At 62.0% G+C, this 55,999-nt stretch carries 55 protein-coding genes and 1 other RNA gene (2 of these 56 running past the window's edge); 37 read left to right on the plus strand and 19 right to left on the minus strand.

From position 1 onward, the window contains the following. The 3 genes from alg8 to yaaA form a co-directional block, all read right to left on the minus strand. Positions 1–1,464, minus strand: partial view of a mannuronan synthase gene (alg8, locus tag AC5QPF_RS05415; RefSeq protein WP_494962338.1) — the 5' portion only. Its footprint begins 18 nt before the window's first position; only the first 1,464 of its 1,482 coding nucleotides appear in the window; the start codon lies at positions 1,462–1,464; its stop codon lies off the left edge, out of view. A 70-nt stretch (positions 1,465–1,534) separates the two neighbouring features. Then, complete coding sequence (locus tag AC5QPF_RS05420; RefSeq protein WP_494962339.1) at positions 1,535–2,851, minus strand: nucleotide sugar dehydrogenase; 1,317 nt, start codon at positions 2,849–2,851, stop codon at positions 1,535–1,537. A gap of 828 nt (positions 2,852–3,679) precedes the next feature. Further along, positions 3,680–4,459: a peroxide stress protein YaaA gene (gene yaaA / locus AC5QPF_RS05425; protein WP_494962340.1), complete on the minus strand. Its 780-nt coding sequence runs from the start codon at positions 4,457–4,459 to the stop codon at positions 3,680–3,682. A gap of 122 nt (positions 4,460–4,581) precedes the next feature. Between yaaA and AC5QPF_RS05430 the strand changes: the two genes are divergently transcribed. The 6 genes from AC5QPF_RS05430 to AC5QPF_RS05455 all read left to right on the plus strand — a co-directional run bounded on the left by AC5QPF_RS05430 (position 4,582) and on the right by AC5QPF_RS05455 (position 9,594). Further along, entirely contained in the window at positions 4,582–5,709 is a 1,128-nt protein-coding gene (locus tag AC5QPF_RS05430) for a polysaccharide deacetylase family protein (protein WP_494962341.1), read from the plus strand. Between the two features lie 306 nt (positions 5,710–6,015). Further along, positions 6,016–7,410, plus strand: a complete 1,395-nt coding sequence (locus tag AC5QPF_RS05435; RefSeq protein ID WP_494962342.1) for a PhoH family protein — start codon at positions 6,016–6,018, stop codon at positions 7,408–7,410. Between the two features lie 99 nt (positions 7,411–7,509). Further along, positions 7,510–7,983 (plus strand): cyclic pyranopterin monophosphate synthase MoaC, encoded by a 474-nt coding sequence (moaC, locus tag AC5QPF_RS05440; RefSeq protein ID WP_494962343.1) that lies wholly within the window; start codon positions 7,510–7,512, stop codon positions 7,981–7,983. Next, on the plus strand, positions 7,980–8,225 hold the full coding sequence (locus AC5QPF_RS05445; RefSeq protein WP_494962344.1) for a MoaD/ThiS family protein: 246 nt from the start codon (positions 7,980–7,982) through the stop codon (positions 8,223–8,225). Before moaC ends, AC5QPF_RS05445 begins: the two co-directional genes overlap by 4 nt. A gap of 1 nt (position 8,226) precedes the next feature. Next, entirely contained in the window at positions 8,227–8,673 is a 447-nt protein-coding gene (gene moaE, locus AC5QPF_RS05450; RefSeq protein ID WP_494962345.1) for a molybdopterin synthase catalytic subunit MoaE, read from the plus strand. 141 nt (positions 8,674–8,814) lie between these two features. Then, on the plus strand, positions 8,815–9,594 hold the full coding sequence (locus AC5QPF_RS05455; protein WP_494962346.1) for a lysine/arginine/ornithine ABC transporter substrate-binding protein: 780 nt from the start codon (positions 8,815–8,817) through the stop codon (positions 9,592–9,594). 74 nt (positions 9,595–9,668) lie between these two features. Here AC5QPF_RS05455 and AC5QPF_RS05460 read toward each other — a convergent pair whose 3' ends face one another. The 5 genes from AC5QPF_RS05460 to AC5QPF_RS05480 form a co-directional block, all read right to left on the minus strand. Then, positions 9,669–10,289 (minus strand): PAS domain-containing protein, encoded by a 621-nt coding sequence (locus AC5QPF_RS05460; RefSeq protein ID WP_494962347.1) that lies wholly within the window; start codon positions 10,287–10,289, stop codon positions 9,669–9,671. Positions 10,290–10,360: 71 nt separating this feature from the next. Then, positions 10,361–11,491, minus strand: a complete 1,131-nt coding sequence (locus tag AC5QPF_RS05465; RefSeq protein WP_494962348.1) for an FAD-dependent oxidoreductase — start codon at positions 11,489–11,491, stop codon at positions 10,361–10,363. A gap of 15 nt (positions 11,492–11,506) precedes the next feature. Further along, positions 11,507–12,457: an ornithine cyclodeaminase family protein gene (locus AC5QPF_RS05470; protein ID WP_494962349.1), complete on the minus strand. Its 951-nt coding sequence runs from the start codon at positions 12,455–12,457 to the stop codon at positions 11,507–11,509. 138 nt (positions 12,458–12,595) lie between these two features. After that, positions 12,596–14,038, minus strand: coding sequence for an ATP-dependent RNA helicase RhlB (rhlB, locus tag AC5QPF_RS05475; RefSeq protein WP_494962350.1), 1,443 nt, complete (start codon positions 14,036–14,038; stop codon positions 12,596–12,598). Positions 14,039–14,140: 102 nt separating this feature from the next. Beyond that, the gene (locus AC5QPF_RS05480; RefSeq protein ID WP_494962351.1) at positions 14,141–14,797 is read right to left on the minus strand and encodes an alpha/beta fold hydrolase; all 657 of its coding nucleotides are present in this window, start codon (positions 14,795–14,797) and stop codon (positions 14,141–14,143) included. Between the two features lie 335 nt (positions 14,798–15,132). Between AC5QPF_RS05480 and AC5QPF_RS05485 the strand changes: the two genes are divergently transcribed. From AC5QPF_RS05485 to AC5QPF_RS05500, 4 genes are all read left to right on the plus strand, one after another. After that, positions 15,133–16,161 carry a transporter substrate-binding domain-containing protein gene (locus AC5QPF_RS05485; protein ID WP_494962352.1) on the plus strand — a complete coding sequence of 343 codons (1,029 nt, stop codon included), beginning with the start codon at positions 15,133–15,135 and terminating at the stop codon, positions 16,159–16,161. A gap of 67 nt (positions 16,162–16,228) precedes the next feature. Then, complete coding sequence (locus tag AC5QPF_RS05490; protein ID WP_494962353.1) at positions 16,229–17,398, plus strand: ABC transporter permease subunit; 1,170 nt, start codon at positions 16,229–16,231, stop codon at positions 17,396–17,398. 10 nt (positions 17,399–17,408) lie between these two features. Further along, complete coding sequence (locus tag AC5QPF_RS05495; protein WP_494962354.1) at positions 17,409–18,506, plus strand: ABC transporter permease subunit; 1,098 nt, start codon at positions 17,409–17,411, stop codon at positions 18,504–18,506. A gap of 11 nt (positions 18,507–18,517) precedes the next feature. Continuing rightward, positions 18,518–19,282: an amino acid ABC transporter ATP-binding protein gene (locus AC5QPF_RS05500; protein ID WP_316920010.1), complete on the plus strand. Its 765-nt coding sequence runs from the start codon at positions 18,518–18,520 to the stop codon at positions 19,280–19,282. A 122-nt stretch (positions 19,283–19,404) separates the two neighbouring features. On the opposite strand, the gene algW is transcribed toward AC5QPF_RS05500, so the two are convergent. Next, on the minus strand, positions 19,405–20,565 hold the full coding sequence (gene algW / locus AC5QPF_RS05505) for a Do family serine endopeptidase AlgW (protein ID WP_494962355.1): 1,161 nt from the start codon (positions 20,563–20,565) through the stop codon (positions 19,405–19,407). Positions 20,566–20,807: 242 nt separating this feature from the next. Between algW and AC5QPF_RS05510 the strand changes: the two genes are divergently transcribed. The 3 genes from AC5QPF_RS05510 (at position 20,808) to cysN (ending at position 24,540) form a co-directional block, all read left to right on the plus strand. Beyond that, on the plus strand, positions 20,808–21,566 hold the full coding sequence (locus tag AC5QPF_RS05510) for a Nif3-like dinuclear metal center hexameric protein (protein WP_494962356.1): 759 nt from the start codon (positions 20,808–20,810) through the stop codon (positions 21,564–21,566). A gap of 139 nt (positions 21,567–21,705) precedes the next feature. Continuing rightward, complete coding sequence (gene cysD, locus AC5QPF_RS05515) at positions 21,706–22,623, plus strand: sulfate adenylyltransferase subunit CysD (protein ID WP_494962357.1); 918 nt, start codon at positions 21,706–21,708, stop codon at positions 22,621–22,623. Positions 22,624–22,638: 15 nt separating this feature from the next. Then, positions 22,639–24,540: a sulfate adenylyltransferase subunit CysN gene (gene cysN, locus AC5QPF_RS05520; RefSeq protein WP_494962358.1), complete on the plus strand. Its 1,902-nt coding sequence runs from the start codon at positions 22,639–22,641 to the stop codon at positions 24,538–24,540. Positions 24,541–24,613: 73 nt separating this feature from the next. Here cysN and AC5QPF_RS05525 read toward each other — a convergent pair whose 3' ends face one another. From AC5QPF_RS05525 to AC5QPF_RS05540, 4 genes are all read right to left on the minus strand, one after another. Beyond that, on the minus strand, positions 24,614–24,877 hold the full coding sequence (locus AC5QPF_RS05525) for a bacteriocin immunity protein (RefSeq protein ID WP_494962359.1): 264 nt from the start codon (positions 24,875–24,877) through the stop codon (positions 24,614–24,616). Between the two features lie 165 nt (positions 24,878–25,042). Then, positions 25,043–25,306, minus strand: a complete 264-nt coding sequence (locus AC5QPF_RS05530; RefSeq protein ID WP_494962360.1) for a bacteriocin immunity protein — start codon at positions 25,304–25,306, stop codon at positions 25,043–25,045. Beyond that, positions 25,303–27,576, minus strand: a complete 2,274-nt coding sequence (locus AC5QPF_RS05535; RefSeq protein ID WP_494962361.1) for a pyocin-S2/colicin E7-DNase domain-containing protein — start codon at positions 27,574–27,576, stop codon at positions 25,303–25,305. The genes AC5QPF_RS05530 and AC5QPF_RS05535 overlap by 4 nt, the downstream gene beginning before the upstream one ends. Before the next feature lie 114 nt (positions 27,577–27,690). After that, the gene (locus tag AC5QPF_RS05540) at positions 27,691–28,170 is read right to left on the minus strand and encodes an Lrp/AsnC ligand binding domain-containing protein (RefSeq protein ID WP_494964128.1); all 480 of its coding nucleotides are present in this window, start codon (positions 28,168–28,170) and stop codon (positions 27,691–27,693) included. 128 nt (positions 28,171–28,298) lie between these two features. On the opposite strand from AC5QPF_RS05540, the gene AC5QPF_RS05545 reads away from it, so the two are divergent. Beyond that, entirely contained in the window at positions 28,299–29,495 is a 1,197-nt protein-coding gene (locus AC5QPF_RS05545; protein ID WP_494962362.1) for a methionine gamma-lyase, read from the plus strand. Positions 29,496–29,556: 61 nt separating this feature from the next. Here the strand turns inward: AC5QPF_RS05545 and AC5QPF_RS05550 are convergent, their stop codons facing one another. Beyond that, positions 29,557–29,991 (minus strand): ZapG family protein, encoded by a 435-nt coding sequence (locus AC5QPF_RS05550; protein ID WP_494962363.1) that lies wholly within the window; start codon positions 29,989–29,991, stop codon positions 29,557–29,559. Between the two features lie 141 nt (positions 29,992–30,132). Here AC5QPF_RS05550 and AC5QPF_RS05555 point away from each other — a divergent pair, with 141 nt between their 5' ends. The 3 genes from AC5QPF_RS05555 to zapE all read left to right on the plus strand — a co-directional run bounded on the left by AC5QPF_RS05555 (position 30,133) and on the right by zapE (position 33,318). Further along, positions 30,133–30,768, plus strand: a complete 636-nt coding sequence (locus tag AC5QPF_RS05555) for an alpha/beta fold hydrolase (RefSeq protein WP_494962364.1) — start codon at positions 30,133–30,135, stop codon at positions 30,766–30,768. A 24-nt stretch (positions 30,769–30,792) separates the two neighbouring features. Next, positions 30,793–32,142, plus strand: a complete 1,350-nt coding sequence (locus AC5QPF_RS05560) for a tryptophan--tRNA ligase (RefSeq protein ID WP_494962365.1) — start codon at positions 30,793–30,795, stop codon at positions 32,140–32,142. 81 nt (positions 32,143–32,223) lie between these two features. Then, positions 32,224–33,318, plus strand: coding sequence for a cell division protein ZapE (zapE, locus tag AC5QPF_RS05565; RefSeq protein WP_494962366.1), 1,095 nt, complete (start codon positions 32,224–32,226; stop codon positions 33,316–33,318). A gap of 89 nt (positions 33,319–33,407) precedes the next feature. Here zapE and AC5QPF_RS05570 read toward each other — a convergent pair whose 3' ends face one another. Then, positions 33,408–34,304: a GlxA family transcriptional regulator gene (locus AC5QPF_RS05570; RefSeq protein WP_458980269.1), complete on the minus strand. Its 897-nt coding sequence runs from the start codon at positions 34,302–34,304 to the stop codon at positions 33,408–33,410. A gap of 473 nt (positions 34,305–34,777) precedes the next feature. Here AC5QPF_RS05570 and rplM point away from each other — a divergent pair, with 473 nt between their 5' ends. From rplM to AC5QPF_RS05605, 7 genes are all read left to right on the plus strand, one after another. Further along, positions 34,778–35,206, plus strand: coding sequence for a 50S ribosomal protein L13 (gene rplM, locus AC5QPF_RS05575; RefSeq protein WP_009404632.1), 429 nt, complete (start codon positions 34,778–34,780; stop codon positions 35,204–35,206). Between the two features lie 14 nt (positions 35,207–35,220). Beyond that, positions 35,221–35,613, plus strand: coding sequence for a 30S ribosomal protein S9 (rpsI, locus tag AC5QPF_RS05580; RefSeq protein WP_316920020.1), 393 nt, complete (start codon positions 35,221–35,223; stop codon positions 35,611–35,613). A gap of 263 nt (positions 35,614–35,876) precedes the next feature. Next, a complete protein-coding gene (gene petA / locus AC5QPF_RS05585) occupies positions 35,877–36,470 on the plus strand; it encodes a ubiquinol-cytochrome c reductase iron-sulfur subunit (protein WP_494962367.1) in 594 nt (197 codons plus the stop codon). After that, complete coding sequence (locus AC5QPF_RS05590) at positions 36,470–37,681, plus strand: cytochrome b N-terminal domain-containing protein (protein ID WP_494962368.1); 1,212 nt, start codon at positions 36,470–36,472, stop codon at positions 37,679–37,681. Before petA ends, AC5QPF_RS05590 begins: the two co-directional genes overlap by 1 nt. Then, positions 37,681–38,463: a cytochrome c1 gene (locus tag AC5QPF_RS05595; protein ID WP_494962369.1), complete on the plus strand. Its 783-nt coding sequence runs from the start codon at positions 37,681–37,683 to the stop codon at positions 38,461–38,463. Before AC5QPF_RS05590 ends, AC5QPF_RS05595 begins: the two co-directional genes overlap by 1 nt. 116 nt (positions 38,464–38,579) lie before the next feature. Beyond that, complete coding sequence (locus AC5QPF_RS05600; protein ID WP_494962370.1) at positions 38,580–39,203, plus strand: glutathione S-transferase N-terminal domain-containing protein; 624 nt, start codon at positions 38,580–38,582, stop codon at positions 39,201–39,203. A 10-nt stretch (positions 39,204–39,213) separates the two neighbouring features. Further along, positions 39,214–39,636, plus strand: a complete 423-nt coding sequence (locus AC5QPF_RS05605) for a ClpXP protease specificity-enhancing factor (RefSeq protein ID WP_494962371.1) — start codon at positions 39,214–39,216, stop codon at positions 39,634–39,636. A gap of 104 nt (positions 39,637–39,740) precedes the next feature. Here AC5QPF_RS05605 and AC5QPF_RS05610 read toward each other — a convergent pair whose 3' ends face one another. The 4 genes from AC5QPF_RS05610 to AC5QPF_RS05625 form a co-directional block, all read right to left on the minus strand. Continuing rightward, entirely contained in the window at positions 39,741–40,319 is a 579-nt protein-coding gene (locus AC5QPF_RS05610) for a BON domain-containing protein (RefSeq protein ID WP_494962372.1), read from the minus strand. After that, positions 40,316–40,909 carry a phosphoheptose isomerase gene (locus tag AC5QPF_RS05615; RefSeq protein ID WP_330076641.1) on the minus strand — a complete coding sequence of 198 codons (594 nt, stop codon included), beginning with the start codon at positions 40,907–40,909 and terminating at the stop codon, positions 40,316–40,318. Before AC5QPF_RS05615 ends, AC5QPF_RS05610 begins: the two co-directional genes overlap by 4 nt. Positions 40,910–41,032: 123 nt before the next feature. Beyond that, positions 41,033–41,404: a YraN family protein gene (locus AC5QPF_RS05620; RefSeq protein WP_494962373.1), complete on the minus strand. Its 372-nt coding sequence runs from the start codon at positions 41,402–41,404 to the stop codon at positions 41,033–41,035. Next, positions 41,404–43,218: a penicillin-binding protein activator gene (locus AC5QPF_RS05625; protein WP_494962374.1), complete on the minus strand. Its 1,815-nt coding sequence runs from the start codon at positions 43,216–43,218 to the stop codon at positions 41,404–41,406. The genes AC5QPF_RS05620 and AC5QPF_RS05625 overlap by 1 nt, the downstream gene beginning before the upstream one ends. A 177-nt stretch (positions 43,219–43,395) precedes the next feature. Between AC5QPF_RS05625 and rsmI the strand changes: the two genes are divergently transcribed. The 13 genes from rsmI to murC all read left to right on the plus strand — a co-directional run. After that, positions 43,396–44,271 carry a 16S rRNA (cytidine(1402)-2'-O)-methyltransferase gene (gene rsmI / locus AC5QPF_RS05630; protein ID WP_494962375.1) on the plus strand — a complete coding sequence of 292 codons (876 nt, stop codon included), beginning with the start codon at positions 43,396–43,398 and terminating at the stop codon, positions 44,269–44,271. 68 nt (positions 44,272–44,339) lie between these two features. Beyond that, positions 44,340–44,699: RNase P RNA component class A (gene rnpB / locus AC5QPF_RS05635), an RNA gene on the plus strand. A 310-nt stretch (positions 44,700–45,009) separates the two neighbouring features. Then, the gene (gene mraZ / locus AC5QPF_RS05640; RefSeq protein WP_009396653.1) at positions 45,010–45,465 is read left to right on the plus strand and encodes a division/cell wall cluster transcriptional repressor MraZ; all 456 of its coding nucleotides are present in this window, start codon (positions 45,010–45,012) and stop codon (positions 45,463–45,465) included. Then, positions 45,462–46,409, plus strand: coding sequence for a 16S rRNA (cytosine(1402)-N(4))-methyltransferase RsmH (gene rsmH, locus AC5QPF_RS05645; protein ID WP_494962376.1), 948 nt, complete (start codon positions 45,462–45,464; stop codon positions 46,407–46,409). Before mraZ ends, rsmH begins: the two co-directional genes overlap by 4 nt. Further along, positions 46,406–46,699, plus strand: coding sequence for a cell division protein FtsL (ftsL, locus tag AC5QPF_RS05650; protein ID WP_494962377.1), 294 nt, complete (start codon positions 46,406–46,408; stop codon positions 46,697–46,699). The genes rsmH and ftsL overlap by 4 nt, the downstream gene beginning before the upstream one ends. Continuing rightward, positions 46,699–48,426, plus strand: a complete 1,728-nt coding sequence (locus tag AC5QPF_RS05655) for a penicillin-binding transpeptidase domain-containing protein (RefSeq protein WP_494964129.1) — start codon at positions 46,699–46,701, stop codon at positions 48,424–48,426. Before ftsL ends, AC5QPF_RS05655 begins: the two co-directional genes overlap by 1 nt. Continuing rightward, the gene (locus AC5QPF_RS05660) at positions 48,426–49,889 is read left to right on the plus strand and encodes a UDP-N-acetylmuramoyl-L-alanyl-D-glutamate--2,6-diaminopimelate ligase (protein ID WP_494962378.1); all 1,464 of its coding nucleotides are present in this window, start codon (positions 48,426–48,428) and stop codon (positions 49,887–49,889) included. Before AC5QPF_RS05655 ends, AC5QPF_RS05660 begins: the two co-directional genes overlap by 1 nt. Next, positions 49,882–51,249 (plus strand): UDP-N-acetylmuramoyl-tripeptide--D-alanyl-D-alanine ligase, encoded by a 1,368-nt coding sequence (locus tag AC5QPF_RS05665; protein ID WP_494962379.1) that lies wholly within the window; start codon positions 49,882–49,884, stop codon positions 51,247–51,249. The genes AC5QPF_RS05660 and AC5QPF_RS05665 overlap by 8 nt, the downstream gene beginning before the upstream one ends. Then, positions 51,249–52,331 (plus strand): phospho-N-acetylmuramoyl-pentapeptide-transferase, encoded by a 1,083-nt coding sequence (mraY, locus tag AC5QPF_RS05670; RefSeq protein WP_042122971.1) that lies wholly within the window; start codon positions 51,249–51,251, stop codon positions 52,329–52,331. The genes AC5QPF_RS05665 and mraY overlap by 1 nt, the downstream gene beginning before the upstream one ends. Positions 52,332–52,336: 5 nt before the next feature. Further along, complete coding sequence (murD, locus tag AC5QPF_RS05675; protein ID WP_494962380.1) at positions 52,337–53,683, plus strand: UDP-N-acetylmuramoyl-L-alanine--D-glutamate ligase; 1,347 nt, start codon at positions 52,337–52,339, stop codon at positions 53,681–53,683. Next, complete coding sequence (gene ftsW / locus AC5QPF_RS05680; RefSeq protein WP_494962381.1) at positions 53,680–54,897, plus strand: putative lipid II flippase FtsW; 1,218 nt, start codon at positions 53,680–53,682, stop codon at positions 54,895–54,897. Before murD ends, ftsW begins: the two co-directional genes overlap by 4 nt. Beyond that, a complete protein-coding gene (gene murG / locus AC5QPF_RS05685; RefSeq protein ID WP_494962382.1) occupies positions 54,887–55,966 on the plus strand; it encodes an undecaprenyldiphospho-muramoylpentapeptide beta-N-acetylglucosaminyltransferase in 1,080 nt (359 codons plus the stop codon). Before ftsW ends, murG begins: the two co-directional genes overlap by 11 nt. Continuing rightward, on the plus strand, positions 55,959–55,999 hold the start of the coding sequence (murC, locus tag AC5QPF_RS05690; RefSeq protein WP_494962383.1) for a UDP-N-acetylmuramate--L-alanine ligase. It continues 1,414 nt past the right edge of the window; 41 of the gene's 1,455 nt are visible here — the first part of the coding sequence; its start codon is at positions 55,959–55,961; its stop codon lies off the right edge, out of view. The genes murG and murC overlap by 8 nt, the downstream gene beginning before the upstream one ends.

Genomic DNA, 55,999 nt, shown 5'->3' on the forward strand with positions numbered 1-55,999 from the left:
CACAGCAACGAAGACGCTGGCCGCCGAGAAGGTCATGGTCCGTGAGGACCAGGTGTTGAACCATTGCTGGAAGCTGGCGAGGTCGCGTTTGAGGGCGGTGGGCTGGCGGGTCCAGGACTGGCGGTCGAGACGGAAGAACACGTAGATCTTCATCAGCGCGCCGACGATCTGGTTGTAATAGAGGATCAGCGGGTAGGCCGGTCCGATCTTGTGCCCTGAGCACAGCAGCATGATCGTCAGGATCAGGCGGGTGATGCCGATCCACAGCAGGTAGGCGAGGAGAAACTTGGCGCCGAACTTGAAGCTGGCGATCATCGCTATGGTCAGGCCGAGCAGGCTGGTCCACATCGACACGCGCTGGTCGAACAGCACGACGCTGGTGAACAGGCCGAGGCGACGCATGCCCAGCCCGAGGGCGCGAGAGTTCTGCCGCAGGTTGTTGCCGTACCAGCGGTACATGAGTTTGCGGCTGGCTTTGAAGAAGCTCTTTTCCGGCGGGTGCTCGACCGTGTTGATGTTGGCGTCGGGCACGTAGAAGGTGTCGTAGCCCAGGCGCATCAGACTGAACCAGCTGGACTTGTCGTCGCCGGTGAGAAAACGGAAGCGGCCGAGGCGCCAGTGGTATAGCGAGTCGCTTTCGACGTCGGCGATGAATTCGGGGTTGGTGACCACGCTGGCGCGGAACATCGACATACGCCCGGTCATGGTCAGCACGCGCTTGGACAGGGCCATGGAGCACATGTTGATGTGGCGCTGGGCGAAGCGCAGCTTGTGCCATTCGCTCATGACGTAGCCACCGCGCACTTCGCAGAATTCGTTGGTGGTCAGGCCGCCGACATTGCCGAACAGCTTGAACCAGGGCACGGTCTTGCGTACCACGCCTTCGCCGAGCACGGTGTCGCCGTCGATCACCGCGACCACTGCATTCTCGTCCGGCAGGTGGCGGGAGATGGCGCGGAAACCGAAAGCCAGGCCATCGCGCTTGCCGGTACCGGCGATGCGCACGAAGTCCAGGCTGACGTGCTCCGGCGGGTTGTACTTGGCCCACAGGCTCTTGATCAGCAGTTCATCGGACATCTCCACCAGCGAGCAGACCACGGTGGTCGGGTAACCGCAGTCGATCGCCTCGCGGATCACCGAGCTGTAGACCTGGGCGGTGGTCAGGGCGTCGATGCGGAAACTGGTGACCATCAGGTAAACGTGGGACGGATCGGCGGCAGCACCGAGTTTGCGCACCTTGCGCCGCAGCCGCGGATAGACCACGTAGAGGAACAGCATGCCGCGCACGAAGTGCGTCGCGCCCATGGAGTAGCGCCAGATGCCGACCGCGCCGATCAGGAACAGGAAGTCCTTGGAGTCGGGGTCGAACAGGGTGTTGGGCAGGGCCAGGGCGATCAGCATGAGCAGGCTCACGTAGAACAGCCAACCGGCGGCCTGCAGCAGGCCGTGCTTGAGGCTTTGCATGTTCAGCATCCGTATCGGTGACGGGACGGTGGGGGGAGCGCGCGGGACCTTTCGGCCCCGCGCAGCCTGCTTACCAGCAGATGCCTTCGGTGCGGCTGACCGGGCAGGTGGCCTTGCTCATGAAGCCCACCAGGTCAATGACCTGTTTGCCGGCCGGCGCCTGCTGGGCGAGAGCACGGAATTGCTCGTCGCGGTTGCCCAGAACGATGATCTCGGCGTTGTCGATGACCTTCTGGAAATCGGCGTTGAGCAGGGAGGAGACATGGGGGATCTTCGACTCGATGTAGTCCTTGTTGGCGCCATGGACGCGGGCGTACTCGACGTTCTGGTCGTAGATATTCAACTCGTAGCCCTTGCCGATCAGGCGCTCGGCCAGTTCCACCAGCGGGCTTTCGCGCAGATCGTCAGTACCGGCCTTGAAGCTCAGGCCGAGCAGGGCGACCTTGCGCTTGTCATGGCTTTCGATGATGTCGAAGGCGTTCTGCACCTGGGATTCGTTGCTGCGCATCAGCGAGTCGAGCAGCGGTGCCTTCACGTCGAGGCTGCTGGCTCGATAGGTGAGGGCGCGCACGTCCTTGGGCAGGCACGAGCCGCCGAAGGCGAAGCCCGGGCGCATGTAGTACTGCGACAGGTTGAGGGCCTTGTCCTGGCAGACCACGTCCATCACCTCGCGGCCATCGACGCCCACCGCCTTGGCGATGTTGCCGATCTCGTTGGCGAAGGTGACCTTGGTCGCGTGCCAGACGTTGCAGGTGTACTTGATCATCTCGGCGACCTCGATGTCCTTGCGGATGATCGGTGCGTCGAGTTCTTCGTAGAGGGCCTGGAGCACGTCGCCGCTGGCCTTGTCCAGTTCACCGATGACGGTCATCGGCGGCTGGTCGTAGTCCTTGATCGCGGTGCTTTCGCGCAGGAACTCGGGGTTTACCGCCACGCCGAAATCGACCCCGGCCTTCTTCCCGGAGCAGTCTTCGAGGATCGGGATCACCACGTTCTTCACGGTGCCCGGCAACACGGTGCTGCGCACCACGATGGTGTGGCGGCTGGCTTTCTCGCGCAGCACGAAACCGATTTCGCGGCACACCGACTCGATGTATTCGAGGCCGAGGTCGCCGTTCTTCTTGCTCGGGGTGCCGACGCAGATCATCGACACGTCGGTGTCGCGGATGGCCTGGGAGAAGTCGGTGGTGCCGCTCAGGCGGCGGTTGGCGATGCCTTGCTGCAGCAGGGCTTCGAGGCCGGGTTCGACGATGGGCGACTTGCCCTGGTTGATCAGGTCGATCTTGGTCGCCGACACATCCACGCCGATGACCTCATGGCCCCGGGCAGACAGGCAACCGGCACAGACTGCACCCACATAACCCAAACCAAAGATGCTGATACGCATCGCATTCACCTCATGTCGTTAGCTACGCCGATTCCATTCACAGAACCGGACCGGGTTGAATTACCAGCCGTTTTCCGGGCGCACGAAACCGCTCCGTTAGTTCGCGGTTTCGAACGCAGGCATAAGTAAATTGTGAGCGCGCAAAACAATGCACTCATATAAGGCAGGCAAAGGCCATAAAACGGGGCATGCCCCAAAACGCTAGCCGTCTTTATTGCAGTACCGAACTTTCAATACTGCTGTGCTTGTTTTTTCAAGTGGATAAAATCCTTTGAAATCAACCACTAGGACGAATTTTGAGTGCGTCTTCTCCTGGGCGTGAGCGGCGCGCCGGACGGGTTCCGGGCGGGTGCTCTACTGGGTCCTGACAACTTTCACTGTGACCGTTTGGTTATGTAAGTCATTTCTCACATGACGCTTGAAAATCGTTACGGGTGGTATGAGCGGGGGAGGCGGGGAGAAGTTCCGGGGGTGGCAAAGTGCTGGTGAAAGAATTTTTAATATTTTTTCCGATAGGGATGCTTTCAATCTGATAGCACGCGGGAGTTTCACCCCGATATATAAAGGGCGAACTTGAGGTGAGATGGTTTTGTGCCAGTACGCGAAATTTTTTCAGGATTTTTCGTCAAAAAACTACGAACGGTCTTATGGCGTTTTGCGATAACGGCTTGATGCCGATTTTATGGCGCCTGTTTATTGGCGTATCGGGGCTGAAATGCAAGTTGATGGATTGCACAAAAAACTGTGGGAGCGGGTTTACCCGCGATTGCGGTGGTGGATTCATACCGCAATCGCGGGTGAACCCGCTCCCACAAGAGTACGTGGCGATCAATCGATCGGGTGATCGCGCAGGAATACCAGGTTATCCACCTTCGACAGCTCGGCACTGTAGTAGTACCCCTGCACATCGAACTGCTTGAGCTTCTCCGGGTCCTGGATGCGCTCCTGGATCACGAAGCGGCTCATCAGGCCCCGGGCCTTCTTGGCGTAGAAGCTAATGATCTTGTATTGCCCGTTCTTCTGGTCACGGAACTCGGTGTTGATCACCCGCGCATTCAGGGCGCTGCGCTTCACCGCGCTGAAGTACTCGTTGCTGGCCAGGTTGAGCAGCAGGTCGTCGCCTTGCTCGGCCAGGGCCTGGTTCAGCCATTCGCTGATCCGCGTGCCCCAGAAGGCATACAGGTCCTTGCCGCGGGCATTGGCCAGCTTGGTGCCCATTTCCAGGCGATAGGGCTGCATCAGGTCCAGCGGGCGCAGCAGGCCGTACAGGCCGGAGAGCATGCGCAGGTGGTCCTGGGCATAGCTGAAGTCGTCCTCGCTCAGGCTCTCGGCATCCAGCCCGGTATAGACGTCGCCCTTGAACGCCAGCAGGGCCTGCTTGGCATTGGCCGGGGTGAAGTCCGGGGTCCAGCTGCCGAAGCGTGCGGCGTTCAGGCCAGCCAGCTTGTCGGACAGGTGCATCAGCTCGCTGATCTGCGCCGGCGACAGCTCGCGCAGTTGCTGGATCAGTTCCTGGGAGTCGTCCAGGTATTGCGGCAGGGTGTGCCGCGCCGTCACCGGCGGGGTGTCGTAGTCGAGGGTCTTGGCGGGGGAAATCACCGTCAGCATGAGGTCGGCTCCTTGAATCGTCGGGGGATTCTACGGGGCGGGGCGGATGTTCTCCAGCTATCGCAGCGATAGACGGACGCGCTGCTATAGTGGCCGGCGGATCAACCGAAGAGTCTCTACCCGTGCGCCTAGTCCTCGTTGTCCTGACCGCCTTGCTCGCCTTCGGCGCCCAGGCCGCCCCGCAGCAGATCGCCATTTTCGACCGCAGCCACTGGCCGGAAACCCTCGACACGCCGGTACTGTTCGATGTCGCCTCGCGGGCCGAGATCCTGTCCTTTGCCCGGGTGCTGGCGGAAACCGAGTCCCTCGACGACGCGACCCTCACCGCCCGCCTGCAGTTGCGCCAGGCCAACCTGCCGATGGTCCGTGAAGTGCGCGAGCGCCTGTGGCGAGCGCTGTGGCGCAACTACGACATGGCCCAGCAGAGTTGCGAGCAGGATGCTTCGTTCTGCTATGCGGTGGAAAACCTGGGCGACCTGCGCCGCACGGCCGCCACCTTCGCCGTCGCCGCCGATTCCTTCTATGCCGGCTGGACCGAACCAAGCCGGCAGTTCCATATCGCCTACCTCAACGAGTTGCTGCGCAAGGCGGCGCTGTTCCCCCAGACCGCCAGCGAGGTGGCGTTCTTCTCGCCGCAGGAAATGACAGGCGACCGCCTCAATGATCGCCTCTTCCTGCTCAGCTTCGACGGTGGCCCAAGCGTGCTGCCGGGCAGCACCGAGGCCCTGACTACCTTCCTGCGCAAGCAGAAGCTGGAAGGCTTGTTCTTCGTCCTCGGACAGAACCTGCAGACCCGCCGCGACAAGCAGTCGATGCAGGCGCTGCGTGATATCTACCGCGGCCAGTGCGTCGGCACTCAGGGCTGGCAGTACCGTTCCCATGCGCAATGGCAGGACTGGGAGGACTCGGTGATCCGCGGCGTAGCACGGGCGCAGAGCGACCTGCCGGAGCAGTACGTGCCGCTGTTCCGTCCGCCTTACGGCCAGCGCCGTGCCGACAGCCCGGCCTTCTTCGCCAGCCAGAACCTGCGCGTAACCCTGTGGGACATCGACGCCCAGGACCTCAGCCCGCTCACCGCCGAGCAGTCGGCGCAGCGCACCCTGACCCTGATGCTGCTGTGGCGTCGTGGCCTGATCCAGCTGCATGACGGCCAGCCGAAAGCGCAGGAAGTGGTGACCTGGTTGCTGAGCAACACGGCGCAGAGCGGGATCGGTTGGGAAGGGTGCAAGGACTTCGCCGAGGGGCGATAAGCGGGGAGCAGGCGAAACGTTTCAATGGGGTCCACTCATGACTGTAGTCGTGCTTTCCCCACCCGCCAAGGGTTATTCGTCAAACCGAAAAATAAACTTCATTTACGGATGAAAACGCTTTTTCCGGTAATGGTTTTTGCGGTATGTAGGAATCAGACAGCCGAATCCTGCAGCCAGGTGGCGTCTTAGGACACTCCTTGTGCAGGTGCGCTTCCCGCCCGTAACGACGCGGATACGGGGAGAACGGCGGTCACTCTGCGGTGCGGCAGTAGCGCATCGTGTAGCTCCCACATAAGGTGACCGAGTATGGATGACCAAGGACGCACTTCTTCCTCCAACCAGCCAATCCTGTATGTGTTGGATACCAACGTCCTGATTCACGACCCCAACGCCCTGCTCAACTTCGAAGAACACCACGTCGCCATTCCGATGACGGTGCTGGAAGAACTCGACAAGCTCAAGACCGGTAAACATACAGTCGCCGCCGAATGTCGCCAGGCCATCCGCCTGATCGACCAGACCCTGGGCGACGCGACGCCTTCCGATGTCGAACTGGGTGTGCCCATCCAGCGTGGCAAAAGCGGTCCGAAGGGCTCCCTGTCGATCTTGATGACCCAGCGCGCAGAACCCAATCGCCTGCTGCCGGAGCACCTCAACGACAACATCATCATCAATCAGGTCCTGGACTTGCGCGCCAAGCACAAGGACCGTGACGTGGTGCTGGTGACCAAAGATATCAACATGCGCCTCAAGGCCCGCGCTTGTGGGATCGCGGCAGAGGACTACAGCACTGACCAGCTGGTGGACGACGTCAGCCTGCTGTCCAAGGGCTATCACTCGGTCAACGGCTCGTTCTGGGACCGTGTCGCCAAGGTCGAGACCCGTCAGGAGCGCGGTCGGACCTGGCATCGGGTGCAACTGATCGACAACCTGCCGGCGGTGCACGTCAACGAGTTCATCATCGATGAACAGGGCTTCGTTGGCTGGATCAAGGGCATCAAGGACAGCGAGTTGCTGCTGCTCGACCTGCACCAGGAACCGCTGCTGCACCAGGAAGCCTGGGGCCTGAAACCGCGGGATATCCACCAGGGCCTGGCGCTGTTCGCCTTGCTCGACCCGGACATCCACCTGGTCAACCTGACCGGCGCCGCCGGTTCCGGCAAGACCATCCTGGCGCTGGCCGCAGCCATCGAGCAGACCATGGTCAGCAAGCGCTACCGGCGTATCATTGCCACCCGCAGCGTGCAGGGCCTGGACCAGGAAATCGGCTTCCTCCCCGGCACTGAAGCGGAGAAGATGGAGCCCTGGCTCGGCGCCATCACCGACAACCTCGAAGCCCTGCACATGGACGACGAGAGTACCCACGGCAGTGTCGAATACATTCTCGAAAGGGTGCCGCTGCAGTTCAAATCCCTGAACTACATCCGCGGGCGCAGCTTCCAGCAGAGCCTGATCCTGATCGACGAATGCCAGAACCTCACCCCGCATCAGATGAAGACCATCATCACCCGCGCCGGCGCCGGTTCGAAGGTGATCTGCCTGGGCAACCTGGCGCAGATCGACACCCCGTACCTGTCGGCCACCAGCTCCGGGCTGACCTACCTCACCGAGCGCTTCAAGGACTTCCCCAACGGCGTGCACATCACCCTGCAAGGGGTACCGCGGTCGATTCTCGCCGAATACGCGGAATCTCATCTGTAACACCTGGTACCGGGCGGCCATGCGCCGCCCGGCTTTTTTTCGCTGCCAGATCCTGACTCGCGGGTTTACAATCGCCGATCCCGATCAGGAGTTCCCCTCGTGTTGACTCATCTCGATTCCCAAGGTCGCGCCGCCATGGTCGACGTCACCGACAAGGCCGTGACCCACCGCGAAGCCGTGGCCGAAGCGCGGGTGCGCATGCTCCCGCAGACGCTGAACATGATCGTCGACGGTGCCCACCCCAAGGGCGACGTGTTCGCCGTGGCGCGTATCGCCGGCATCCAGGCGGCGAAGAAGACCAGTGACCTGATTCCACTGTGCCATCCGTTGATGCTCACCAGCGTCAAGGTCGAGCTGAGCGCCGAAGGCAGCGACTGCGTACATATCGTCGCGCGCTGCAAGCTGTCCGGGCAGACCGGGGTGGAAATGGAAGCGCTGACCGCCGCTAGCGTTGCCGCGCTGACTATCTATGACATGTGCAAGGCCGTGGATCGCGGCATGACCATCGAACATGTGCGCCTGCTGGAGAAACTCGGCGGCAAGAGCGGTCACTACCAGGCGGACGCGCAATGAAGATCAAGGTGGTCTATTTCGCCCGTTACCGCGAAGTGCTGGGCCGCGATGGCGAGGTCCTCGACGGTGATTTCACCCGCATCGAGGACGTGCGCCTGGCCTTGCTCGGAAAGGGCAGGTCCTATGCCGTACTGGCCGAGCAGAACCTGATGTGCGCTCGCAACCAGGACCTGTGCAAGCCCGATGAAGCCCTGGAAGATGGCGACGAAGTCGCATTCTTCCCGCCAGTCACCGGGGGTTGAGATGAGCGTCCGGGTCCAGAGCGCGCCCTTCGATCCGGGGGCGGAAACCAGTGCCATGCATGCGGCCAACGTCGGCGTCGGCGCGGTGGTGGCGTTCGTCGGTTATGTCCGCGATTTCAACGACGGCCTGGAGGTGGCGGGGATGTTTCTCGAGCACTATCCGGGGATGACCGAGAAAGCCTTGGGCAAGATCGTCGTCGAGGCCGAGCAGCGCTGGCCGTTGCTCAAGGTCGAGGTGCTGCACCGGATCGGCGCCCTTGAACCGGGCGAGCCGATCGTTTTCGTGGGTGTTGCCAGTGCCCACCGCCAGGCGGCGTTCGATGCCTGCAACTTCATCATGGACTACCTCAAGACCCGCGCGCCGTTCTGGAAGAAGGAACAGACCAGTGAAGGGGAGCGTTGGGTGGACGGCAAGCAGAGCGACAGCGACGCGGCTGATCGTTGGTGAGCTTGCAGCTATTCCGATTTGCTCGTTGAAAATTTATACAATCAAGTCCAGTATGGACTCATAAGTACAAATACAGGCCTCAAGTCCCTTTCCTCTGCTTTGTCACCACCCCAAACAACAACGAGCGAGAAAGACCCCATCATGAAGAAGTCCCACCTGATTGCCGGTCTGGCCCTGGGCCTGCTGGCCAGCAGCCCGCTGTTCGCGGCAGACAAACCTCTGCGCATCGGCATCGAGGCCGCTTACCCACCGTTTGCCTACAAGACTCCGGACGGTGGTATCGCCGGTTTCGACTACGACATCGGCAACGCCCTGTGCGCCGAGATGAAGGTCGAGTGCAAATGGACCGAGCAGGAATACGACGGCCTGATCCCGTCGCTGAAGGTGAAGAAGATCGACGCCGCGCTGTCTTCGATCACCATCACCGAAGAGCGCAAGAACTCCGTGGACTTCTCCCACAAGTACTACTTCACCGGAGCCCGCCTGGCGATGAAGGAAGGCGCCCAGGTCGACGATCAGTACGAAGCCCTGAAGGGCAAGCGCATCGGCGTGCAGCGCGCCACCACCACCGACCGCTACGTGCGCGCGGTGCTGGAGCCCAAAGGCGTGATCGTGGTGCCGTACACTACCAACGAAGAGATCTTCATGGACCTGGTGGCCGGGCGACTGGACGGCGTGTTTGCCGATACCATCCCGCTGCAGTTGGGCTTCCTCGACACGCCGAAGGGCAAGGGTTTTGCCTTCGTCGGGCCGGAGTTGAAGGATCCGAAGTACGTGGGTGAAGGGGCGGGTATCGCGGTGCGCAAGGGCAACACTGAGCTGGTCGCCAAGCTGAACGCCGCCATCGATGCGATTCGTGCCAATGGCGAGTATCAGAAGATCCAGGCTAAGTATTTCAAGACCGATATCTACGGCGACTGATCTGTAGTTCTGGGGCCGCTTTGCGGCCCTTCGCGAGCTTGCTCGCGAAGGGCTGCGAAGCAGCCCAAAAGGCATCAGGCCTTCAATTCTTTCAAGTGCTTGTAAACCGTAGCCCGCCCCATGTTCAGCACATTGGCCACATAGTTGGCCGCACTCTTGCCCTTGAACGCGCCCTCGGCATGCAGGGCCAGGACCAGCTCGCGCTTGTGGTCGCGGTTTAGCAGGTTGAGGCTGAGCTGGCGTTGTCGCAGCCAACTATTGAGGAAGGTGTTGATACGCTCCTGCCAGTCGTCGCGGAACAGTGCGTCCGGCTGCGGAATCAGCTTGCTCGGCGAGAGGAACAGGTCCAGCGCTGCCTTGACGTTCTCGAACAGGGAAATGTTCAGGTTGATGCACAGCACCGCCAGCGGCTGCCCGGCCGGGTCGCGCAGTACGGTGCTCAGCGAGCGGATCTTCTGCCCGTCCCAGTTGAGTTTCTCGTAGGGGCCGATATTGGTTTCGTCGGTGCCTTCCTCGAACATGTCTTCCAGCGCCGCATCGTCTCCCACTTCACGCTTGGACAGGTTGTTGGCGATGTAGTCGATCTTCTGCGTGCGCAGGTCGTGCAGCACCACTTCGGCGTGGGGGAAGAACAGGGTGGCGATGGCGTCGGCGATCGCCCGGTAGTTCTGCAGGAAAGGATCGGTGGTGGACATTCGGGCTCCGCGAAGGGGTCGGCGCCCTTGGAGCAAGGGCGCTGGGAGTGTGCCGCAAACGCGCGGGGGCGTCACCCGTCCAGGCGTGCGGGGGACAGTTGCGCAGCGCTCAGGCCGAAGGCAGCCAGTGTCTCGGGCAGAGGCTCGCCACGCACCAGAGCGGCGCTGGCCTGGCCCATTGCCGGGGAGGTCTGGATGCCATAGCCGCCTTGCGCGGCCACCCAGAACAGGCCTTGCACTTGCGGATCGAAACCAGCCACCAGATCGCCGTCGGCAACGAAGCTGCGCAGTCCGGCCCAGGTACGGAACGGCCGGCGGATGCTCAGGGTGGTGGCTTCCTCGATCAGGTAGATGCCGGTGGCGATATCCAGCTCTTCCGGCTGCACGTCGTGGGGTTCGACCGGGTCGGCGTTGCACGGCGAGCCGAGGAGCATGCCGGCGTCGGGCTTCATGTAGAACGACTCGTCGAGGCTCACCAGCATCGGCCAGCCATGGCTGTCGATCTGCGCCGGCCCCTCGAAGATGAATGCAGCGCGGCGCTTGGGTTGCAGGCCCAGCGGCGCGGCACCGGCCAGCTGGCCGATCTGGTCGGCCCAGGCACCGGCAGCATTGATCAGCACCGGGGCGCGGAACTGGCCACGACTGGTCTCGACCAGCCACTGGCCTTCGGCATCCCGCTGCAATCCGAGCACTTCGCAGTCGCCATGGATCTCGCCTTGCTGGCGACGGATGCCGCGCAGGTAGCCCTGGTGCAGGGCGTCGGTGTCGATATCGCTGGCGCTCGGGTCGTACAGCGCGCCGTGGACCTTTTCGCGGCGCAGCACCGGCAGGCGCGCGCAGGCTTCGTCGGCGCTGAGCAGTTGCATGTCCGGCACGCAGGCGCGGGCGCTGTCGTATTGGCGCTGGAGTTCTTCGGCGTCGCCTTCGAAGTCCACGGTCATCTCACCGCGGGGCATCAGCAACGGATGCTCGGCGAAGCCGACCGGCGGCTGGTCGAAGAAGGTGCGGCTGGCCAGGGTCAGCGCGCGCACCTGCGGGGTGCCATAGGCTGCGGTGTACAGCGCAGCGGAGCGTCCGGTGGAGTGATAGCCGGGCAGGGTTTCCCGCTCCAGCAGCACGACCTTGCCGTGCGGCGCCAGCCAGTAGCCGGTGGAGGCGCCGGCGATACCGGCACCGATGATGAGGTAGTCAGCCTGTTGCATGGCGATCTCCACGAGTCAGTGGCCGCGTTGCAGGTGATACAGGGCATTGGCCAGGGCGATGTCTTCCAGCCCCAGGCCGATGGAGCGGAAGAACGCGTGGCGCTTGTATTCCGGGCGGGCGGCATGCCCGCTGACCAGCTCCGGCAGGTCGCCGACGATGGTCTCCGGGTTCCAGCCGTGCTGTTCGACGGCCAGGCGCATTTCTCCGGCGCTGCCCGGCGTGGTGCGGCGGTAGTCGCAGTAGACGTCCATCGCCGCCAGGCTGGCGGGCGGTACTTCGTGGGCGCGCACCGCGTTGGTGCTGATGGAGGTGATCAGCGCCGGTTTGCTCAGGCTGGCCGGGTCGAGAACCGGTTTGGCCGAGGAGGTGCAGAGCAGGATCACGTCGGCGTCCTGCACGGCGGCGTCGAGGTCTTCGTGCAGGCTCAGGCGTGGGTCGAGGGCGACGAGAGCGTCGCGCTCGCTGGCACTCTTGCCTTGGAGGCTCGGGGAGTACAGGCGGATGTCCTGCCAGTCGCGCAGGTCGCGGACGTAGTGCAGGTGGGCGCGGGCGATCGGGCCGCTACCGATGATGCTCAGCCGCCGTGCGTCACCTGGCGCCATGGCGTCAACGGCTACTGCGGTGGTGGCCGCAGTGCGTGCAGTAGTCAGCTCGCTGGCATCGCAAAGCAGCAGAGGCTGGCCGCTGTCCATAGACATCAGCAGAGTCCAGGCGGTGACCAGAGCGCCTTGCTCGCGAACGATATAGGGCGAGGTCTTCAGGCCGTAGACACGGTCTTCGGCGAGGACACCGCCGTAGTTGATGAAGTCACCCTGGCCGGCGGGGAATTCCACCAGTTGCTGCGGCGGCTGCACCGCCTGGCCGGCGGCGAGGTCGCGGAACAGGTCGCGCAACACCCGGGGGACATCCACCTGGGCGAGCAGTTGACGGGCTTGCTGCTGATCGAGAACGAGGGGGGCGGACATCGGGATGCTCCGGGTTGGGTTTAAACTAATTTTTCCATTATGGACTTTTAGTTTAAGTGTTTTCTATCCCGGAGCCTGAAAAATGTGGGGGCCGCAAAGCAGCCCCAAAAGAAAACGCAGCACTAAGGCTGCGTTTTTTTAACCGTGCTTCTTCGGCACCGGCTTGAGCAACTCCGTCGGCGGCATCTCGCAACTGATCTTGCGCCCCAGCAGTTCCTCGATCGCCGGCAACTGGTAGGAATCATCCTCACCGGCAAAGCTGATCGATACACCGCTGGTCCCGGCGCGGCCAGTACGACCGATCCGGTGCACGTAGTCGTCCGGATCTTCCGGCAGGGTGAAGTTGATCACGTGGCTGATGCCATCGATATGGATCCCGCGACCCGCCACGTCGGTGGCCACCAGTACAGTGATGCGGCCTTCGCGGAAGTTCTCCAGGGTGCGGATGCGTTTGTGCTGCGGCACGTCGCCGGACAGTTGCGCGGCATTCACGCCGTCGCGCACCAGACGTTCCTCGATGCGCCGCACCTCGTCCTTGCGGTTAGCGAAGACGATCACCCGTTCCCACTTGTTCTCGGTGACCAGGTTGTACAGCAGCTTGTACTTGTCGCTGCCGGCCACAGCATAGACATGCTGCTCCACGGTCTCGCTGGCGACGTTCTCCGGCTCGATCTCGACGATGGCCGGGTTGGTGGTCCACTGCTTGGCGAGGTTCATCACGTCTTCGGTGAAGGTGGCGGAGAACAGCAGGGTCTGGCGCTCGGTCTTAGGCGGGGTCTGGCGAATGATCTGACGCACCTGGGGAATGAAACCCATGTCCAGCATGCGGTCGGCTTCGTCCAGTACCAGCACCTCGACCATGTCCAGGTGCACTTCGCCGCGCTGGTTGAAGTCCAGCAGGCGGCCCGGGGTGGCGACCAGGATGTCGCAGTGGCGGGCTTCCAGGGCCTTGAGCTGCTTGTCGTAGTCCATGCCGCCGACGAAGGTCATGACGTTGAGGCCGGTGTACTTGGTCAGCGCCGCGGCGTCCTTGGCGATCTGCACCACCAGCTCGCGGGTCGGGGCGATGATCAGCGCCCGCGGTTCACCCATGTAGCGCTCTTTCGGCGGCGGGGTCTGCTGCAACTGGGTGATGATCGAGATCAGGAAGGCGGCTGTCTTGCCAGTACCGGTCTGAGCCCGGCCGATGGCGTCCTGGCCGCGCAGGGTGAAGCCCAGCACCTGGGCCTGGATCGGTGTGCAGTACGGGAAACCGAGGTCGTGGATGGCGTGCATCAGCTCGGCGGAGAGCTTGAAATCATGGAAGCGGGTCTTGCCTTCCTGCGGCTCGACCGCAAAGTCTTCCAGCTTCCAGGTCGAGGCCTGGGGCTTCGGCTTGCGCTCGCGACGCGGCTTGGCAGTTGGCGCAGGCTCGGCGAGAGCCGGCTTGGCATGTGGGGGCTTGGCGGCTTCGGTCCTGGCCGGAGGCGCCGGGGCGGGAGCAGGTGCTGGCGCGGGCGGCTGCATCACGGGTGCAGCGCTTTCGGCGGCGAGTTGCTCGACCTCGCTCTTGCCGAACATCTTCTTGAGTGCTTTGAGCACGGTCTTCTCGTCAATTGGTTAAGGAATGTACGCCGGGCAGTGTAATGCAAGATCCGGGCTCGGCGTAGTGGATTGATCCGACAGCTACAAGGAATGCGACATTCAGCGCAGACGCTGGAGCAGCCAGGCACCGATATCGCTGATTTCCTCCGGCAGTACCTCGTGCTCCATCGGGTATTCCTGCCAGGCGACGCTGACACCCCAGTGCTTGAGGTGCTCGTAGGCGGTGCGGCCCATGGCCGGCAGCACCACCGGGTCGTACTGGCCGTGCAGGCACAGCGCCGGAATGCGCTGCTGGCTGGCGGTGAGTTGGGTGTCGTCCTTGAAGGTCGGGGCGTAGGTGGACAGGGCCAGCACGCCGCCAAGGGCGCCTTGCCACTTTATATAGGCCGTGTGCAGCACCACCGCGCCACCTTGGGAGAATCCGGCGAGGACGATGCGATTGGGGTCGATGCCGAGGGTGCGCTGTTCCTCGATCAGGGCGATGACCTGGGCGGCGGACTCCTCCAACTGCGCTTCATCGATGGCCCGGGCCGGGCTCATGGCCTTGATGTCGTACCAACTGGGCATTTCATAACCACCGTTGATCGTCACCGCGCGAGTCGGCGCCTGGGGCATTACGAAACGGGTGGAGAGCAAGTGTTCCTGCAGTGCCTCGGCCACCGGCATGAAGTCATAGCGGTCGGCGCCCAGGCCGTGCAACCAGATGACACAGGCGTCGGCGTTCTTCTGTGGTTCGAGAATCAAGGGTTTGGTCATGACTGCTCCGAATTAGTGCACGCGTTTTCACTGGGGTGCATGAAAAAATGGCATGAAGTGATCACAGGTAAAAAATGATGTCGCATTGCTATAAGTTTGCGTGTTGTAACTGACTGAAACGCTTTAGCGAAACGATCTGGTACGCGCTTTGCAATTCCACCTGATACGTGAGGGCGGTAGCAACGCGCGGTAACACCCCTCATGGGAAACCAAGGCTGTCACAGAACAGCGAATTGCGCCAATTGACCCAATAACAAGCCGAAAAGGGTCGGATGCGCCTCATAAGGGTGCGGTGCAAGCCGGCTCAACACAATAAGAGCGAACTGGAGGTTTTAATGAAGATGTTGAAGACCACCCTGGCAGTCATGACGGCTGCCGCAGCACTGGGCGTGAGCGCCATGGCCCAGGCGGGTGCGACCCTGGATGCAGTGCAGAAGAAGGGTTTCGTACAGTGTGGCGTCAGTGACGGTCTGCCGGGCTTCTCGGTACCGGACGCCAAGGGCACCATCGTCGGGATCGACGCTGACGTCTGCCGCGCTGTCGCGGCTGCCGTGTTCGGTGACGCCACCAAGGTCAAGTTCAGCCAGCTGAACGCCAAGGAGCGCTTCACCGCGCTGCAGTCCGGTGAAGTCGACGTGCTGTCGCGCAACACCACCTGGACCAGCTCGCGCGACGCCGGCATGGGCCTGGTGTTCGCCGGTGTCACTTACTACGACGGCATCGGCTTCCTGGTGAACAAGAAGCTCGGCGTTTCCAGCGCCAAGGAACTGGACGGTGCAACCATCTGCATCCAGGCCGGTACCACTACCGAGCTGAACGTCTCCGACTACTTCCGTGCCAACGGCCTGAAATACACCCCGATCACCTTCGACACTTCCGACGAAAGCGCCAAGTCGCTGGAATCCGGTCGTTGCGACGTGCTGACCTCGGACAAGTCGCAGCTCTACGCACAACGCTCCAAGCTGGCTTCGCCGACCGACTATGTCGTGCTGCCGGAAACCATCTCCAAGGAGCCGCTGGGCCCGGTGGTGCGTAAAGGCGACGAAGAGTGGTTCTCCATCGTGCGCTGGACCCTGTTCGCCATGCTCAACGCCGAAGAGGCCGGCATCACCTCGAAGAACGTCGAGGCCGAAGCCAAGTCGACCAAGAACCCCGACGTCGCGCGCATGCTCGGTGCCGATGGCGAGTACGGCAAGGACCTGAAGCTGCCGAAGGACTGGGTGGTACAGATCGTCAAGCAGGTGGGTAACTACGGCGAAGTGTTCGAGAAGAACCTTGGCAAGAGTACTCCGCTGCAGATCGACCGCGGTCTGAACGCCCTGTGGAACAACGGCGGCATCCAGTACGCGCCTCCGGTGCGCTGATTGGGCCGGCCCGCGGTGACACCGATGTCATCGCGGGCCGTATCGTTCCTTCTTTTCGGGGCCTTTCATGCACAATCCACCCAGGGGCTTGTCCCTTAGCGACCCACGTGTTCGCGCCTGGCTGTTCCAGATCCTCACGATAGTCTTCGTGGTCGGTCTGGGCTGGTACCTGTTCCACAACACCCAGACCAACCTGCAACACCGGGGTATCACCTCGGGCTTCGACTTTCTCGAGCGCAGCGCCGGCTTTGGTATCGCCCAGCATCTGATTCCCTACGTCGAATCCGATTCCTATGCCCGGGTCTTCGTCATCGGTCTGCTCAATACGCTGCTGGTGACCTTCATCGGCATCATCCTGGCGACCCTGCTCGGCTTCATCATCGGCGTGGCGCGGCTGTCACCGAACTGGATGATCAACAAGCTGGCCACGGTGTACGTCGAGACCTTCCGTAATATCCCGCCGCTGCTGCAGATCCTGTTCTGGTACTTCGCGGTGTTCCTGACCCTGCCGGGACCGCGGGGCAGTATCAACATCAACGACACCTTCTTCATCAGCAACCGTGGCCTGAACATGCCCGGTGCCTCGCTGGCCGACGGATTCTGGCCGTTCGCGATCGCCGTGCTGCTGGCGATCGTCGCTGTGGTGGCGATGGTGCGCTGGGCCAATCGCCGTTTCGAGGCGACCGGCGAGCCGTTCCACAAGTTCTGGGCTGCCATCGGCCTGCTGCTGGTGATCCCGGGCCTGAGCGTGCTGCTGTTCGGCAATCCGCTGAGCTGGGAATTGCCGCAATTGAAAGGATTCAACTTCGCTGGCGGCTGGGTACTGATCCCCGAACTGCTGGCGCTGACCCTGGCGCTCACGATCTACACGGCGGCGTTCATCGCCGAGATCGTCCGCTCGGGCATTCGCTCGGTCAGCCATGGCCAGACCGAAGCCGCACGTTCCTTAGGGCTGCGCGAAGGTCCGACCTTGCGCAAGGTGATCATTCCCCAGGCCCTGCGGGTGATCATTCCGCCGCTGACCAGCCAGTACCTGAACCTGGCGAAGAACTCGTCGCTGGCGGCGGGCATCGGCTATCCGGAAATGGTCTCGCTGTTCGCCGGCACCGTGCTCAACCAGACCGGACAGGCCATCGAGGTGATTGCCATCACCATGAGCGTGTACCTGGCCATCAGCATCAGCATTTCCCTGCTGATGAACTGGTACAACAAGCGCATCGCGCTGATCGAGCGGTAAGGAGACGCGCATGACTACCCATGTTTTCAAACCTGACATGCCGCCACCGGTGAAGACCGTCGGTGTTGCGGCCTGGCTGCGGGCCAACCTGTTCTCCAGCTGGCTCAATACCCTGCTGACCCTGTTCGCCCTCTACCTGGTCTGGCTGATCGTGCCGCCGTTGCTGCAGTGGTCGATCTTCGACGCTAACTGGGTCGGCACCACCCGTGCCGATTGCACCAAGGAAGGTGCCTGCTGGGTGTTCATCCAGCAGCGTTTCGGCCAGTTCATGTATGGCTACTATCCCACCGAGCTGCGCTGGCGCGTCGATCTGACCGTATGGCTGGCCGTGATTGGCGCAGCGCCACTGTTCATCTCGCGCTTCCCGCGCAAGGCGATCTACGGCCTTTGCTTCCTCGTCGCCTACCCGATCATCGCCTACACCCTGCTGCACGGCGGCCACCTGGGCCTTGCCACGGTGCCGACCAGCCAGTGGGGTGGCCTGATGCTGACCCTGGTGATCGCCACCGTAGGCATCGTTGGTGCACTGCCTTTGGGTATTCTGCTTGCCCTGGGCCGGCGTTCGAAGATGCCGGCGGTGAAGGTGGTCTGCGTGACCTTCATCGAGTTCTGGCGCGGGGTGCCGTTGATCACCGTGCTGTTCATGTCTTCGGTGATGCTGCCGTTGTTCCTGCCTGAAGGCATGAGCTTCGACAAACTGCTGCGGGCAATGATCGGGGTGATCCTGTTCCAGTCGGCGTACATCGCCGAAGTGGTGCGCGGTGGCCTGCAGGCCATTCCCAAGGGCCAGTACGAAGCTGCCGCGGCCATGGGCCTGGGCTACTGGCGTTCGATGGGTCTGGTGATCCTGCCGCAAGCCCTGAAGCTGGTGATTCCCGGCATCGTCAACACCTTCATTGCCCTGTTCAAGGACACTAGCCTGGTGATCATCATCGGCCTGTTCGACCTGCTCAACAGCGTCAAGCAGGCGGCCGCCGACCCCAACTGGCTGGGCATGGCGACCGAGGGCTACGTGTTCGCGGCCCTGGTGTTCTGGATTTTCTGTTTCGGTATGTCCCGCTACTCCATGCACCTGGAGCGCAAGCTGGACACAGGCCACAAGCGTTAGGAGTGTTTCGAATGAGTGAAGCGATCAAGCAGCCTGTCGGCCCTGAAGGCATTATCCAGATGCAGGGCGTGAACAAGTGGTACGGCCAGTTCCACGTGCTCAAGGACATCAACCTGAATGTGCGCCAGGGCGAGCGCATCGTGCTGTGCGGGCCGTCCGGCTCGGGCAAGTCCACGACCATCCGTTGCCTCAACCGTCTGGAAGAGCACCAGCAGGGGCGCATCGTGGTGGATGGCGTGGAACTGACCAACGACCTCAAGCAGATCGAGGCGATCCGCCGCGAGGTGGGTATGGTGTTCCAGCACTTCAACCTGTTCCCGCACCTGACCATCCTGCAGAACTGCACCCTGGCACCGATGTGGGTACGCAAGATGCCCAAGCGCAAGGCCGAGGAAATCGCCATGCACTACCTGGAGCGCGTGCGTATTCCGGAGCAGGCGCACAAGTTCCCGGGGCAGTTGTCCGGTGGTCAGCAGCAGCGGGTGGCGATTGCCCGGGCGCTGTGCATGAAGCCGAAGATCATGCTGTTCGACGAACCGACCTCGGCGCTGGACCCGGAAATGGTGAAGGAGGTGCTGGACACCATGGTCAGCCTGGCGGAAGACGGCATGACCATGCTCTGCGTGACCCACGAGATGGGTTTTGCCCGCACCGTGGCGAACCGGGTGATCTTCATGGACAAGGGGGAGATCGTCGAGCAGGCCGCTCCGGATGATTTCTTCGACCGGCCGCAGAATGAGCGGACCAAGTTGTTCCTGAGTCAGATCCTGCATTGATGTAGTCAGGGCCGCCTCATCGCGGGCAACGCCCGCTTCCACAAGGATCGCGTTCACCGCCAAACCTTGTGGGAGCGGGCGTTGCCCGCGATGAGGCCATCATCAGCAACCGCGCTCGCGGATCAGTTCTCTTCTTCCTGCACCGCCGGCGCCGGTGGCGGCCGCAAGCCCACCTCGGCCATCAGCTTCAACTGCTTGCCATTGCGCATCACTTCGATTGCCACCTTCTCGCTCGGCTTGATCCGCGCCACCTGGTTCATCGACCGTCGCCCGTCACCCGCCGGCTCGCCGTTGATGCTCAGGATCACGTCACCCAGCTGCAGCCCGGCCCGTTGCGCCGGCCCATCGCGGAAGATTCCCGCCACGACGATCCCCGGACGCCCCTGCATGCCAAACGACTCGGCCAGTTCCTGGCTCAGCGGCTGCACTTCGATACCCAGCCAGCCACGAATCACCTGGCCATGTTCGATGATCGACTTCATCACCTCCAGCGCCAGCTTGGTCGGGATCGCGAAGCCAATGCCCTGCGAACCGCCGGACTTGGAGAAGATCGCCGTGTTGATCCCGGTCAGGTTGCCGTTGGCATCCACCAGCGCGCCGCCGGAGTTGCCCGGGTTGATCGCCGCGTCGGTCTGGATGAAGTCCTCGTAGTTGTTCAGGCCCAGCTGGTTGCGCCCGGTGGCGCTGATGATGCCCATGGTCACGGTCTGACCCACGCCGAACGGGTTGCCGATGGCCAGGGCGACGTCGCCGATGCGGATATTGTCGGAACGGCCAATGGTGATCGCCGGCAGGTTCTTGAGGTCGATCTTCAGCACCGCCAGGTCGGTTTCCGGGTCGCTGCCGATGACCCGGGCCAGGGTCTCGCGTCCGTCCTTGAGCGCCACCACGATCTGGTCGGCACCGGCGGTCACGTGGTTGTTGGTCAGCAGGTAGCCTTCCGGGCTCATGATCACCGCCGAGCCCAGGCTCGACTCCCAGCGCCGCTGCTTGGGCAGGTTGTCGCCGAAGAAACGGCGGAACTGCGGATCTTCGAAGAGTGGATGGGCGGCCTTGTTGACCACCTTGGTGGTGTACAGGTTGGCCACCGCCGGCGCCGCGTGGATGACCGCGTCGGCATAGGACACCGGGCCCTGGACCACGCTGCTGGTCTGTGGCGCCTGTTGCAGGTTGACGTCCTGGCTGGGCAGGCCGACCCACTCGGGGAAACGCTGGATGACCAGCAACGCGATCAGCACACCGGTGAACAGTGGCCAGCCGATAAAACGCAAAGCCTTGAACATTGAATGAATCCTGGGGGAATTGGCCCGAGCCGGTGATGCCATGGGGAGGTGGTGATGAAGCGCGCGATCATACTGCGACAACCCCTGTGCAGGAACCGCTAAATCACGCCATTGGTGACCGCGTTCGCCGAATGCCCCCAGGTAGCTGCCGCCGGTTTCCCCAAAACAGTCGACGGCCCATAATGATGGCCATTATACGGGGCCTTGCGCCGTGCTGAACTGCTGAATTGAGGAGTCTTTCCATGGCTGTTGCCCTGTCCACCCTGGTCGAGGAAGCCGACCGTTACCTTGGTAGCGCGAAAATCCAGGACTACTGCCCCAACGGGCTGCAGGTCGAAGGCCGCCCGCAGGTAACTCGTATCGTCAGCGGTGTCACCGCCAGCCAGGCGCTGCTGGATGCCGCGGTCGAGGCTGGAGCCGACCTGGTGCTGGTACACCATGGTTATTTCTGGAAGGGCGAGAACCCATGCATCACCGGGATGAAGCAGCGCCGCCTGAAGACCCTGCTCAAGCACGACATCAGCCTGCTGGCCTACCACCTGCCGCTGGACCTGCACGCGGAAGTCGGCAACAACGTGCAACTGGCGCGGCAACTGGACATCACCGTCGAAGGCCCGCTGGACCCTGAAAATCCGCGGGTGGTGGGCCTGGTCGGTTCACTGGCCGAGCCGGTGTCGGCACGGGATTTCGCCCGTCGGGTCAATGAGGTGATGGGCCGCGAACCGCTGCTGGTGGAAGGCGAGACGGTCATTCGTCGGGTCGGCTGGTGCACCGGGGGTGGCCAGGGCTACATCGACCAGGCGATCGCCGCTGGCGTCGACCTGTTCATCAGCGGCGAAGCTTCCGAGCAGACCTACCATAGCGCACGGGAGAACGGCGTCAGTTTCATCGCTGCCGGCCACCACGCCACCGAGCGTTACGGCGTGCAGGCGCTGGGTGATTACCTGGCTCGCCGCTTCGCCCTGGAACACCTGTTCATCGATTGCCCGAACCCGGTTTGAGCCCAAACGCCCGGGCATATCCATAGATTGTTTCGTTCTAGCCGGCCGCCTAAATAGAAGCGGGTGCTGTGATAGAGTGATCCGCTCGAACACGGCCCGTCTGGCCGTCCATAAAGATCGTTTTTCCCCGTGAGTAGCCATGGTCGACAAGCTGACGCATTTGAAACAGTTGGAGGCGGAAAGCATCCACATCATTCGTGAGGTGGCCGCCGAGTTCGATAACCCGGTGATGCTGTACTCGATTGGCAAGGACTCGGCCGTGATGCTGCATCTGGCACGCAAGGCCTTCTTCCCTGGCAAGCTGCCGTTTCCCGTGATGCATGTCGACACCCAGTGGAAATTCCAGGAGATGTACCGCTTCCGCGACAAGATGGTCGAGGAAATGGGCCTGGAGCTGATCACCCACGTCAACCCGGAAGGCGTTGCGCAGGGCATCAACCCGTTCACCCACGGCAGCTCCAAGCACACCGACATCATGAAGACCCAGGGCCTCAAGCAGGCGCTGGACAAGCACGGCTTTGACGCCGCCTTCGGTGGCGCGCGCCGCGACGAAGAGAAGTCGCGGGCCAAGGAACGTGTCTACTCGTTCCGTGACAGCAAGCACCGCTGGGACCCGAAGAACCAGCGTCCGGAGCTGTGGAACATCTACAACGGCAAGGTCAACAAGGGCGAGTCGATCCGCGTCTTCCCGCTGTCGAACTGGACCGAGCTGGACATCTGGCAGTACATCTACCTCGAAGGCATCCCGATCGTGCCGCTGTACTTCGCCGCCGAGCGTGAAGTCATCGAGAAGAACGGCACCCTGATCATGATCGACGACGAGCGCATCCTCGAACACCTCAGCGAGGAAGAGAAGGCCAGCATCGTCAAGAAGAAGGTGCGTTTCCGTACCCTCGGCTGCTACCCGTTGACGGGTGCCGTCGAGTCGGAGGCCGAGACCCTGACGGACATCATCCAGGAAATGCTCCTGACCCGGACGTCCGAACGCCAGGGCCGCGTCATCGACCACGATGGCGCAGGCTCGATGGAAGACAAAAAACGTCAAGGCTACTTCTAATTTCAGGGTTACTCCATGTCGCACCAATCCGAATTGATCAGCGAAGACATCCTCGCTTATCTGGCTCAACACGAGCGTAAAGAACTGCTGCGTTTCCTGACCTGCGGCAACGTCGACGATGGCAAGAGCACCCTGATCGGGCGCCTGCTGCACGACTCGAAGATGATCTACGAGGACCACCTCGAGGCCATCACCCGTGATTCGAAGAAAGTCGGCACCACCGGCGAGGAAGTCGACCTGGCGCTGCTGGTCGACGGCCTGCAGGCCGAGCGTGAACAGGGCATCACCATCGATGTCGCCTACCGCTACTTCTCCACCGCCAAGCGCAAGTTCATCATCGCCGACACCCCGGGCCACGAGCAGTACACCCGCAACATGGCCACCGGTGCGTCCACCTGCGACCTGGCGATCATCCTCGTCGACGCCCGCTACGGCGTGCAGACCCAGACCCGCCGGCACAGCTACATCGCCTCGTTGCTGGGCATCAAGCACATCGTCGTCGCCATCAACAAGATGGACCTGAAGAACTTCGACGAGCAGGTCTTCGAGTCGATCAAGGCCGACTACCTGCAGTTCGCCGAGGGCATCAACCTCAAGCCGAGCAGCCTGCACTTCGTGCCGATGTCGGCGCTCAAGGGCGACAACGTGGTCAACCGCAGCGAGCGTTCGCCGTGGTACACAGGCCCTGCGCTGATGGAAATCCTCGAGACCGTCGAAGTCGCTGCCGACCGCAACTTCACCGACCTGCGTTTCCCGGTGCAGTACGTCAACCGTCCAAACCTGAACTTCCGCGGCTTCGCCGGCACCATCGCCAGCGGCCTGGTCCACAAGGGTGACGAGATCGTCGTCCTGCCGTCGGGCAAGAGCAGCCGGGTCAAGTCCATCGTCACCTACGAAGGCGAGCTGGAAAACGCCGGTCCTGGCCAGGCCGTGACCCTGACCATGGAAGACGAGATCGACATCTCCCGTGGCGACCTGCTGGTCCACGCCGACAACGTACCGCCGGTGACCGACCAGTTCGACGCCATGCTGGTATGGATGTCCGAAGAGCCGATGCTGCCGGGCAAGAAATACGACATCAAGCGCGCCACCAGCTACGTGCCGGGCTCGATTGCCAGCATTACCCACAAGGTCGATGTGAACACCCTGGAGCAGGGCGCTGCCAGCGCGCTGCAACTGAACGAGATCGGCCGGGTGAAAGTCGCCCTGGACGCCTCGATCGCCCTGGACGGTTACGACAGCAACCGCACCACCGGCGCCTTCATCGTCATCGACCGCCTGACCAACGGCACCGTCGGCGCCGGCATGATCATCGCCCCGCCAGTCCTGCCGCACGGCAGCACCGGCCAGCATGGCAAGCAGGCTCACGTGTCCACCGAGGAGCGTGCCCTGCGCTTCGGCCAGAAGCCGGCCACCGTGCTGTTCAGCGGCCTGTCCGGCGCTGGCAAGAGCACCCTGGCTTATGCCGTCGAGCGCAAGCTGTTCGACATGGGCCGTGCGGTCTACGTCCTCGACGGCCAGAACCTGCGCCATGACCTGAACAAGGGCCTGCCGCAGGACCGCGCCGGTCGCACCGAGAACTGGCGTCGTGCCGCCCACGTGGCGCGCCAGTTCAACGAAGCCGGCATGCTGACCCTGGCCGCCTTCGTCGCCCCGGATGCCGAAGGCCGCGAACAGGCCAAGGCGCTGATCGGCAAGGACCGTCTGGTCACCGTCTACGTCCAGGCTTCTCCGCTGGCCTGCCGCGAGCGTGACCCGCAGGGCTTGTACGCCGCGGGCGGCGACAACATCCCGGGCGAAAGCTTCCCGTTCGATGTGCCGCTGGACGCCGACCTGGTCATCGACACCCAGACCACCAACGTGGAAGAGGGTGTGAAGCAGGTGCTGGATGTACTGAGGCAGCGTGGCGCGATCTAAGCGTCAAGGCTGAAGTGAAAGAACCCGCGATGGTGGAAGCCATCGCGGGTTTTTTATTGGCTGGAGGGCAGGGTTATTCGGGTTTGAATCCGGGTTTGTCGTTTGCTGCGCACCATTCCCTGATGATTTTTACTATGTTTTCCGGTGTGTCGAGCCCTTCTGCTTCAGGGTAGTAGATCAGAGCGGCTCCGGCAGGGTGTGGGCATATTCGGTGGAATTTCAAGGTAAGTTCATTTCTTTGTTTTTCGCTTTTCATATTTTTGAAGTCAGTGACTTGGTTGATGAAGTCAATGAATTCGTGCTCGGTATAGTCCGCTGTCTCTTCCTGATGCTTCACTTTGAAATTCCACAAAAACCTGAATGTACTGTCTACGGCGTGCGGGATTGATTCGAACTGGACAGTGGGCGCGGCCCGGATTTTGTGGGAGCGGGTTTACCCGCGATTGCGGCAGTTAGCTCACCAGAATGATCTCGGATAAACGCGCCCATAACTCCTTGATCTCTACTCAGACTTGAACCCCGGTTTGCCATTGGCCGCACGCCATTCCTTGATAGTCCTTATGACGTATTCTGGCGTATCAAGTCCATCTTCCTCTGGCCAATAAATCAGGTCCGATCCGGCTGGATGTTCAGTGATTTGATTGAAGAGATAGATCCGTTTTTCATGATCCCTCTCGCTAAGACCGTCTTCGGGATCCATTACGGATTGGAGGAATTCAAAAAACTCCTTTTCTGTGAAATCACTGAATTTGCTCTTCCGCTTCATGGTTTATCTCCGTAGTGGATGTGGTGATGGCTGGAAGGAGTAACTACCCTGATGTTGTCCAGATCATAAACGCCACCCCCTTCGGAGATCGGTATGACGTGATGAAGGACAAATTTAACATGCGATTTATGATGGGTCTCTTTTAGAGCACCAGGTGCATGCCCGTGTAGCTTCATTAACTTGAGATTTCTGGTGCTGAATTGCTGTGATAGCTGCTCGTCGTTAGCGACCGCTTTCCAGAATACCTCCCTGAAGTCGTCGAAGGTTTTGAATTCCTTTCCCCTGAACTGATCAGCAATATGAGATGGAATAGCGGATCCGCTGCCTCGTGTTGCCTCTCCCAGCCAGATGCCCTCTATTGGCTGGCCTTTACCTGTCACTACGCCCGGCATAAACCGTCGGCTTTTGAACATCACCAGTATCGGCGCCATCCCGGAATCTGCCGGGAAGGTCACGATGATGCGGTCCTGGTCGATCAGATCGAGAGCGGGATAGCTTTCGACCTGAGCCTCGACGGGGGTAAGGCTGGCACCTTCGTAAACGGCAGCTTCTGGACGGTGTTCGGGCAGGTGTGTCGATGTGGGGCCGCCACCAGGTGCTACAACGGGCGTCCAGGTCAGAATCCTTTCTGGATTCTTCAGTGCAACGCTGTACACCTGCTGCTGTGCGTCGAACTGCGCCGCCACGACCGAAACCTTGCCTGCGGCGGGCGCATTGGTCGTCGACACGATGGCCAGGGCGGTTTGTGCATCGCTTTCCAGTGCGACTGGAACGTAGGGCAGTTGTACGCTTGTGCCGGCAGTCGTGAGATCGAGGCCTTCCGGTGGTGAAAGGTCGGCGAGGGGAATCGACACGATGGTCTGTGGCGGGATCTTCTCCTTGGGCCACAGAATGACGAGCGCACCCACGACCAGGGTGGCGAGTAATGCCGGCGGGCTGGCAAGGGTGGCGACCCGCAGCGCCGGTATGGCGACACGAATGGCGGTTTGCAGGGCTCCATAGGCCGCCGGGCCGAGGGTAAACGAGCCCCCGCCCATCGGTGCCATAAATGGCAACGTAGTGGCGCTCGCCAGGGAGGAGTAGGTAACTCCGGTTCGCCGCTGGGCCTCAGCGCGAAGGGCTGCGTCCTGTTCCTGCTGTTCTATCAGCCGGCGAGCAGCCTCCACTGCATTTGCCTGTTCCAGTTGCTGATTGAATTGTTCTGCGCGGCGTTGCAAGGCGCTGAATGCGGTCAATGTGTTTTGCAGGTGCCGGGCATATTCGCCATGCAGCAATGCGAGGTGATGGTCCTTCCAGCGCGGGCCGATGATGCCGCTCTGCTGCCCTTCAACGAGACTGGCCAGTGCCTCGAGTTCGGTCCGGGTCAGCGGCGCAGTGATGTTCGGGTTGACGCGTGAAAACGGCCTGATGGAGGCGTTCTGGTTGTTGATCAGGTTTTGCAGAACGGTCTGGTAGTTCTTCAGGGCTTCGACCGAAGCCATGCCCTGAATGTGTTCGCTCCACTTGATGACTTCCGCCTGGAGGGCGGATGGCAATGCGTGAAAGTGAGCCTGTTGCTCGTTCCGGATGCGTTGGGCCTTTTCGGCCAACGCTGCCGCTTTTGCCTGGTAATCGAGTGGGGTCAGGTCCTCTTGCTGATCGACGGCGTTCGCCGTGGCTGTGAGTTGGGTAAGAGCAGCGCTCAGGGTTCGATCGATGATTCGTGATTCATGAGTGGCGCCATAAGCCTTCATGAAGTCCTGGAAGAAGGTGTCGAGCGACCCCTTTTTAACCGCTTCCTGTGCAGACAGGGCGAGAAAGAAGGAGGGCTTGTAAAGCGGGCTGGTTCCCCAGAACGCATAGGCCACATTGGCCTGTTGGATGTATTCGGCCTGCTTGTCGGCCACGAACTTCAGAAGCGCCTGATGTTCCAGCTTCGAGCGCTGCAAAGCGTCATTTGCTGTCTTCGACAGTTGCTGCTTCGCATCGTTGATCTGGGTCTGGATGGTGGTGTCGAGGGAGGAATAGCGTGGTGCGTATTCGGCATCCACGATGGCACTGAACCCGGCGTGCTCCTCCATGATCACGGTATTGAAACCGGGTATTCCTTCTCCCCTGAACCGGCCTGTACCGCCTTCGCCGCGTCGGGGTCCCTGATTGAGGCCCCATCCTCCGGAACCCCGGCCTCCTCCGCCTGCCCCCGGTCTTGCGGTGGGGGTGGTGTCCGGGTACGCCTCGATGAGCAGGCCTTCGGTCAGGTAATAGGTGCCGTCCTGGTGTTGCTGTGCCATTCCTTTCGCTCCTTCGAAAATGGAATGGCGATGCTCGTTCAGCTCGGCAGGTGGAATCTGTCCGGCACGTGTGTCGTTATTGTGGGCAAGTTCCGAGTTGCTTCCCGGAGGTTTCTAGATGTGCTTCTCCGACACCGGAATCACCCGCTTCTCCTTCACTGCCTTGTACGAAAAGCTCGAATAGATCTCCTTCACCCCCGGCAACGACTGCAAGGTTTCCCGGGCGAATTCGCCGAACGATTCCAGATCACGGGCCAGAACTTCGAGAAGAAAGTCGTAACGTCCTGAAATATTGTGGCAGGCAACAATCTCCGGAATCTCCATCAGTCGCTGCTCGAAGGCCCGGGCCATCTCCTTGGTGTGGGAGTCCATCATGATGCTGACGAAGGCTGTCACGCCGAAGCCCAGGGCCTTTGGCGAGAGAATCGCCTGGTAGCCGGTGATGTAGCCGCTTTCCTCCAGCAGCTTGACCCGCCGCCAGCAGGGCGAGGTGGTCAGGGCGACGCTGTCGGCCAGTTCCGAAATGGTCAGTCGCGCATTGTCCTGCAGGGCACCGAGGAGGGCGCGGTCGGTGCGGTCGATGGCGTTGGGCAGGATTTGCCCCGCCTTTTGCGGATCGTGGAATTTCATGCCCGGAAAGCCCCGAAGTGGTGGTCATATTTGGAAAAATATTAGTTCATCACTGGCATAAGCTTATGGCAATCCAACAAGAGGGCACTGCCATGAGCGGCTCCAGCAAGACCCAGGGATTTGCCACCCGCGCCATTCACCATGGCTACGACCCGCAGGCCCACGGAGGGGCACTGGTGCCGCCGGTCTACCAGACGGCCACGTTCGCCTTTCCCACCGTCGAGTACGGCGCAGCCTGTTTTGCCGGCGAAGAAGCCGGGCATTTCTACAGCCGTATCTCCAATCCCACCCTGGCCTTGCTGGAAAGCCGCATGGCGTCGCTGGAAGGCGGCGAGGCGGCTCTGGCCCTCGCCTCGGGCATGGGGGCCATCACTGCCACGCTGTGGACGCTGCTGCGTCCGGGTGACGAGGTGCTGCTGGGCAGCACGCTGTACGGTTGCACCTTCGCTTTCCTGCACCACGGCATCGGCGAGTTTGGGGTCAAGCTGAAGCATGTCGACATGGCCGATCTCAAGGCCGTCGAAGCGGCGATCACCCCTGCGACACGGATGATCTACTTCGAATCCCCGGCCAATCCCAACATGCACCTGGCGGATATTGCCGGGGTGGCGAAGATCGCCCGTCGGCACGGCGCCACGCTGGTGGTAGACAACACCTATTGCACCCCGTACCTGCAACGTCCGCTGGAGCTCGGTGCGGATCTGGTGTTGCATTCGGCGACCAAGTACCTCAGTGGGCACGGCGATATCACTGCCGGGTTGGTGATCGGTGACAAGGCGCTGGTGGATCGCATTCGCCTGGAGGGTCTCAAGGACATGACCGGCGCGGTGCTCTCGCCCCACGATGCGTCGCTGCTGATGCGCGGCCTGAAGACCCTGAACCTGCGCATGGAGCGGCACTGTGCCAATGCCCAGGCGCTGGCGGAGTTCCTCGGGAAGCAGGCGGAAGTGGAGGTGCTGCATTACCCGGGCCTGCCATCTTTCCCGCAGCACGCGCTGGCGAAGAAACAGATGAGCTTGCCGGGCGGTATGCTGGCCTTCGAATTGAAAGGTGGGATTACTGCGGGGCGTCGTTTCATGAATGCGCTGCAGTTGTTCTCGCGGGCTGTGAGCCTGGGGGATGCCGAATCCCTGGCGCAGCATCCGGCGAGCATGACTCATTCCAGCTATACACCGGAAGAGCGGGCGCAGTACGGGATTTCCGAAGGACTGGTGCGGTTGTCGGTGGGACTGGAGGATTTCGATGACCTGGTGGCTGATGTCCGCCAGGCACTGAGACGGTGTGCTTGAGTTGTAGACGGGAGCCAATGAAAAGGGGCGCCATCGAGGCGCCCCTTTTCGTTTCAGCGAATCAGCGTTTCAGGCCGTAGCTCTCATCGAGCATGCCCGGGCTGTTCGGTGCCTTCGGCGCATAATCACGCGGCACTTCGGTGTCCCGTGGCGGGGTCAGGCGATCACGCGGGCCTTGCGCCGCGTCGGAGTGCAGCGCGGCCAGCAGGCGCTGGCGGGTCAGGTCGTCCAGGGCCAGACGGTTGGCGCCGTCGGCCAGGTGATCCTGCACTTCCTGATAGCTTTGCGTGAGCTTCTTGACCAGAGCCGCAGTGCTGTTGAAGTGGGTCACCACTTCATTCTGGTAGCTGTCGAAGCGTTCCTGGATATCGTCCAGCTGCCGCTGGGTGCTGCTCGGCGCGGCGTTGGGCAGGAGGCGGGCAACCAGGAAACCAACGACGACACCCACTGCCAGGGCCAGGGTCGGCAACAACCAAACTAAGAGCGAGAGTTCCACGAGTCCTTCCTCTATAAACGGCTTTGCTTTACGTTAACGGCTCGGACCTGCGCTGTATACCGCGACGCATCGCAAATATCTCAGAACAGAATCATTCAGCTAGACGAGTCGACCCTTGCCGGGGTCACGGAGTTTAATGCCTTGCTTACCCGCGAAATTCCCGTACTCATCGACGGCCCGGTCGGCCAACTGGAATCCCTCTACCAGGAAGTGCCCGACGCCCATGGTGTGGTGCTGATCTGCCACCCCAACCCGGTACAGGGCGGGACCATGCTCAACAAGGTGGTATCGACCCTGCAGCGCACCGCGCGGGATGCCGGCCTGATCACCCTGCGCTTCAACTACCGCGGCGTCGGCGCCAGTGCCGGCAGCCACGACATGGGCACCGGCGAGGTGGATGACGCCCAGGCGGCTGCGGCCTGGCTGCGCAGCAAGCACCCGGAACTGCCCCTGACCCTGCTCGGTTTTTCCTTCGGCGGCTTCGTCGCCGCCGCGCTCGGCGGTCGCCTGGAGGGACAGGGCGTAACGCTTAAGCATCTGTTCATGGTGGCCCCCGCCGTCATGCGCCTGACCGCTGGTGAGGCCGCGCCGGCCAATGTCCCGTTGACCATCGTCCAGCCCGACGCCGACGAGGTGATCGAGCCGCAAGTCGTCTACGACTGGTCCGCCGCACTGCCGCGCCCCCATGAGCTGCTGAAAGTGGCAGAATGCGGACACTTTTTTCATGGCAAGCTGACCGACCTCAAGGATCTGGTACTGCCGCGTCTTTCGAACTGAGCCAAGCCTGATAAGCGACCAACCATGACTACGCGCATCCTCACCGGCATCACCACCACCGGCACCCCGCACCTGGGCAACTACGCCGGTGCCATCCGCCCGGCGATCCTCGCCAGCCGCCAGCCCGGTGCCGACTCCTTCTATTTCCTGGCCGACTACCACGCCCTGATCAAGTGCGACGACCCGCAGCGCATCCAGCGCTCGCGCCTGGAAATCGCCGCGACCTGGCTGGCCGGTGGCCTGGATTGGGAAAAGGTGACCTTCTACCGCCAGTCCGACATCCCCGAGATCCCCGAGCTGACCTGGCTGCTCACCTGCGTCAGCGCCAAGGGCCTGCTCAACCGCGCCCACGCCTACAAGGCCTCGGTGGACAAGAACCTGGAAAACGGCGAGGACCCGGATGCCGGCGTGACCATGGGCCTGTACAGCTACCCGGTGCTGATGGCCGCGGACATCCTGATGTTCAACGCGCACAAGGTGCCGGTCGGCCGTGACCAGATCCAGCACGTGGAAATGGCCCGCGACATCGGCCAGCGTTTCAACCACCTGTTCGGCAACGGCAAGGACTTCTTCGTCCTGCCGGAAGTGGTGATCGAGGAAAGCGTGGCGACCCTGCCGGGTCTCGACGGACGCAAGATGTCCAAGAGCTACGACAACACCATCCCGCTGTTCAGCAGCGCCAAGGAGATGAAGGACGCGATCTCACGCATCGTCACCGACTCCCGCGCGCCGGGCGAGGCCAAGGATCCGGACAACTCGCACCTGTTCACCCTGTACCAGGCCTTCTCCACCCCCGAGCAGTCCGCGGCGTTCCGCGACGAGTTGGTGCAGGGCCTGGGCTGGGGCGAGGCGAAGCAGAAGCTGTTCCAGCTGCTGGACGGCCAGTTGAGCGAGTCCCGCGACCATTATCAGCAATTGATCACCCGTCCGGCGGACCTGGAAGACATCCTCCTGGCCGGCGCACAGAAAGCCCGCAAGGTGGCCACGCCGTTCCTCGAACAACTGCGCGAAGCGGTTGGCCTGCGCTCCTTCCGCTCCATCGCCCAGGGCCCGGCCGAAGTGAAGAAAAAGGCCGCGAAAGCCGCGCGCTTCGTCAGCTTCCGTGAAGAAGACGGCAGCTTCCGCTTCCGCCTGCTGGGTGCCGACGGTGAGCAACTGCTGCTGTCGCGCAACTTCGCCGACGGCAAGGCGGCTGGCGCCGTGACCAAGCAACTGCAGCAGGGCGATGAACTCGACGTACGCGCCGAAGGCCTGGGCTTCAGCCTGTGGCTGGATGGTGAGGCCGTTGCCGAAGGCCCGCAGTTCGCTGACGGCGCCGCGCGCGACGCGGCGATCGATGCCCTGCGTGCCGCCCTGGCACCTCAACAGGACTGACGGCTTATCGGAAGTCTGATTGCCATTACCCGGGGCCGTCGCTACAGTGACGGCCCGCTTTTGTTGCCTTGCTAACGAATTATGACGCCCTTAGAACGATATCAAGCAGATCTGAAACGTCCCGACTTCTTCCATGACGCGGCGCAGGAAACGGCGGTGCGCCATTTGCAGCGCCTGTACGACGATCTGATCGCGGCGCAGAACAGCAAGCCGGGCATGTTCGGCAAGCTGTTCGGCAAGAAGGAGCAGGCGCCGGTCAAGGGTCTGTATTTCTGGGGTGGGGTAGGCCGGGGCAAGACCTACCTGGTCGATACCTTCTTCGAAGCGCTGCCGTTCAAGGAAAAGTCCCGTACTCACTTCCACCGCTTCATGAAGCGTGTGCACGAGGAAATGAAAGGGCTCAAGGGCGAGAAGAACCCGCTGACCATCATTGCCAAGCGTTTCTCCGAAGAGTCGCGGGTGATCTGCTTCGATGAATTCTTCGTGTCCGACATCACCGATGCCATGATTCTTGGCACCCTGATGGAAGAGCTGTTCAAGAACGGCGTGACCCTGGTGGCGACCTCCAACATTGTTCCCGACGGCCTGTACAAGGATGGCCTGCAGCGGGCGCGCTTCCTCCCGGCCATTGCCCTGATCAAGCAGAACACCGAGATCGTCAACGTCGACAGTGGCGTTGACTATCGCCTGCGGCATCTGGAGCAGGCCGAGCTGTTCCACTTCCCGCTCAACGAGGCAGCCCACGAAAGCCTGCGCAAAAGCTTCCGTGCACTGACCCCGGAATGCACCCAGGCCGTGGAAAACGATGTGCTGATCATCGAGAACCGCGAGATCCGCGCGCTGCGCACTTGCGACGACGTGGCCTGGTTCGATTTCCGCGAACTGTGCGACGGCCCGCGCAGCCAGAACGACTACATCGAACTGGGCAAGATCTTCCATGCCGTGTTGTTGAGTGGTGTGGAGCAGATGGGCGTGGCCACCGATGACATCGCGCGGCGCTTCATCAACATGGTCGACGAGTTCTACGATCGCAACGTCAAGCTGATCATCTCGGCCGAGGTCGAGCTCAAGGACCTGTACACCGGGGGGCGCCTGACCTTCGAGTTCGCCCGGACCCTGAGCCGCTTGCTGGAGATGCAGTCCCACGAGTTCCTGGCGCGGGCGCACAAGCCCTGACAGCAGCTACAAGCTTCAAGCAACAAGCCGCAAGATTGGAGCACGAACTGCTCCTTTCTTGCGGCTTGTTGCTTATGGCTTGAAGCTGCTCAAGCCTCCTGCATGAACTGCTGCCGATACTGGTTCGGCGACAACGCAGTGTGTTGTCTGAACAGCCGTGCGAAGAAGCTTGCATCGTCGTAGCCCACTTCGTAGCTGATGGTCTTGATGCTCTTGCGCGTCCCCGAGAGCAGTCCCTTCGCCGTCTCGATCCGCAGCCTCTGCAGGTAATGCAGCGGTTTGTCGCCCGTGGCGCTCTGGAAACGGCGCATGAAGTTGCGGATGCTCATGCCATGGTTGCGCGCGACGTCCTCGAAGCGGAACTTGTCGGCAAAGTGCTCCTCCAGCCAGTGCTGGATCTGCAGGATGATCACATCCTGATGCAGCTTCTGTCCGCCGAAGCCCATGCGCCCCGGGGTGTAGTTGCGCTGTACTTCATAAAGGATGTCGCGGGCCACTGCCTGGGCGACATTGGCCCCGCAGAAACGCTCGATCAGGTAGATGTACAGGTCGCAGGCCGAGGTGGTGCCGGCGGCGCAGAACAGGTTGTCGGCGTCGGTGAGGTGCTTGTCCTGATTCAGGTTGACCTTGGGGAAGCGCTCGGCGAACTGGTTGAAGAAGCGCCAGTAGGTGGTCGCTTCCTTGCCATCGAGCAGTCCGGCCTCGGCCAGCCAGAACACGCCGCTGGCCTCGCCGCAGAGCACGGCGCCACGGGCATGCTGTTCGCGTAGCCAGGGCAAAACCTGGGGGTAGCGCTGGCACAGCGCGGAGAAATCATCCCAGAACGCCGGCAGGACGATCACATCGGCCTCTTCCAGGCCGCTGTCGACCGGAACCAGAACGTCGCTGAAGCTGCGCACCGGCTCGCCGTCGGGGCTGACCAGGCGGGTTTCGAACATCGGTTGCAGGCTCAGGCCCAGTTGCTTGGCGTAGCGCAGGCTGGCCAGGTGGAAGAAATCCTTGGCCTGCATGAGGGTCGAAGCGAACACCTTGTCGATGGCAAGGATGCTGACGCGCCGCAGGGGCACGTTGGGTTGGGTAAACATCATGTTCATTATTCTTATAGGGGAGAGTGGTCAATCACCGGCTGGATCGTCTTATTTTTTGGCGATTGTGTCCAGTATCCCGTCCACGACCGGTACCAGAGCCGTGCCGCGGGTCACGTCGGGGCCGTTCACGGGAAAAGATCCGGAAAATCAGCTTGATATTTTCGCCACAACCCGGATAATCCGCCGTCTCTTTCTACGGTGGAAGTGATGCCCCGCCGCTGAAAAAGAACCCCTGCCGAGTATTGGACGCGCTGACCCGAGCCCCCGAAAGCGTTCGTATCCGGCTGCCTTTGACCTTGTCAAAGTAAGCACTATTCAGTAAGATTCGCCGTCTAATTTTCGCTGGGCGGCCTCTGAGGCTTAATTAAAGTATGAAAACTTTTACTGCTAAACCGGAAACAGTAAAACGCGACTGGTTCGTCGTTGACGCTGCTGGTCAGACCCTGGGTCGTCTGGCCACTGAAATCGCGAGCCGTCTGCGTGGCAAGCACAAGCCAGAATACACCCCTCACGTTGACACCGGCGACTACATCGTCGTTATCAACGCCGAGCAGGTACGTGTCACTGGTGCCAAGACTTCGGACAAAATGTACTACTCCCACTCCGGCTTCCCGGGCGGTATCAAGGAAATCAACTTCGAGAAGCTGATCGCCAAGGCCCCAGAGCGCGTGATCGAGACCGCGGTCAAAGGCATGCTGCCGAAGAACCCGCTGGGTCGCGACATGTACCGTAAGCTGAAAGTCTATGCGGGCGCTACTCACCCTCATACTGCTCAGCAGCCCCAAGAACTGAAGATTTAACGGAATAGTTCATTATGTCGGCGACTCAAAATTACGGCACTGGCCGTCGCAAGACTGCAACCGCTCGCGTTTTCCTGCGTCCGGGCACTGGCAACATCTCCATCAACAACCGTTCTCTGGACGTGTTCTTCGGTCGTGAAACCGCGCGCATGGTCGTTCGCCAGCCGCTGGAACTGACCGAAACCACCGAGAAGTTCGACATCTACGTCACCGTTATCGGTGGTGGTGTCAGCGGTCAGGCCGGTGCGATCCGTCACGGTATCACCCGCGCTCTGATGGACTACGACGAGTCCCTGCGTGGCGCCCTGCGCCGTGCTGGCTACGTCACCCGCGACGCTCGTGAAGTCGAGCGTAAGAAAGTGGGTCTGCGTAAAGCACGTAAGCGTCCACAATACTCCAAGCGTTAATTCGCTCAGAGTTTCAAAAAAAGCCCGGTTCCAAGTGGAACCGGGCTTTTTTTATGTCTTGAATAAAGGGGGCTGGCCAATCGTGTGACAACTTGCCGCATAGACGCAGATCAACACCTGCGCGGGATGCAGGCCTTTGGCCAGGGTAATAACCTTGTCAGGCATGGGTCTTTTCTTTACCATGCGGCAAATTTTTAGCGCTTCAGAAATTACTTAGTAGATGCCTGTTTCAACAGGCCACAAAGCTGATGGGAGAGGACTGAATGAGCAATGACGGCGTCAATGCAGGCCGGCGTCGCTTCCTGGTTGCAGCCACATCCGTTGTGGGTGCCGCGGGAGCGGTGGGGGCTGCGGTCCCGTTCGTAGGGTCATGGTTCCCCAGTGCCAAGGCGAAAGCGGCCGGCGCACCGGTGAAGGTCAATATTGCCAAGGTCGAACCTGGGCAGCAGTTGGTGGCCGAATGGCGTGGTCAGCCGGTTTTCATCGTCCGTCGTACCGAGGAGATCCTTGGTAATTTGAAGAAGATCACCGGAGATCTCGCCGATCCCGAGTCCAAGGCGTCGGATCAGCCGAAATACGTCGACCCGTCGAATCGCTCGATCAAACCGGAAATTCTGGTCCTCGTCGGCCTTTGCACCCACTTGGGTTGCTCGCCGACTTTCCGTCCTGAAGTCGCTCCCGCCGACCTGGGTCCGAAGTGGGTAGGGGGCTATTTCTGCCCGTGCCACGGCTCCCACTACGACCTCGCCGGCCGCGTCTACAAGTCCCAGCCGGCACCCCTCAACCTGCCGGTGCCACCGCATTCGTACGAATCGGACGAGATCATCGTCGTCGGTGTCGATCAGGAGAAAGCGTGATGAGCAAGTTCATGGAATGGGTGGATGCCCGCTTCCCCGCCACCAAGATGTGGGAAGATCACCTGAGCAAATATTACGCGCCGAAGAACTTCAACTTCCTGTACTTCTTCGGCTCCCTGGCACTGTTGGTGCTGGTCAACCAGATCGTCACCGGCGTGTGGTTGACCATGAGCTTCACCCCGTCGGCAGAAGAGGCGTTTGCCTCGGTCGAATACATCATGCGTGACGTCGAGTACGGGTGGATCCTGCGCTACCTGCACTCCACTGGTGCGTCGGCATTCTTCATCGTCGTCTATCTGCACATGTTCCGTGGCCTGCTCTATGGTTCCTACCAGAAGCCCCGCGAACTGGTATGGATCTTTGGCATGCTGATCTACCTGGCGCTGATGGCCGAGGCCTTCATGGGCTACCTGCTGCCATGGGGCCAGATGTCCTACTGGGGTGCCCAGGTGATCATCTCGCTGTTCGGCGCCATTCCGGTGATCGGCGGCGACCTGACACAGTGGATCCGTGGTGACTATCTGATTTCCGGCATCACCCTGAACCGCTTCTTCGCCTTGCACGTGGTCGCGCTGCCGATCGTCATCCTCGGTCTTGTGGTCTTGCATATCCTGGCGTTGCACGAAGTGGGTTCGAACAACCCCGATGGTGTCGACATCAAGAAGAAAAAGGACGAAAACGGCATTCCGCTGGACGGCATCCCGTTCCATCCGTACTACACCGTGAAAGACATTGTCGGTGTGGTGGTCTTCCTCTTCGTATTCTGCGCTGTGGTGTTCTTCTTCCCGGAAATGGGCGGCTATTTCCTGGAAAAGCCAAACTTCGAGCAGGCCAACGCCTTCAAGACGCCTGAACACATCGCCCCGGTCTGGTACTTCACGCCGTTCTACGCGATTCTGCGCGCAGTTCCGGACAAGCTCTTCGGCGTCATTGCCATGGGCGCGGCGATTGCGGTGCTGTTCGTCCTGCCGTGGCTGGACCGCAGTCCGGTGCGCTCGATGCGCTACAAGGGCTGGCTGAGCAAGGTCTGGCTGCTGGTGTTCTGCATCGCCTTCGTGATCCTCGGCATTCTCGGTGTACTGGCGCCAACCCCGGGCCGCACGCTGCTCTCGCAGGTATGTACCTTCCTGTATTTCGCCTACTTCATTCTGATGCCGTTCTACACCAGGCTTGAGAAGACCAAACCGGTTCCGGAAAGGGTGACTGGCTGATGAAAAAGCTATTTGCAGTATTGATCCTGGCAGTGATGCCTGCCCTGACCTTCGCCGCCGGTGAGCATGGTCCCGAGCTGGACAAGGTTGATATCGACCTGACCGACAAGGCTGCCATGCAGGATGGCGCTCGTACCTTTGCCAACTATTGCATGGGTTGCCACGGTGCCAAATTCCAGCGCTACGAGCGTGTCGCTGACGATCTGGGTATTCCGCATGAGCTGATGCTCGAAAAACTGGTGTTCACCGGTGCCAAGATCGGCGACCACATGAATGCCAGCATGCAGGCCGCCGATGCCAAGGTCTGGTTCGGTGCTGCGCCGCCCGACCTGACCCTCGTCGCCCGGGTTCGCGGTACCGACTGGCTGTACAGCTACCTGCGCGGTTTCTATGAGGATCCGGCGCGTCCATGGGGCGTGAACAACAAGATCTTCCCGAACGTCGGCATGCCGAACGTGCTGGTAGGGCTGCAAGGTCGCCAGGTCGTGGGTTGCAAGCAGATCCAGACCGAAGTCGACGGCAAGAAGCAATTCGACCCGCTGACCGGTGCTCCGTTGACCCATGAAGCCTGTGACCAGCTGACCATCGTGCCGAAATCCGGTACCCTGAACGAAGAGCAGTTCGACGAGAAGGTCAAGAACCTGGTGACCTTCCTGGCCTATTCGGCCAACCCGGTCAAGCTGGAAAGCCAACGCATCGGCACCTATGTGCTGCTGTACCTGGCCTTCTTCTTCGTATTCGCCTACCTGCTCAAGCGCGAATACTGGAAGGACGTGCACTGATCACGCAGTAGTTTCTGGTAGTTGAACGCGCGCCCTGGGGCGCCTCCGGAGTCCGGAGGTACCCCAGGGCGCGTTTGCGTTTATAGCGTTTACCCATTCACGCGAGGAGGAACCTTATGGGCATGACCAACCGGTTGGCCTGCTACTCCGACCCCGCTGACCACTATTCTCATCGGGTGCGCCTCGTTCTCGCCGAGAAGGGGGTCAGCGTCGAGATCATCAGTGTCGCGGCGGGCAATCAGCCGGCCAAGCTGCTGGAGGCCAATCCGTACGGCACATTGCCGACCCTGGTGGATCGCGATCTGGCGTTGTACGAGTCCACCGTGGTAATGGAGTACCTCGACGAGCGTTACCCGCATCCGCCGCTGTTACCGGTGTATCCCGTGGCGCGGGCGAACAGTCGGCTGCTGATCCACCGTATCCAGCGCGACTGGTGCGCGCTGGTGGACCAGATCCTCGACCCCCGTTCCAAGGACGCCACTCGCGCCCTGGCCCGCAAGGAATTGCGCGAGAGCCTGACTGGCGTGTCGCCGTTGTTCGCTGACAAGCCCTGTTTCCTCAGTGAGGAGCAAAGTCTGGTGGATTGTTGTCTACTGCCCATCTTGTGGCGCTTGCCACTGATGGGTATCGAATTGCCACGGCAGGCCAAACCTCTGCTGGACTATATGGAGCGACAGTTTGCCCGCGAGCCTTTCCAGGCAAGCCTGTCTGCTGCTGAACGAGAAATGCGCAAGCTTTAAGGAGCTGTTGATGAACTCCAGTCGCCCCTACCTGGTGCGTGCACTGTACGAGTGGATCGTGGATAACGATTGCACGCCTCATATCCTGGTGAATGCCGAGTACCCCGCGGTTCAGGTGCCCCAGGGTTTCGCCAGCGACGGTCAGATTGTCCTGAATATCTCGCCGAACGCCGTGCGCGGGCTGCAGATGGAAAACGATGCGGTCAGTTTCGAGGGGCGCTTCGGTGGCGTTGCCCACAGCCTGTACGTGCCGACCGGTGCCATTCTCGGCATTTACGCTCGCGAGAACGGTCAGGGCATGGTCTTCGAGCTGGAGCCGCCGATGGCTGATGACGATGAAGGCGATGACGTCGAGCCGGATGATGACGGTCCGCCAGATGGCGGGCAGCCGCCGCGTCCGAGCGGGCGGCCAAGCCTGAAAGTGGTGAGGTAGGGCTCTCTCAAGCTGCAAGCCCCAAGCCGTAAGCGGTAAGAAAAAGCAGTTGGCGTCGCCGCTGCTTTTTTCTTGCTGCTTATGGCTCGGGGCTTGTGGCTTTCTTAATCGATGTATTCGAACAGCTTGACAATCTTCTGCACGCCGCCCACGCCCTGCACCAGGTTAGTGGCGCGGGTGGCTTCCGCCTGGGTCAGCAGGCCGAGCAGGTAGACGATGCCGTTCTCGGTGACGACCTTGATCCGCGAGCCAGGGATGGCGCTATCAGTGAGCATCTGGGTCTTGATCTTGGTGGTCAGCCAGGCGTCATTACTGCGTGCCAGTCCTGACGAGGGTTCCAGGATCTGCAGTTCGTTGTGGACTTTCTTGACCTTCTGCACCTGGCCGGCGGTCTGCTCGGCGAGGGCCTTCAGGTCGGCGCGCGGGGTCTGGCCGGCCAGCAGCACGACACCGTTGAAGCTGCTGACGACGATGTGCGAGTTCTGGTCCAGATCCGGGTTGGCCTTGGCCACGTTGACCGCGACCTTGGTCTCGATCAGTGAGTCGTCGATCTTGCTGCCCAGGGTGCGGGTGCCGCGGTCATCATCGATCGGTGCTTCACGGCTGGCGTTGATCACCGAGCTGCAGCCGCTCAGGCTCAGGCACAGGGTCAGGGCCATCAGGCCGAGGCGTTTTGCGGTCATTCTTCACTCCCGAACAGTTGGCTGTCGATCAGGTCGCAGAGGCAGTGGATCGCCAGCAGGTGGACTTCCTGGATACGTGCGGTGACGTTGGCCGGTACGCGGATCTCGACGTCTTCGGGCAGCAGCAGCGAGGCCATGCCGCCTCCATCGCGTCCGGTCAAAGCTACGACAATCATTTCGCGATCATGTGCGGCCTGGATCGCCTGAATGATGTTCGCCGAGTTGCCGCTGGTGGAAATCGCCAGCAGTACGTCGCCCGGCTGGCCGAGGGCGCGAATCTGCTTGGAAAAGATTTCGTTGTAGCTGTAGTCGTTGGCGATCGAGGTGATGGTCGAGGTATCGGTGGTCAGGGCGATCGCCGGCAGGCTCGGGCGCTCGCGCTCGAAGCGGTTGAGCAGCTCCGAGGAAAAGTGCTGGGCGTCGCCGGCCGAGCCGCCGTTGCCGCAGGCGAGCATCTTGCCCTCGTTCAGCAGGGCGTTGACCATGATCTGGCTGGCTTGCTCGATGTGGGGTGCAAGGACTTCCATCGCCTGTTGCTTGGTGTTGATGCTGGCCTGGAAAAGCTGGCGAATTCGGGATTGCATGTCCATCAGTGTGACCTTGAAAGGGGGCTGGCCGGGCGGGGATCGATAGGTTCCCGGCACATGTCTGTGCAGCCCGCGAAGCAAAGAGCAAAAAGGTGAATGGGTAAAGATGCGTCCGTCGGCACGGGGTCAGCTGTCGAAGGCATTCTGCAGCCAGTCGAGCGGTTGTCCCGAATGCTCACGGCCTTGCAAGGCGATTACATCGAAACGGCAGGGGTGATTGGCCCAGCGTGACTCCTCCATCAGGAAGTGCTGCGCGGCGAGCGTCAGTTTTTCCTGCTTGCGGGCATCGATGCTGCCGAGGGCGCCGCCAAAGCCTGCGTGCAGGCGATAACGAACTTCGACGAATACTACTGTATCGCGGTCGAGCATGACCAGATCAAGCTCGCCGCGTGGGCAGCGCCAGTTTCGCGCCACAAGCACCAGGCCCTGGGTCAGAAGGTAATCCAGGGCCTGTTGTTCGGCCGCCATTCCGGCGGCCTGGCGCGAAGGGTTGGGCATCAGTTCGGGGTGTCGGGCAGGCGCTTGACCTGACCACCGGAGAACTCGGCCCAAGGCAACTGGCGCTCGATGCGCTGGCTCGGGTTCATGCTCAGGCTGCCGGACAGGCCTTCGATGCGGGTGTCCGGCAGGGTCTTGAGCTGGCCCAGGCGTGGCGCCAGGCTGTAGGCGTCAACGCCCATAGCGTACAGGCGGCCCAGGCTGCCGGCGGCCTGTGGCCACTGCTGTACCACCTGCTGGCGCAGGCTGTTGCTGCTGTCGAGCAGCCACGGGGTTTCGCAGAAGCGGATACCGGTCATGTCGTTGTACTGATTGACGTCGCCGCTGGCGCTGTAAACGTTGGACGTCGCGTAGACCGGCACGTCGCCGGCGTACTGGAAGTTCAGGGTCGGCTTGATCTGCTGGGCCTGTTGCGGGGTCGAGGCGAGGAAGATGAAGTCGATGTCCTGGCGGCGCGACGGCTGCGCAGAGACGTTGCCGCCCACGGTGCTTTGCAGGCTCTTGGCGCGGCCTTCGCTCTGGCGCAGTTGGAAAAGGTCGGCGATCTGCTGGGCCAGGGCGACCGGCGCAGCAACGCGCTCTGCGGCGATCAGGGTGCCGCCCTTGGCTTGCCAGTCCTGGCGGAAGGCGTTCAGCACGCGGTCACCCCATTCGCCACTCGGCACCAGAGCCACGGCGCGACGCATACCGTCGGCGTAGGCGCGGCGGGATACTTCGCGGGCTTCGTCCTCGGCGGCGAGACCGAACTGGAACAATTGCGGCGGGTTGTTCTGGCCGGCGTCGCTGTAGTTCAGCGCCAGGGTGGTGATCGGCAGTTGCGGGTAGGCGGCGAGCTGCTTGACCAGTGGCTTCTCCAGCGGACCGACCACCAGTTGCACGCCGGCGGCCTGGGCCTGGCGGTAGAAGTCGTCGAGGGAGCTCAGGCGTGAGCTGTCGAAGACCTGGATCGCCGGCGGATTCTGTCCGGCTTGCTGGGCCTGGAAGTGCGCGGCCATGAAGCCGTCGCGCAGGGCGCGGGCGACACCGGCCAACTGACCTTCCTGAGGCAGCAGTAGGGCGATCTTGCTCAGTGGCTGGCTGGTCAGGCTCTTCAGCTTCACCAGTTGCGATGGCAGTTGCAGTGCGGCCGGGTGTTCGGGGTGCTGGGCTTTCCAGGTGTCGATGGCGGCCTGCTGCTGTTCCAGTGTGCCGGCGCTTTTCACGGCCAGAGCCAGGCTGGTCCAGCCACCGAGGGTGTCGTTGCCGGCGCTTTTCAGTTGTTCAGGTGGCAGTGCGGCGACCAGGCTCCAGATCGCGTCATTGTTGGTTGCGGCGGCATTGCCGCTGAGCAGCGGCGCCAAGGCGATACGCTCCTGGGCGGCGGCGAGGGTCTGGCCATCGGCCTCGAAGGCGGCGGCGTGGACGCTGCGGGTGCGAGCCTGGAGGTCTGCCGGTAATTCGTTCAGATGGGCCAGGCTTGGGTGGCTCAGCGCGGTCAGCGCGGCCTTTGGCTGGTTGCGGCTCAGGGCCAGTTCGGCCGACAGGGTGCTGGCGAACACCTGCTGGGCAGGTTTCAGCGAGTCGATCTGGACCTGTTCGAGGATGCGTGCGGCACGAGCGTTGTCGTTTTGCTTGTGGGCCAGGTCGGCGGCGCTCAGGCGCAGCAGCGCGGCTTTCTCCGGCGTCTTGCTGGTGGCGGCCTGTTCGAGCAGTTGCTCGATGCTGGCGTCTGGTGTGCGTGGCAGTTCACCCAGGCTGGACGAAGGCGAACTGGCGCAGGCTGCCAGCAAGGCAGCGAGGCAGAGGGCTGAGAGCAGCCGCAGGCATGCGATCATGTAAGGGTCCTGTTACTCGATCCGATTTAACCTGCGATTGTACCCAAGCACTGGCCTGGGCGCGATGTTGCTGGCGTGAAACCTTCGCAGCAGGTCGCAGGAAATGTGTCTGGAAGGGCATTGTTTCCGGCGATCACGCTACAATGGCGGCTTTTATCCAGATGACAGGTGTTTGCTGTGACCGATGCTCCAGGTGCTTCCAACCCCGCTGCCGGGACCCTTTATGTGGTGGCGACACCCATCGGCAACCTGGACGACATCAGTGCTCGGGCTCTGAAGGTGCTGGCGGACGTCGCGCTGATCGCCGCCGAGGACACCCGCCACTCCATCCGTCTGCTGCAACATTTTGGTATCAATACGCCGCTGGCGGCCTGTCACGAGCACAACGAGCGTGACGAGGGCGGACGTTTCCTCACTCGGTTGCTGGCGGGGGACAGCGTTGCACTGATCTCCGATGCCGGCACTCCGCTGATTTCCGACCCTGGCTACCATCTGGTACGCCAGGCTCGTGCAGCTGGAGTCAGTGTGGTGCCGGTGCCAGGCGCCTGTGCGTTGATCGCCGCGCTGTCGGCGGCGGGACTGCCTTCCGACCGGTTCATCTTCGAAGGTTTTCTCCCGGCTAAGGCCGCAGGGCGCCAAGCGCGCCTGAGCGTGCTGAAGGAAGAGCCGCGGACCCTGATTTTCTATGAGGCGCCGCACCGCATTCTTGAATGCCTGCAGGACATGGAGGCAATTTTTGGTGGTGACCGTCCGGCAGTGCTGGGGCGTGAACTTACCAAGACCTTCGAGACGCTCAAGGGATTGCCACTGGCGCAACTGCGCGAGTTCGTCGAAAGCGACAGTAACCAGCAGCGCGGCGAATGCGTGGTGTTGGTGGCGGGTTGGAGTGCGCCTGAGGACGAGCAGTCGGTGAGTTCCGCAGTATTGCGCATCCTGGATCTGTTGCTGGCGGAGATGCCGCTCAAACGAGCAGCGGCATTGGCGGCGGAAATTACCGGTGTGCGGAAGAATGTGCTGTATCAAATCGCGCTGGAGAAACAGAAAAACAAATGATGTCACAGTGATATTATTTGTTTTTGTCACTTGTTCTTGGCGGCTCCTGCCGTTAATCTTTGCGGCGGAGAGTCGATTGGACAGTCGCTGCCTTCTTTTGTTCCGCAAAAGTAGGGGGAGGAAAGTCCGGGCTCCATAGGGCAGAGTGCCAGGTAATGCCTGGGGGGCGCGAGCCTACGGAAAGTGCCACAGAAAATAACCGCCTAAGCACTTCGGTGCCGGTAAGGGTGAAAAGGTGCGGTAAGAGCGCACCGCGCGACTGGTAACAGTTCGTGGCTAGGTAAACCCCACTCGGAGCAAGACCAAATAGGGTTCCACATGGCGCGGCCCGCGTTGGAACCGGGTAGGTTGCTAAAGGCGTCCAGTGATGGCCGTCGTAGAGGAATGACTGTCCTCGACAGAACCCGGCTTACAGATCGACTCTCCACTCCTTTCTTTCTCTGCTTGATTCGATAGCAGAAGCCGCTTCGGTAATACCAAAAAAGTCTTACTCTTAATAAATCACTTTAACTTCGCACTCTATTCGATTGAGTGCATTCGCATTTCTCCTCCTCAAACCTCGCCAAATTAGCCCATTGTCTGTCCTTGTTACGCTAAATCGCCGATCTGTAAGGGTTTTCCTTATATGCGCGCCTTGACGGTGCGGTGGGCGGATTCCTATAGTGTGCGCAAGTGGCAGAAAGTGGCATGAAGTGGGTTTTCAGACACAAAAAAGCTAACATTTAGGGAAGCGCAGCCGTGTTTCGCGGAGCAAACGCAATCAATCTCGACGCCAAGGGCCGTCTCGCCATGCCGAGCCGGTACCGTGACGAGCTTGATTCGCGCAGCTCGGGGCAATTGATCGTGACGATCGACGCTGTGGATCCTTGCTTATGTGTATACCCGCTCGACGAGTGGGAACTGATCGAAGCCAAGTTGCGCGCCTTGCCGTCGTTACGCGAAGAGAACCGTCGCCTGCAGCGTCTGCTGATCGGCAATGCGGTGGATCTGGAGCTTGACGGCAGCGGGCGTTTTCTGGTTCCGCCGCGTCTGCGCGAATACGCCAAGCTCGACAAACGCGCGATGCTGGTGGGCCAGCTGAACAAATTCCAACTGTGGGACGAGGATGCCTGGAATGCTGTTTCTGCAGCCGACCTTGCAGCCATTCAACAACCGGGCGCCATGCCCGATGAACTACGTGATCTGATCCTGTGACTATCGATAGCGGCTTTAACCACATCACCGTGCTACTGAACGAAGCCGTGGAGGCTCTTTCAGTGCGCGCCGATGGCTGCTATCTGGATGGCACCTTCGGACGCGGCGGTCACAGTCGTCTCATTCTGCAAAGTCTCGGCCCGGAGGGTCGCCTGCTGGGGTTCGACAAGGATCCTCAAGCGATTGCCACCGGGCAAGCGCTGGCGGCCGAAGACGGCCGCTTTGTCATTGTGCAGCGCAGTTTTGCCGAGCTGGGCGATGAAGTGTCTGCGCGTGGTCTGGCTGGCAAGGTCAGCGGCGTGCTGTTCGATCTCGGTGTGTCGTCGCCGCAGCTGGATGACCCTGAGCGTGGTTTCAGCTTCCTCAACGACGGCCCGTTGGACATGCGCATGGACCCGAGTCGTGGCGTCAGTGCCGCCGAGTTCATCGCTAGTGCGCCTGAGGAAGAAATTGCCCGGGTCTTCAAGGAGTACGGCGAAGAGCGTTTTGCCAAGCGCATGGCCCGTGCCGTGGTCCTGCGTCGCGAAGAGCAGCCGTTCACCCGTACCGCCGACCTGGCCGAAGTTCTCAAGGTCGCCAATCCGGCCTGGGAAAAGGGCAAGAACCCGGCGACCCGTGCCTTCCAAGGCCTGCGTATCCACGTCAACAATGAATTGGGCGACCTCGAGACCGGCCTCGAAGCCGCGCTGGACGCCCTGGAAGTCGGTGGCCGGCTGGCGGTGATCAGCTTCCATTCCCTCGAAGACCGTATCGTCAAACTGTTCATGCGCAAGCTGGCCAAGGGTGAACAGGACAACCTGCCGCGCAACCTGCCGGTCCAGCACAAGCCGTTCGAGCCGAAGATCAAGCTTATCGGCAAGGCCCAGTTCGCCTCCGATGCCGAGCTCAAGGCCAACCCGCGTTCCCGTAGCGCCGTCATGCGCGTGGCGGAGAAACTGCGGTGAGCAGGCTCTATGCCAAACCTTTGCCAGGTTGGAGCTTCCTGATGCTCCTGCTGTTCATCGGCGTGCTCGTTTCCTCCGTGGCGGTCTCCTACAGCGCCCACTGGAACCGGCAGTTGCTCAACACTCTCTATGGCGAGCTCAACGAGCGCGACAAGGCGCAGGCCGAGTGGGGTCGGCTGATACTCGAGCAGAGTACCTGGACGGCGCACAGCCGCATCGAGATCCTCGCTACCGAACAGCTGAAGATGCGCATTCCTGCCGCTGACGAAGTCCGTATGGTGGCGCCATGATGAAGCTCGAAGGCGCCCTCTACCCCTGGCGTTTCCGGGTTGTCCTGGGCTTGCTGGGCCTGATGGTCGCAGCCATTTCCTGGCAGATCATCAACCTGCAGGTGATAGATCGTGACTTCCTCAAGGGGCAGGGCGACGCTCGCAGCATGCGACACATCCCGATTCCAGCGCACCGTGGCCTGATCACCGATCGCAACGGCGAGCCCCTGGCTGTCAGTACGCCAGTCACTACTCTGTGGGCCAACCCCAAGGAAATGCAGGCGGCCAAGGATCGCTGGCCGGCGCTGGCTGCAGCGCTCAGGCAGGATCCCAAGCAATTGGCTGACCGCCTGGAGCAGCAGGCGAACAAGGAGTTCATCTACCTTGTCCGAGGCCTGACCCCGGAGCAGGGGCAGGTGGTGCTGGATCTAAAGGTTCCTGGTGTCTACGGCATCGAGGAATTTCGTCGTTTCTACCCCGCTGGTGACGTGGCGGCGCACATGGTGGGCTTTACCGACCTCGACGATCATGGTCGTGAGGGGGTCGAGCTGGCTTATGACGAGTGGCTCGCCGGCGTGCCCGGCAAGCGCCAGGTGATCAAGGATCGCCGCGGGCGCCTGATCAAGGATGTCCAGGTCACCAAGAACGCCAAGGCAGGGAAGACCTTGGCGTTGTCGATCGACCTGCGCCTGCAATACCTGGCCACGCGCGAGCTGCGTAATGCCATTGCCGAGCAGGAGGCGAAAGCCGGCAGCCTGGTGATCATGGACGTGAAGACCGGTGAAGTACTGGCCATGGTCAACCAGCCCACCTACAACCCGAACAACCGTCGCAGCATGTTCCCGGCTGCGATGCGCAATCGCGCAATCATCGATGTGTTCGAGCCGGGTTCGACGGTCAAGCCTCTGTCCATGAGTGCCGCGTTGCAGAGCGGCCGCTGGAAGCCGAGCGACAAGGTCGAGGTCTATCCGGGCACCCTGCAACTGGGCCGCTACACCATTCGTGACGTGTCCAAGACAGAGGGCCCGATCCTTGACCTGACCGGCATCCTGATCAACTCCAGTAACGTCGGCATGTCGAAGGTCGCCTTCGATATCGGTGGCGAGGCGATCTACCGGGTGATGTCGCAGTTGGGCCTGGGTCAATACACCGGCCTGGGTTTCCCGGGTGAGCGCGTCGGCAATCTGCCGAACCATCGTGAGTGGCGCAAGGCCGAAACCGCGACCCTGTCCTACGGCTACGGCCTGTCGGTGACCGCGCTGCAACTGGTGCACGCCTACGCTGCGCTGGCCAACGACGGCAAGATGGTGCCACTGAGCATCCTCAAAGTGGACAAGGCGCCGGAGTCGACCCAGGTAGTGCCGAAGGAAACCGCGGAAACCATCCAGCAGATGCTGCAACAGGTGATCGAAGCACCGCGCGGTGTATTCCGCGCCCAGGTCCCGTCCTATCACGTTGCCGGAAAGTCGGGTACCGCGCGTAAAGCCACCATCGGCTCCAAGGGCTACACCGAAAACGCCTACCGCTCGCTGTTTGCCGGCTTCGGCCCGATGAGCGATCCACGTTACGCCATCGTCGTGGTGATCGACGAACCGAGCAAGGGTGGCTACTTCGGTGGCCTGGTCTCGGCGCCGGTATTCAGCAAGGTCATGTCCGGCACCCTGCGTTTGATGAACGTGCCGCCGGACAACCTGCCCACGCCACAGCAGCAGGCCGATGCTGCGATCGCCAAAGGAGGGCGCGGCTGATGACGATGCCACTGAGCAAACTGTTCGCCAACGCCAGCAGCGATCCGCTGATTCGCGAATTGACCCTGGACAGCCGCAACGTTCGGCCTGGCGACCTGTTCCTGGCGGTGCCAGGCGCTAAGGTCGATGGTCGCGACCATATCGCCGATGCGCTGAAGCGCGGTGCGGCGGCCGTTGCCTATGAAGTGCAGGGCGCTACCGTCCTGCCGATCACCGATGCGCCATTGATCCCGGTGAAAGGCCTGATTGCGCAGCTCTCGGATATCGCCGGACGCTTCTATGGCGAGCCAAGCCGCCTGCTGGACCTGGTGGGAGTCACCGGCACCAATGGCAAGACCAGCGTCACCCAACTGGTGGCCCAGGCCCTTGACCTGCTCGGCCAGCATTGCGGCCTGATCGGCACCCTCGGTACCGGATTCTATGGCGCGCTGCAAAGCGGCCGCCTGACCACTCCTGATCCGCTCGCCGTGCAGTCGACCCTGAATGACCTGAAGAAGGCGGGTGCCCGCGCTGTGGCCATGGAAGTGTCGTCCCACGCGCTGGAACAAGGCCGTGTGGCCGCGCTGGCTTTCGATATCGTGGTGATGACCAACCTGTCCCGCGACCACCTCGACTATCACGGCAGCATGGAGGCCTATAAAGCGGCCAAGGCCAAGCTGTTCGCCTGGTCGAACCTGCGTTGCCGGGTGGTGAACCTGGATGATGATTTCGGCCGCGAACTGGCCGTTGAAGAGCGCGAGTCGCGCCTGATCAGCTACAGCCTGAAGGATCCGTCGGCGACCCTGTTCTGCCGTGAAGCGACCTTCGACGACGACGGCGTGCGTGCCGTACTGGTGACCCCGCAGGGCGAGCACATGTTGCGTAGCCGCCTGCTCGGTCGCTTCAACCTGAGCAACATGCTGGCAGCGGTCGGCACCCTGCTGGCGATGGATCATCCGCTCGATGAAATTCTGAAGGTCACCGCGAAGCTGGAGGGGCCGGTCGGCCGCATGCAGCGTCTCGGCGGTGGCAGCAAGCCGCTGGTGGTCGTGGATTACGCCCACACCCCGGATGCCCTGGAAAAAGTGCTCGAAGCCCTGCGCCCGCATGCCCGTGGCCAGATGACGTGCCTGTTCGGCTGTGGCGGCGACCGTGATCGCGGCAAGCGCCCGCTGATGGCGAAAGTGGCCGAGCGTCTCGCCGACCGCGTGATCGTCACCGACGACAACCCGCGCACCGAGGATCCGCAAGCGATCTTCGCCGATATCCGCCCGGGCTTCGCCCAGGCCGGCGCGGTCGAGTTCATTGCCGGTCGCGGCGAGGCGATCGCCCGTGTCATCGCCGATGCCGGTGTCGACGATGTCATCATTCTGGCTGGCAAGGGTCACGAGGATTACCAGGAAATCAACGGTGAACGTCACGATTTTTCCGATTTGGTGGAAGCCGAAAAAGCGCTAGCAGTCTGGGAGGCTTCTCATGCTTGAACCCCTGTCCCTCAGCCAGTTGACCGAAGCGTTGCAGGGCCGCCTGGTTGGCGCCGATGCGCGTTTCGACGGCGTCAGCATCGACAGCCGCAAGATCGCGCCTGGCCAGCTTTTCGTCGCCCTGGCTGGACCGCGTTTCGACGGTCACGACTACCTCGATGAAGTCGCCGCCAAAGGCGCCGTCGCTGCATTGGTCGAGCGTGAAGTGCCGGGCTCCAGCCTGCCGCAACTGCTGGTGGCCGATACCCGCCTGGCCCTGGGCCAGCTGGGTGCCCTGAACCGTCGTGCATTCAAGCACCCGGTCGCCGCCATCACCGGCTCCAGCGGCAAGACCACTGTCAAGGAAATGCTCGCCAGCATCCTCGGTACCCGCGGTCCGGTACTGATGACCCGTGGCAACCTGAACAACGACCTCGGCGCACCGCTGACCCTGCTCGAACTGGGCCCGGAGCACACCGCCGCGGTCATCGAGCTGGGCGCCAACCATGTCGGCGAGATCCGCTACACCGTCGGCCTGACCCAGCCCCACGTGGCCCTGATCAACAACGCAGGCACGGCTCATGTCGGCGAGTTCGGCGGGCCGGAAAAGATTGTCGAAGCCAAGGGCGAGATCCTCGAAGGCCTGGGAGAGGGTGGCGTCGCGGTATTGAACCTGGACGACAAGGCCTTTGACATATGGAAACAGCGCGCCGGTAAACATGCAGTGCTGACCTTTGCCCTGACCAATTCCGCTGCCGATTTCCACGCCAGCGACATTGCCCATGACGAACGCGGTTGCCCATCTTTCGTTCTCCATGCGCCACAAGGCAGCGTGGCGATTCAGCTCAACCTGCTTGGCACCCACAACATTGCCAATGCGCTGGCTGCGACGGCTGCGGCACAGGTCTTCGGCGTCTCGTTGCAAGGCATCGCCGAGGGCCTCAACACCGTGCAACCGGTCAAGGGCCGCAGCGTGGCGCAGATGACTGCCAGCGGCATCCGGGTGATCGACGACACTTACAACGCAAACCCCACCTCCATGTGCGCGGCCGTTGATATACTCGCCGGCTTTTCCGGTCGCACCGTCCTGGTGCTCGGGGATATCGGTGAACTGGGCCAGTGGGCCGAAGAGGGCCACAGCCAGGTTGGGGACTATGCCAAGGGCAAGGTCGACGCCCTGTATGCCGTAGGTCCGATGATGGCCCATGCGGTCAAGGCCTTTGGCCAGAATGCCCGCCATTTCACCAATCAAGCTGACCTGATCGACGCCGTTCGCGCCGAGCAGGCCACTAACACCACCATTTTGATCAAGGGTTCGCGTAGCGCTGCGATGGAAAACGTCGTGGCGGCTTTGTGCGATTCTAGCGGGGAGAAACATTAATGCTGCTGCTGTTGGCTGAGTACCTGCAACAGTTCTACAAGGGCTTCGCGGTCTTCCAGTACCTGACCCTGCGCGGGATCCTGGGTGTGCTGACCGCGTTGTCGCTGGCCCTGTGGCTGGGCCCGTGGATGATCCGTACCCTGCAGATCCGCCAGATCGGCCAGGCCGTGCGCAACGACGGCCCGCAATCGCACCTGTCCAAGTCCGGCACCCCGACCATGGGCGGTGCGCTGATCCTTTCCGCCATCGGCGTGAGCACGCTGCTCTGGGCTGACCTGAGCAACCGCTACGTCTGGGTGGTACTGATCGTGACCTTGCTGTTCGGCGCTATCGGCTGGGTAGATGACTACCGCAAGGTGATCGAGAAGAACTCCCGCGGCTTGCCAAGTCGCTGGAAATACTTCTGGCAGTCGGTGTTCGGTCTCGGCGCGGCGATCTTCCTCTACATGACCGCCCCGACCAGTGTGGAAACCACCCTGATCGTGCCGATGCTCAAGGACGTCACCATTCCCCTGGGCGTCGGCTTCGTGGTCCTGACCTACTTCGTCATCGTCGGCTCGAGCAACGCGGTCAACCTGACCGACGGCCTCGACGGTCTGGCGATCCTGCCGACCGTGCTGGTGGGCGGTGCCCTGGGCATCTTCTGCTACCTGTCGGGCAACGTGAAGTTCGCCGAATACCTGCTGATCCCGTACGTACCGGGCGCGGGCGAACTGATCGTGTTCTGCGGCGCGCTGATCGGTGCCGGCCTCGGCTTCCTGTGGTTCAACACTTATCCTGCCCAGGTCTTCATGGGTGACGTCGGCGCCCTGGCACTGGGTGCTGCGCTGGGTACCATCGCCGTGATCGTGCGCCAGGAAATCGTCCTGTTCATCATGGGTGGCGTGTTCGTCATGGAGACCCTGTCGGTGGTCATCCAGGTCGCGTCGTTCAAGCTGACCGGCAAGCGTGTATTCCGCATGGCGCCAATCCACCACCACTTTGAACTCAAGGGCTGGCCCGAGCCGCGCGTGATCGTCCGTTTCTGGATTATCACCGTGATTCTCGTGTTGATCGGCCTTGCAACCCTGAAGCTGAGGTAGAACGCGTGTCCCTGATCGCATCTGACCACTTCCGCATCGTTGTCGGCCTCGGCAAGAGCGGCATGTCCCTGGTTCGCTTCCTGGCGAACCGGGGCATTGCGTTTGCGGTCGCTGACACGCGCGAGAACCCGCCGGAGCTGGCGACCCTGCGTCGCGACTACCCGCAGGTGGAAGTGCGTTGTGGCGAACTGGACGTGGACTTCCTCTGCCGTGCCGATGAGCTGTACGTCAGCCCTGGCCTGGCCCTGGCCACCCCGGCGCTGCAGCAGGCCGCTGCGCGTGGGGTGAAGCTGTCCGGCGATATCGAGTTGTTCGCGCGTAACGCCAAGGCGCCGATTGTCGCCATCAGCGGTTCCAACGCCAAGAGCACCGTGACCACCCTGGTCGGCGAGATGGCCGCTGCGGCGGGCAAGCGCGTGGCGGTGGGGGGCAACCTCGGTACTCCGGCGCTGGACCTGCTCGCTGACGACGTCGAGCTGTACGTCCTGGAACTGTCGAGCTTCCAGCTGGAGACCACCGATCAGCTCAACGCCGAAGTAGCCACCGTGCTCAACGTCAGCGAAGACCACATGGACCGCTACAGCGGTCTGCCGGCCTATCACCTGGCCAAGCACCGGATCTTCCGTGGCGCGCGCCAGGTTGTGGTCAACCGCCAGGATGCCCTGAGTCGTCCGCTGCCGGTGGAGGGCCAGCCGTGCTGGACCTTCGGTCTGAACACGCCGGACTTCAAGGCCTTCGGCCTGCGCGAGGAGAATGGCGAGAAGTACCTGTCCTTCGAATTCCAGACCCTGATGCCGGTTCGCGAACTGAAGGTCCGTGGCGCGCACAACCAGTCCAACGCCCTGGCAGCGCTGGCCCTTGGTCATGCGGTGGGCCTGCCGTTCGACGCCATGCTGGAAAGCCTGCGCAGTTTCGCCGGCCTGGCCCATCGTTGCCAGTGGGTACGTGAGCTGGACGGCGTCAACTACTACGACGATTCCAAGGCCACCAACGTCGGCGCCGCCCTGGCTGCCATCGAAGGCCTGGGCGCCGATATCGACGGAAAGCTGGTGCTGATCGCCGGTGGCGACGGCAAGGGCGCCGACTTCTCCGGCCTGCGCGCGCCGGTGGCCGCACATTGCCGCGCCGTGGTGCTGCTTGGCCGCGACGCCGAACGGCTCGCCGAAGCGCTGGGTGACGGCGCGCCGCTGGTGCGGGTGCAGACCCTGGATGAAGCCGTGGCCAAATGTGCCGAACTGGCCCAGCCCGGCGACGCCGTGTTGCTGTCACCAGCCTGCGCCAGCCTCGACATGTTCAAGAACTTCGAAGAGCGTGGGCGCCTGTTCGCCCAGGCCGTGGGAGAACTGGCATGATCTTCGGCGCCATCAAGCCCTATCCATCGCCGATCATCAGCGGTCGCGGCATCGACCTGGACTTCCCGTTCCTGGTCGGCTGCCTGGCCCTGCTCGGCCTGGGCCTGGTGATGATCACCTCGGCCTCCTCGGAAGTGGCCGCGGCGCAGTCGGGCAACCCGCTGTACCACATGATTCGCCACCTGATCTACGTGGCCATCGGCGTCGGCGCGTGCATCGTCACCATGATGGTGCCGATCGCCACCTGGCAGCGCATGGGCTTCCTCATGCTGATCGGCGCCTTCGGCTTGCTGGTGGCGGTGCTGATTCCCGGGATCGGCCGTGAAGTGAACGGTTCGATGCGCTGGATCGGTTTCAGCTTCTTCAACGTGCAGCCCTCGGAAATCGCCAAGGTCTTCGTCGTGGTCTACCTCGCCGGCTACCTGGTGCGCCGCCAGCAGGAAGTGCGCGAGAGCTGGATGGGCTTCTTCAAGCCGTTCATCGTCCTCCTGCCCATGGCCGGCCTGTTGCTGATGGAGCCGGACTTCGGTGCCACCGTGGTGATGATGGGCTCCGCCGCGGCGATGCTGTTCCTCGGCGGGGTGGGGCTGTTCCGCTTCGGCCTGATGGTGGTGCTGGCGGTGGGCGCGGTGTTCGTCCTGGTCCAGGCCCAGCCGTATCGGATGGCGCGTCTGATCACCTTCACCGACCCCTGGTCCGACCAGTTCGGTTCCGGCTACCAGTTGACCCAGGCGCTGATTGCCTTCGGCCGCGGCGAATGGTTCGGCGTCGGCTTGGGCAACAGCGTGCAGAAGCAGTTCTACCTGCCGGAAGCGCACACCGACTTCGTGTTCTCGGTGCTCGCCGAAGAGCTGGGCGTGGTCGGCTCGCTGCTGACAGTAGCGCTGTTCGTCTTCGTCACCGTGCGCGCCCTCTACATCGGCCTGTGGGCGGAGAAGGCCAAGCAGTTCTTTGCCGCCTACGTGGCGTTCGGCCTGGCGTTCCTGTGGATCGGCCAGTTCCTCATCAACATCGGGGTGAACGTCGGCCTGCTGCCGACCAAGGGCCTGACCCTGCCATTCCTCAGCTACGGCGGCAGTTCCCTGGTGATCTGCTGTGCCTGCGTCGGGTTGCTGTTGCGCATCGAATGGGAGAGTCGCACGCACCTGGGCAGCGAAGAACACGAATTCGACGAAAACGATTTTGCCGAGGAGCCGAATCATCATGGCCGCTGACGGCAAGAATGTATTGATCATGGCCGGTGGTACCGGCGGCCATGTGTTCCCGGCGCTGGCTTGCGCGCGGGAGTTCCAGGCGCGCGGCTTCACCGTGCACTGGCTGGGCACGCCCCGCGGGATCGAGAACGAACTGGTGCCGCAGGCCGGCCTGCAACTGCACCTGATCAACGTCACCGGCCTGCGCGGCAAGAGCAAGCTGTCGTTGCTCAAGGCGCCGTTCACCCTGGTCAAGGCCGTGCTGCAGGCGCGCCGGATCATTCGCCAGTTGAACCCGGTCTGCGTGATCGGCTTTGGCGGCTACGTGACCGGTCCTGGCGGCGTGGCAGCGAAACTGGCCGGCGTGCCGGTGGTGATCCACGAGCAGAACGCCCGTGCCGGCACCGCCAACCGCATGCTGGTGCCGTTGGCTGGACGGGTCTGCGAAGCCTTCCCGGACACTTTCGACGCCAGCGCCAAGCGCCGCACCACCGGTAACCCGGTGCGTGCCGAGCTGTTCCTGGAGCCGGTTCGCGAGGCCCTGGCCGGTCGTCGTGCGCGCCTGCTGGTGCTGGGCGGCAGCCTCGGTGCCGAGCCGCTGAACAAGCTGTTGCCGCAAGCTCTGGCCCTGGTCCCGGAAAACATCCGGCCCGAGGTGTTCCACCAGGCCGGCAGGAATCACGACCAGATCACCGCCGAGCGCTATCGCGAGGCGGGGATCGACGCTCAGGTGGAGCCGTTCATCAAGGACATGGCCCAAGCCTATGGCTGGGCCGATTTGGTGGTGTGCCGTGCCGGCGCGCTGACCGTCAGCGAGCTGGCGGCCGCCGGCCTGCCATCGCTGCTGGTGCCGCTGCCCCACGCGATAGACGACCACCAGACCCACAACGCCCATTATCTGGCACGTGAAGGCGCCGCCTTCCTGATGCCACAAGCGACAACTGGCGCAGCGCAACTCGCTGAACGCCTGAACGAGGTGCTGATGCAACCGGAAAAACTCGACACCATGGCGGCCACCGCGCGTCGCCTGGCCAAACCCGCCGCTACCCGCACCGTGGTCGATATCTGCCTGGAGGTGGCCCATGGTTGAGAACCAGAAAGCCATGCCCCAGCCTGAAATGCG

Source organism: Pseudomonas sp. Con_6, assembly GCF_059379395.1.

Excerpts from the sequence above, each read along its gene's own strand:
- AC5QPF_RS05420 (WP_494962339.1), bottom strand. The coding sequence starts at position 2,851 with ATGCGTATCAGCATCTTTGGTTTGGGTTATGTGGGTGCAGTCTGTGCC.
- yaaA (WP_494962340.1), bottom strand. The coding sequence starts at position 4,459 with ATGCTGACGGTGATTTCCCCCGCCAAGACCCTCGACTACGACACCCCG.
- AC5QPF_RS05435 (WP_494962342.1), top strand. The coding sequence starts at position 6,016 with ATGGATGACCAAGGACGCACTTCTTCCTCCAACCAGCCAATCCTGTAT.
- AC5QPF_RS05445 (WP_494962344.1), top strand. The coding sequence starts at position 7,980 with ATGAAGATCAAGGTGGTCTATTTCGCCCGTTACCGCGAAGTGCTGGGC.
- moaE (WP_494962345.1), top strand. The coding sequence starts at position 8,227 with ATGAGCGTCCGGGTCCAGAGCGCGCCCTTCGATCCGGGGGCGGAAACC.
- AC5QPF_RS05455 (WP_494962346.1), top strand. The coding sequence starts at position 8,815 with ATGAAGAAGTCCCACCTGATTGCCGGTCTGGCCCTGGGCCTGCTGGCC.
- AC5QPF_RS05460 (WP_494962347.1), bottom strand. The coding sequence starts at position 10,289 with ATGTCCACCACCGATCCTTTCCTGCAGAACTACCGGGCGATCGCCGAC.
- AC5QPF_RS05465 (WP_494962348.1), bottom strand. The coding sequence starts at position 11,491 with ATGCAACAGGCTGACTACCTCATCATCGGTGCCGGTATCGCCGGCGCC.
- AC5QPF_RS05470 (WP_494962349.1), bottom strand. The coding sequence starts at position 12,457 with ATGTCCGCCCCCCTCGTTCTCGATCAGCAGCAAGCCCGTCAACTGCTC.
- AC5QPF_RS05480 (WP_494962351.1), bottom strand. The coding sequence starts at position 14,797 with ATGACCAAACCCTTGATTCTCGAACCACAGAAGAACGCCGACGCCTGT.
- AC5QPF_RS05485 (WP_494962352.1), top strand. The coding sequence starts at position 15,133 with ATGAAGATGTTGAAGACCACCCTGGCAGTCATGACGGCTGCCGCAGCA.
- AC5QPF_RS05490 (WP_494962353.1), top strand. The coding sequence starts at position 16,229 with ATGCACAATCCACCCAGGGGCTTGTCCCTTAGCGACCCACGTGTTCGC.
- AC5QPF_RS05495 (WP_494962354.1), top strand. The coding sequence starts at position 17,409 with ATGACTACCCATGTTTTCAAACCTGACATGCCGCCACCGGTGAAGACC.
- AC5QPF_RS05500 (WP_316920010.1), top strand. The coding sequence starts at position 18,518 with ATGAGTGAAGCGATCAAGCAGCCTGTCGGCCCTGAAGGCATTATCCAG.
- algW (WP_494962355.1), bottom strand. The coding sequence starts at position 20,565 with ATGTTCAAGGCTTTGCGTTTTATCGGCTGGCCACTGTTCACCGGTGTG.
- AC5QPF_RS05510 (WP_494962356.1), top strand. The coding sequence starts at position 20,808 with ATGGCTGTTGCCCTGTCCACCCTGGTCGAGGAAGCCGACCGTTACCTT.
- cysD (WP_494962357.1), top strand. The coding sequence starts at position 21,706 with ATGGTCGACAAGCTGACGCATTTGAAACAGTTGGAGGCGGAAAGCATC.
- cysN (WP_494962358.1), top strand. The coding sequence starts at position 22,639 with ATGTCGCACCAATCCGAATTGATCAGCGAAGACATCCTCGCTTATCTG.
- AC5QPF_RS05530 (WP_494962360.1), bottom strand. The coding sequence starts at position 25,306 with ATGAAGCGGAAGAGCAAATTCAGTGATTTCACAGAAAAGGAGTTTTTT.
- AC5QPF_RS05535 (WP_494962361.1), bottom strand. The coding sequence starts at position 27,576 with ATGGCACAGCAACACCAGGACGGCACCTATTACCTGACCGAAGGCCTG.
- AC5QPF_RS05545 (WP_494962362.1), top strand. The coding sequence starts at position 28,299 with ATGAGCGGCTCCAGCAAGACCCAGGGATTTGCCACCCGCGCCATTCAC.
- AC5QPF_RS05560 (WP_494962365.1), top strand. The coding sequence starts at position 30,793 with ATGACTACGCGCATCCTCACCGGCATCACCACCACCGGCACCCCGCAC.
- zapE (WP_494962366.1), top strand. The coding sequence starts at position 32,224 with ATGACGCCCTTAGAACGATATCAAGCAGATCTGAAACGTCCCGACTTC.
- rplM (WP_009404632.1), top strand. The coding sequence starts at position 34,778 with ATGAAAACTTTTACTGCTAAACCGGAAACAGTAAAACGCGACTGGTTC.
- rpsI (WP_316920020.1), top strand. The coding sequence starts at position 35,221 with ATGTCGGCGACTCAAAATTACGGCACTGGCCGTCGCAAGACTGCAACC.
- petA (WP_494962367.1), top strand. The coding sequence starts at position 35,877 with ATGAGCAATGACGGCGTCAATGCAGGCCGGCGTCGCTTCCTGGTTGCA.
- AC5QPF_RS05590 (WP_494962368.1), top strand. The coding sequence starts at position 36,470 with ATGAGCAAGTTCATGGAATGGGTGGATGCCCGCTTCCCCGCCACCAAG.
- AC5QPF_RS05595 (WP_494962369.1), top strand. The coding sequence starts at position 37,681 with ATGAAAAAGCTATTTGCAGTATTGATCCTGGCAGTGATGCCTGCCCTG.
- AC5QPF_RS05600 (WP_494962370.1), top strand. The coding sequence starts at position 38,580 with ATGGGCATGACCAACCGGTTGGCCTGCTACTCCGACCCCGCTGACCAC.
- AC5QPF_RS05605 (WP_494962371.1), top strand. The coding sequence starts at position 39,214 with ATGAACTCCAGTCGCCCCTACCTGGTGCGTGCACTGTACGAGTGGATC.
- AC5QPF_RS05610 (WP_494962372.1), bottom strand. The coding sequence starts at position 40,319 with ATGACCGCAAAACGCCTCGGCCTGATGGCCCTGACCCTGTGCCTGAGC.
- AC5QPF_RS05615 (WP_330076641.1), bottom strand. The coding sequence starts at position 40,909 with ATGGACATGCAATCCCGAATTCGCCAGCTTTTCCAGGCCAGCATCAAC.
- AC5QPF_RS05620 (WP_494962373.1), bottom strand. The coding sequence starts at position 41,404 with ATGCCCAACCCTTCGCGCCAGGCCGCCGGAATGGCGGCCGAACAACAG.
- AC5QPF_RS05625 (WP_494962374.1), bottom strand. The coding sequence starts at position 43,218 with ATGATCGCATGCCTGCGGCTGCTCTCAGCCCTCTGCCTCGCTGCCTTG.
- AC5QPF_RS05655 (WP_494964129.1), top strand. The coding sequence starts at position 46,699 with ATGAAGCTCGAAGGCGCCCTCTACCCCTGGCGTTTCCGGGTTGTCCTG.
- AC5QPF_RS05660 (WP_494962378.1), top strand. The coding sequence starts at position 48,426 with ATGACGATGCCACTGAGCAAACTGTTCGCCAACGCCAGCAGCGATCCG.
- AC5QPF_RS05665 (WP_494962379.1), top strand. The coding sequence starts at position 49,882 with ATGCTTGAACCCCTGTCCCTCAGCCAGTTGACCGAAGCGTTGCAGGGC.
- mraY (WP_042122971.1), top strand. The coding sequence starts at position 51,249 with ATGCTGCTGCTGTTGGCTGAGTACCTGCAACAGTTCTACAAGGGCTTC.
- ftsW (WP_494962381.1), top strand. The coding sequence starts at position 53,680 with ATGATCTTCGGCGCCATCAAGCCCTATCCATCGCCGATCATCAGCGGT.
- murG (WP_494962382.1), top strand. The coding sequence starts at position 54,887 with ATGGCCGCTGACGGCAAGAATGTATTGATCATGGCCGGTGGTACCGGC.